Source organism: Paenibacillus sp. NPDC057934 (assembly GCF_042887565.1).
Lineage (GTDB): Bacteria > Bacillota > Bacilli > Paenibacillales > Paenibacillaceae > Paenibacillus_AQ.
Window position 1 is genome coordinate 57672 of sequence record NZ_JBHVPB010000013.1, and the last position, 57671, is coordinate 115342.

Annotated in this window: 49 protein-coding genes (1 of these 49 only partly in view); 8 read left to right on the forward strand and 41 right to left on the reverse strand. The window is 43.9% G+C overall.

Annotated elements, in window-relative coordinates; genetic code table 11:
* Positions 1 to 45 precede the first annotated feature (45 nt).
* From ACFVRY_RS25660 to ACFVRY_RS25670, 3 genes are read right to left on the reverse strand one after another with little or no spacing between them, the layout of a single operon-like run.
* On the reverse strand, positions 46 to 1206 hold the full coding sequence (locus ACFVRY_RS25660) for an ABC transporter permease (RefSeq protein ID WP_387503122.1): 1161 nt from the start codon (positions 1204 to 1206) through the stop codon (positions 46 to 48).
* On the reverse strand, positions 1199 to 2371 hold the full coding sequence (locus ACFVRY_RS25665; RefSeq protein WP_387503123.1) for an ABC transporter permease: 1173 nt from the start codon (positions 2369 to 2371) through the stop codon (positions 1199 to 1201). Before ACFVRY_RS25665 ends, ACFVRY_RS25660 begins: the two co-directional genes overlap by 8 nt.
* An 18-nt stretch (positions 2372 to 2389) precedes the next feature.
* Positions 2390 to 3325, reverse strand: a complete 936-nt coding sequence (locus ACFVRY_RS25670; protein ID WP_387503125.1) for an ABC transporter ATP-binding protein — start codon at positions 3323 to 3325, stop codon at positions 2390 to 2392.
* A 171-nt stretch (positions 3326 to 3496) separates the two neighbouring features.
* Here ACFVRY_RS25670 and ACFVRY_RS25675 point away from each other — a divergent pair, with 171 nt between their 5' ends.
* Positions 3497 to 4648: a sensor histidine kinase gene (locus ACFVRY_RS25675; RefSeq protein WP_387503126.1), complete on the forward strand. Its 1152-nt coding sequence runs from the start codon at positions 3497 to 3499 to the stop codon at positions 4646 to 4648.
* A gap of 133 nt (positions 4649 to 4781) precedes the next feature.
* Positions 4782 to 5435 carry a response regulator gene (locus ACFVRY_RS25680; RefSeq protein ID WP_387503127.1) on the forward strand — a complete coding sequence of 218 codons (654 nt, stop codon included), beginning with the start codon at positions 4782 to 4784 and terminating at the stop codon, positions 5433 to 5435.
* A 623-nt stretch (positions 5436 to 6058) separates the two neighbouring features.
* Here ACFVRY_RS25680 and ACFVRY_RS25685 read toward each other — a convergent pair.
* From ACFVRY_RS25685 to ftsE, 5 genes are all read right to left on the reverse strand, one after another.
* Entirely contained in the window at positions 6059 to 7363 is a 1305-nt protein-coding gene (locus tag ACFVRY_RS25685) for a PDZ domain-containing protein (RefSeq protein ID WP_387503128.1), read from the reverse strand.
* Positions 7364 to 7442: 79 nt separating this feature from the next.
* Positions 7443 to 8915, reverse strand: a complete 1473-nt coding sequence (locus ACFVRY_RS25690) for a S41 family peptidase (protein ID WP_387503130.1) — start codon at positions 8913 to 8915, stop codon at positions 7443 to 7445.
* 118 nt (positions 8916 to 9033) lie between these two features.
* Positions 9034 to 10317, reverse strand: coding sequence for a murein hydrolase activator EnvC family protein (locus ACFVRY_RS25695; RefSeq protein ID WP_387503131.1), 1284 nt, complete (start codon positions 10315 to 10317; stop codon positions 9034 to 9036).
* Positions 10318 to 10388: 71 nt separating this feature from the next.
* On the reverse strand, positions 10389 to 11303 hold the full coding sequence (gene ftsX, locus ACFVRY_RS25700; RefSeq protein ID WP_066378746.1) for a permease-like cell division protein FtsX: 915 nt from the start codon (positions 11301 to 11303) through the stop codon (positions 10389 to 10391).
* Positions 11293 to 11979, reverse strand: a complete 687-nt coding sequence (gene ftsE, locus ACFVRY_RS25705; protein WP_387503132.1) for a cell division ATP-binding protein FtsE — start codon at positions 11977 to 11979, stop codon at positions 11293 to 11295. The genes ftsX and ftsE overlap by 11 nt, the downstream gene beginning before the upstream one ends.
* Before the next feature lie 207 nt (positions 11980 to 12186).
* On the opposite strand from ftsE, the gene ACFVRY_RS25710 reads away from it, so the two are divergent.
* Both ACFVRY_RS25710 and ACFVRY_RS25715 read left to right on the forward strand, forming a co-directional pair.
* The gene (locus ACFVRY_RS25710) at positions 12187 to 13617 is read left to right on the forward strand and encodes a VanW family protein (RefSeq protein WP_387503133.1); all 1431 of its coding nucleotides are present in this window, start codon (positions 12187 to 12189) and stop codon (positions 13615 to 13617) included.
* A gap of 315 nt (positions 13618 to 13932) precedes the next feature.
* The gene (locus ACFVRY_RS25715; RefSeq protein ID WP_387503135.1) at positions 13933 to 14340 is read left to right on the forward strand and encodes a CBS domain-containing protein; all 408 of its coding nucleotides are present in this window, start codon (positions 13933 to 13935) and stop codon (positions 14338 to 14340) included.
* A 45-nt stretch (positions 14341 to 14385) separates the two neighbouring features.
* On the opposite strand, the gene ACFVRY_RS25720 is transcribed toward ACFVRY_RS25715, so the two are convergent.
* The gene (locus ACFVRY_RS25720) at positions 14386 to 14985 is read right to left on the reverse strand and encodes a DL-endopeptidase inhibitor IseA family protein (protein ID WP_387503136.1); all 600 of its coding nucleotides are present in this window, start codon (positions 14983 to 14985) and stop codon (positions 14386 to 14388) included.
* A gap of 173 nt (positions 14986 to 15158) precedes the next feature.
* On the opposite strand from ACFVRY_RS25720, the gene ACFVRY_RS25725 reads away from it, so the two are divergent.
* Positions 15159 to 15938 (forward strand): alpha/beta hydrolase, encoded by a 780-nt coding sequence (locus ACFVRY_RS25725; RefSeq protein WP_387503137.1) that lies wholly within the window; start codon positions 15159 to 15161, stop codon positions 15936 to 15938.
* Positions 15939 to 16056: 118 nt separating this feature from the next.
* Here the strand turns inward: ACFVRY_RS25725 and argH are convergent, their stop codons facing one another.
* The 13 genes from argH to ACFVRY_RS25790 all read right to left on the reverse strand — a co-directional run bounded on the left by argH (position 16057) and on the right by ACFVRY_RS25790 (position 32592).
* Positions 16057 to 17472, reverse strand: coding sequence for an argininosuccinate lyase (gene argH, locus ACFVRY_RS25730; RefSeq protein WP_387503138.1), 1416 nt, complete (start codon positions 17470 to 17472; stop codon positions 16057 to 16059).
* A 110-nt stretch (positions 17473 to 17582) separates the two neighbouring features.
* On the reverse strand, positions 17583 to 18818 hold the full coding sequence (locus ACFVRY_RS25735; protein WP_387503139.1) for an argininosuccinate synthase: 1236 nt from the start codon (positions 18816 to 18818) through the stop codon (positions 17583 to 17585).
* Positions 18819 to 19106: 288 nt separating this feature from the next.
* The gene (argF, locus tag ACFVRY_RS25740) at positions 19107 to 20075 is read right to left on the reverse strand and encodes an ornithine carbamoyltransferase (RefSeq protein ID WP_387503141.1); all 969 of its coding nucleotides are present in this window, start codon (positions 20073 to 20075) and stop codon (positions 19107 to 19109) included.
* A 3-nt stretch (positions 20076 to 20078) separates the two neighbouring features.
* On the reverse strand, positions 20079 to 21338 hold the full coding sequence (locus tag ACFVRY_RS25745; RefSeq protein ID WP_387503142.1) for an aspartate aminotransferase family protein: 1260 nt from the start codon (positions 21336 to 21338) through the stop codon (positions 20079 to 20081).
* A gap of 85 nt (positions 21339 to 21423) precedes the next feature.
* Positions 21424 to 22245, reverse strand: coding sequence for an acetylglutamate kinase (gene argB, locus ACFVRY_RS25750; protein ID WP_387503143.1), 822 nt, complete (start codon positions 22243 to 22245; stop codon positions 21424 to 21426).
* A gap of 45 nt (positions 22246 to 22290) precedes the next feature.
* Positions 22291 to 23523, reverse strand: a complete 1233-nt coding sequence (gene argJ, locus ACFVRY_RS25755) for a bifunctional ornithine acetyltransferase/N-acetylglutamate synthase (RefSeq protein WP_387503145.1) — start codon at positions 23521 to 23523, stop codon at positions 22291 to 22293.
* 21 nt (positions 23524 to 23544) lie between these two features.
* A complete protein-coding gene (gene argC, locus ACFVRY_RS25760; protein ID WP_387503242.1) occupies positions 23545 to 24594 on the reverse strand; it encodes an N-acetyl-gamma-glutamyl-phosphate reductase in 1050 nt (349 codons plus the stop codon).
* 189 nt (positions 24595 to 24783) lie between these two features.
* Positions 24784 to 25668: a YitT family protein gene (locus tag ACFVRY_RS25765; RefSeq protein ID WP_387503146.1), complete on the reverse strand. Its 885-nt coding sequence runs from the start codon at positions 25666 to 25668 to the stop codon at positions 24784 to 24786.
* 88 nt (positions 25669 to 25756) lie between these two features.
* A protein-coding gene (gene prfB, locus ACFVRY_RS25770) for a peptide chain release factor 2 (protein ID WP_387503147.1) occupies positions 25757 to 26870 on the reverse strand; the annotation gives its coding sequence in 2 pieces (ribosomal slippage) (positions 25757 to 26797 and positions 26799 to 26870; 1113 coding nt in all).
* Between the two features lie 229 nt (positions 26871 to 27099).
* The gene (gene secA, locus ACFVRY_RS25775; protein ID WP_387503149.1) at positions 27100 to 29607 is read right to left on the reverse strand and encodes a preprotein translocase subunit SecA; all 2508 of its coding nucleotides are present in this window, start codon (positions 29605 to 29607) and stop codon (positions 27100 to 27102) included.
* A 279-nt stretch (positions 29608 to 29886) separates the two neighbouring features.
* On the reverse strand, positions 29887 to 30441 hold the full coding sequence (gene hpf / locus ACFVRY_RS25780; protein WP_379466430.1) for a ribosome hibernation-promoting factor, HPF/YfiA family: 555 nt from the start codon (positions 30439 to 30441) through the stop codon (positions 29887 to 29889).
* A gap of 253 nt (positions 30442 to 30694) precedes the next feature.
* Entirely contained in the window at positions 30695 to 32131 is a 1437-nt protein-coding gene (locus ACFVRY_RS25785) for an S-layer homology domain-containing protein (RefSeq protein ID WP_387503150.1), read from the reverse strand.
* A 263-nt stretch (positions 32132 to 32394) separates the two neighbouring features.
* A complete protein-coding gene (locus ACFVRY_RS25790; protein WP_019915069.1) occupies positions 32395 to 32592 on the reverse strand; it encodes a cold shock domain-containing protein in 198 nt (65 codons plus the stop codon).
* A gap of 334 nt (positions 32593 to 32926) precedes the next feature.
* Between ACFVRY_RS25790 and ACFVRY_RS25795 the strand changes: the two genes are divergently transcribed.
* Positions 32927 to 33916, forward strand: coding sequence for a TylF/MycF/NovP-related O-methyltransferase (locus ACFVRY_RS25795; RefSeq protein ID WP_387503152.1), 990 nt, complete (start codon positions 32927 to 32929; stop codon positions 33914 to 33916).
* Between the two features lie 123 nt (positions 33917 to 34039).
* On the opposite strand, the gene ACFVRY_RS25800 is transcribed toward ACFVRY_RS25795, so the two are convergent.
* From ACFVRY_RS25800 to ACFVRY_RS25850, 11 genes are read right to left on the reverse strand one after another with little or no spacing between them, the layout of a single operon-like run.
* A complete protein-coding gene (locus ACFVRY_RS25800; protein WP_387503153.1) occupies positions 34040 to 34984 on the reverse strand; it encodes a glycosyltransferase family 2 protein in 945 nt (314 codons plus the stop codon).
* Between the two features lie 30 nt (positions 34985 to 35014).
* Positions 35015 to 36199 (reverse strand): glycosyltransferase, encoded by a 1185-nt coding sequence (locus tag ACFVRY_RS25805; protein ID WP_387503155.1) that lies wholly within the window; start codon positions 36197 to 36199, stop codon positions 35015 to 35017.
* Between the two features lie 3 nt (positions 36200 to 36202).
* Entirely contained in the window at positions 36203 to 37474 is a 1272-nt protein-coding gene (locus tag ACFVRY_RS25810) for a UDP-glucose dehydrogenase family protein (protein ID WP_387503156.1), read from the reverse strand.
* A 24-nt stretch (positions 37475 to 37498) separates the two neighbouring features.
* Entirely contained in the window at positions 37499 to 38665 is a 1167-nt protein-coding gene (locus ACFVRY_RS25815) for a glycosyltransferase (protein ID WP_387503157.1), read from the reverse strand.
* 20 nt (positions 38666 to 38685) lie between these two features.
* On the reverse strand, positions 38686 to 39783 hold the full coding sequence (locus tag ACFVRY_RS25820) for an FkbM family methyltransferase (RefSeq protein WP_387503159.1): 1098 nt from the start codon (positions 39781 to 39783) through the stop codon (positions 38686 to 38688).
* A gap of 18 nt (positions 39784 to 39801) precedes the next feature.
* Entirely contained in the window at positions 39802 to 40902 is a 1101-nt protein-coding gene (locus ACFVRY_RS25825) for an FkbM family methyltransferase (RefSeq protein WP_387503161.1), read from the reverse strand.
* A 26-nt stretch (positions 40903 to 40928) separates the two neighbouring features.
* Complete coding sequence (locus tag ACFVRY_RS25830; protein ID WP_387503162.1) at positions 40929 to 42017, reverse strand: NAD-dependent epimerase/dehydratase family protein; 1089 nt, start codon at positions 42015 to 42017, stop codon at positions 40929 to 40931.
* A 22-nt stretch (positions 42018 to 42039) separates the two neighbouring features.
* A complete protein-coding gene (rfbF, locus tag ACFVRY_RS25835; protein ID WP_387503164.1) occupies positions 42040 to 42819 on the reverse strand; it encodes a glucose-1-phosphate cytidylyltransferase in 780 nt (259 codons plus the stop codon).
* A 47-nt stretch (positions 42820 to 42866) separates the two neighbouring features.
* On the reverse strand, positions 42867 to 45599 hold the full coding sequence (locus tag ACFVRY_RS25840) for a glycosyltransferase family 2 protein (RefSeq protein WP_387503165.1): 2733 nt from the start codon (positions 45597 to 45599) through the stop codon (positions 42867 to 42869).
* Between the two features lie 45 nt (positions 45600 to 45644).
* On the reverse strand, positions 45645 to 47744 hold the full coding sequence (locus ACFVRY_RS25845) for a glycosyltransferase (RefSeq protein ID WP_387503167.1): 2100 nt from the start codon (positions 47742 to 47744) through the stop codon (positions 45645 to 45647).
* A gap of 38 nt (positions 47745 to 47782) precedes the next feature.
* Positions 47783 to 48853, reverse strand: coding sequence for a glycosyltransferase family 2 protein (locus ACFVRY_RS25850; RefSeq protein ID WP_387503168.1), 1071 nt, complete (start codon positions 48851 to 48853; stop codon positions 47783 to 47785).
* A 192-nt stretch (positions 48854 to 49045) separates the two neighbouring features.
* Between ACFVRY_RS25850 and ACFVRY_RS25855 the strand changes: the two genes are divergently transcribed.
* Positions 49046 to 50545 (forward strand): CDP-glycerol glycerophosphotransferase family protein, encoded by a 1500-nt coding sequence (locus ACFVRY_RS25855; RefSeq protein ID WP_387503169.1) that lies wholly within the window; start codon positions 49046 to 49048, stop codon positions 50543 to 50545.
* Positions 50546 to 50563: 18 nt separating this feature from the next.
* Positions 50564 to 50953 (forward strand): glycerol-3-phosphate cytidylyltransferase, encoded by a 390-nt coding sequence (tagD, locus tag ACFVRY_RS25860; protein ID WP_387503170.1) that lies wholly within the window; start codon positions 50564 to 50566, stop codon positions 50951 to 50953.
* Positions 50954 to 51007: 54 nt separating this feature from the next.
* On the opposite strand, the gene ACFVRY_RS25865 is transcribed toward tagD, so the two are convergent.
* The 8 genes from ACFVRY_RS25865 to csrA all read right to left on the reverse strand — a co-directional run.
* Complete coding sequence (locus ACFVRY_RS25865) at positions 51008 to 52981, reverse strand: tetratricopeptide repeat-containing glycosyltransferase family 2 protein (protein WP_387503171.1); 1974 nt, start codon at positions 52979 to 52981, stop codon at positions 51008 to 51010.
* Between the two features lie 22 nt (positions 52982 to 53003).
* A complete protein-coding gene (locus ACFVRY_RS25870) occupies positions 53004 to 53342 on the reverse strand; it encodes a hypothetical protein (RefSeq protein WP_387503172.1) in 339 nt (112 codons plus the stop codon).
* Entirely contained in the window at positions 53342 to 53728 is a 387-nt protein-coding gene (gene fliS / locus ACFVRY_RS25875; protein WP_387503174.1) for a flagellar export chaperone FliS, read from the reverse strand. The genes ACFVRY_RS25870 and fliS overlap by 1 nt, the downstream gene beginning before the upstream one ends.
* 18 nt (positions 53729 to 53746) lie before the next feature.
* Positions 53747 to 55201, reverse strand: a complete 1455-nt coding sequence (fliD, locus tag ACFVRY_RS25880; RefSeq protein ID WP_387503175.1) for a flagellar filament capping protein FliD — start codon at positions 55199 to 55201, stop codon at positions 53747 to 53749.
* Between the two features lie 34 nt (positions 55202 to 55235).
* Complete coding sequence (locus tag ACFVRY_RS25885) at positions 55236 to 55595, reverse strand: flagellar protein FlaG (protein WP_387503177.1); 360 nt, start codon at positions 55593 to 55595, stop codon at positions 55236 to 55238.
* A 158-nt stretch (positions 55596 to 55753) separates the two neighbouring features.
* Complete coding sequence (locus ACFVRY_RS25890; RefSeq protein WP_387503243.1) at positions 55754 to 56524, reverse strand: flagellin N-terminal helical domain-containing protein; 771 nt, start codon at positions 56522 to 56524, stop codon at positions 55754 to 55756.
* 160 nt (positions 56525 to 56684) lie between these two features.
* Positions 56685 to 57428, reverse strand: a complete 744-nt coding sequence (locus ACFVRY_RS25895) for a glycosyltransferase family 2 protein (RefSeq protein WP_387503178.1) — start codon at positions 57426 to 57428, stop codon at positions 56685 to 56687.
* Between the two features lie 39 nt (positions 57429 to 57467).
* Positions 57468 to 57671, reverse strand: partial view of a carbon storage regulator CsrA gene (gene csrA / locus ACFVRY_RS25900; protein WP_387503179.1) — the 3' portion only. The gene runs 21 nt beyond the window's last position; the window shows 204 of its 225 coding nt (coding positions 22-225); its start codon lies beyond the right edge, outside the window; it ends in the stop codon at positions 57468 to 57470.

A 57671-nucleotide genomic window follows, 5' to 3' on the forward strand; every position in this document is an offset into this window, starting at 1 on the left:
TCTCGGGAGAAACTGTATGTTAACTATCGGTTTAAAGTTGGCAGCCTATGCTCCGCTTCCTGCCTCATTAGGTCGGAGCGTCGCTGATCCAATCGCTAGCAATATAGCTGCCATGAGACCCAAAATGGCGAATGGCAGCCGCAATTCAGACCAGCCACCTCCGGTTGCGGCGATATCAATCGCCTGCATTGCCCATTTTTGCGGAACAAAGTTGGCAATCTTCTGCATGTAATCCGGCATAATCGAGATCGGCCAGAAGCAGCCACCCAGCATGCAGGTAGGGGTTAGAATGAGTGCGTTCAGTATACCGGTGTTATTCTGGTTACGGACTAGCCCGGTGATGGTGCTAGCAATCCCCATAGATACCAGCATAAAAGCAGCCAACACCAGGAAGTAGAGATATAACGGAACCCCAAAATCATAGCCAATGATTCCACGAGTCAACGTAAGTAATGTGATAATCTGAATTAACCCGACAAGGAAACTACCCAGGAAGTTGCCTATAGCGATCTCGTAAGCATGAACAGGAGCACTAAACATTCTCATCATGGTTCTGTCCCTTCGGTCTTTGACAATGATAGAGACGGAACTGGTCACAAGTCCCATTAGGAACAACAATGTAAAGCCGGTGACACTAGTCTGCTCCGATCGAGGATATAGATTATAATCGGTACGCCTACTTCCGACCTTATGCTGTTCAGCCTGCTGCAATACTGCGGAGAACTTAGATTCAGCATTGCCCCCGGCTGCACTAGCCGTCCGCACTGCCTCAGCTGTATGGCCCATCCGACCGGCAATGTCGCCGGCTTTACGCTGGAGCATGATCGAGCTCTCCGAGATTTTCAGCTCATAAAAGCTGATCTGCGGCTTTTTCCCGGCAAGCAGGTCCTCCGTGTAACCAATTGGAATGAACACGCCCGCCGTCCCTTTTTGATCCGTAACCTTGGCCTTTAGCTCTGACTCGCTAGAAGTCTGGACCAACTTGTAGTCCCCGGTCGCGGCAAGCTCCGCAATGACATGTTGGCCACCTGCACCGCTGTCCTGATTGGCGTAGAGCACTATAGCAGGTTCCTCGCCCGCGCTGCCTGTAGTTGTTATTATCGCCGATACAACAATACAAGGCAAAATAATATAGATCAGCAGCCCGGAACGGGAACCAATGGTTCGCTTTGCCATATTCCAGGCAATCGTCATGATGTTACGCATGGTAACCCACCTTCCGGTATGAGATGAGGGCTGCACCAAACAGGACAATACAGATCAGCGCCATGGCCAACAAATTAGGCATGATCTTGGATACATCCACATGCAGCATCATCCCCAGAATCGCCTGCATCATCCAATGGTTAATCGTGAATGCTCCCACAGAGTTGACCCAGGATTCGGGGAGGGGAGCCATCCCTCCGCTCAGAAATGTCATGCAGACGGTGAGCACAGTAATTACGCTGCGGGCACTTGCTCCGCTTTTGAAAAACATAGACACTACGATAGATAGCGTCATGGACGCAATAATCATCAACAGACAGAAAAGTATCAGCAGAAGGGGATGATTACCCCAATACACGCCATACAGCCAATGCGATAGCAGAATAATAGCCGTACATTGCACTATAGAGACCGTACCCACACCAAGCATTTTTCCGATGAACAGTTGGGAGCCTTTGACAGGCATAGAGTTCAGTCGAAACAGTGTATGTTCTTCCTTTTCATTGAACAACGAAATATTAACAGTCAGGCCGCAATAGAGCAGGAACATTAATAGCATCGACACCGCATAGAACTGGGTGGCACTGTATGAACCCCCGTCCTCCCCAAGCTCTCCTAACTTCAGAGCGGATGTCGTACCCTCATTCGAAGGGGCAAACGCGGTAAGACTTTCTGGACCCAGAATCGATGTCGCCGCCTGAATATCATTGATATGGTTGACGAAGTTGTCGAACACCGTACCGGCCACCAGGTTATTGGTATGATCTTTGCCAAGGATAAACTCCAGCTGAGCCTGCTCCCCACTCTGTACCTTCTGATCAAAACCTGGGGATACTATGACGGCATATCCATATTTCCCTGCTCGCAGCCCGCTCTCTGCCGCCTCTCGACTTGGCAAAGATACAGGAATGATGATATCCTCTAGCTCAGGTGTTAACAGAAAATCTGCCACGAGTGACGATTCTGCCGTGTTCTTGGTCGGTAGATTGACTACACCAACCCTAACGGAGTGGATGGTTTGGTTGCTTTGACCGCCTACTACCCCCGACAATGAGGAACCGAGCAGAAAGATTAGCACAAGGGGCAGCAAGAACTGATTCAACAGAAGCGCTTTTGAACGGAACAATCGGCGAAGCTCGTAGGTCATAATGGTCCATGTATTCATTCTTTTATCCCACCTCCATTAATCCCGTAGTGACCGTCCGGTCAGGCTCAGGAACAGTGTCTCTAGATTAGGCTCGTCGACATGTAGAGAAGCAATAATTCCTTCGTGTTTGGCGAAAATAAACAAGATATCCTGAAGTTCGTCTTGAGAGGAAGGCAGATATATGTCCACAACATCCTCCCTGACCTCTACCCGGTTAATCCGAGGATGCAGACCAATCTCCTGAATCAGCCCAGGGTTGATATTACTTGCTTTGATCACGATTTTCTCTTCACGAGCCACCCTCTCCCGCAACTCCTTTTCCGTACCACAGGCAATGATATGGCCTTTATCCATGATCGCCACCCGATCACAAATCGCAGCGACCTCCTCCATGTAATGACTGGTATAAATCACCGTAGAACCCAACTGATTAAGTTTCTTGACCGATTCCAGAATATGATTGCGTGACTGGGGATCAATTCCTACTGTCGGCTCATCCATAATAATCAGCCGCGGACGATGCATGATGGCACAGGCAATATTCAATCTGCGCTTCATTCCCCCGGAAAAAGAAGACGGCTTATCCTTCGCCCGATCACTAAGGCCGGTAAAAGCTAGTGCCTCTTCCACACGTTCTTTCAACAACTTGCCACGCAATCCGTATAGTTTACCGAAGAACGTCACATTCTCCGCTGCCGTCATGACATCGTAGAGTGCAAGGTCCTGCGGCACTAGCCCGATTCTTCGTTTCACCTCAAGGGGATTTGCCGCTACCGAAATTCCGTCCACCTCGATGCTACCGCCATCCATGGATAAGAGACCGCAGAGCATGCTGATGGTTGTGCTTTTCCCCGCACCGTTAGGGCCTAGCAAGCCGAAGATTTCTCCCTCCTGAATGCTGACGTTCAAGTGGTCCACTGTCAATTTGCCGTCATATCGTTTCACTACATCGGTCAGTACCGCAAGTGCCATGCATCATCTCTCCTGTCAGTTCAAACTGTTATGTCTTTATTGTATCGTGGGAAGCATGGAAGGTAAGGTACGGAAGGTCACTTTATGAAGGTGACAAAAGTCATCTCCTGAAATTCACAACCTGTATGCTATGCTAAGTAATATAAAATGAACAAAAGGAAGGCACCTCCCGTGAACCGAGAACTGACATTTCTGCGTTACGGACTTATTGTGATCCCTGCGCTGATAACCATGCATATTCAGGAATATGCCGATTACGAGCTGTTCACTTTGCACCTGCTGATTCTTCTGCTGCTGGTCGTGATGGAAGGACGTCTGCCCCTGGCCTTTCGGGCATTGCTCAGCGGTAGTGAGATGTTACTTACAGCCTGGCTGTGCAGTCAGTATGGCCCTTTGATGATCTTTCCCGCGATATCGTCCCTACTATTCTATTCACAGCTTCAGCCGCGACCGGTGCCGGTGGTCTTTGCTGTGGTGCATTTGATCGCACTTAATACCGCCTTTCATTCTAGCTCACAGCTTGCGCTGGCTTCCATCAATCTCGCCTTCCTGTTGGCTGCCTGTCTAGTGGTATTGTTGCACCGGGCCAAGCATGGTCAGGCCGAAACGCTGTTCCTCTACGATGAGCTGCGCAAGCGGCATTTCGAGCTGGATGAGGCTCGAACCCGGCTTCAGCAATTCGCAGCCCAAGTAGAGAATACCGCCCAATCTGAGGAACGAGTACGAATCGCCCGCCAATTGCACGATGATATTGGACACCGGCTAATTCGGGTGAAAATGATGATGGAAGCTGCCATTCATACACTCCCTTCTTCCCCTGACGCTGGAATGGCCCTCATGGTCCAGATACGCGACCAGCTCTCGGCCAGCATGGATGATATGCGCGCAGCTGTTAGGCGTATTAACTACGCGCCTCAGCTTGAAGGTGCTTATGCACTTGACCGACTGCTGGAGGAAACTGGCCGCGATACCGGAATAGTCACCTCTTACAAGGTGGAAGGCATGCCCTTCCAGCTCTACCCAAGCCTGCAGGTCATACTTTATAAAAATGCGCGCGAAGCTATCACCAATGGGCTGCAACACGGCAAGGCCACAGCGATTTCCATCAGGCTTGGCTATTCCCTCGGCGAGGTGACCATGGAGATTAGCAACAATGGCTTGCTCCCCCATGATAAGAACCGATTGCAGAGTAGAAGCGGCATGGGGCTAAAAGGCATGGAGGAGCGGACCGCCCTGGTCGGCGGTACCTTGGAGCTGCGGCTGGAACCGGAGTTCACCCTGATCACCCGGCTGCCTGTATATAAGCAGACTGAAATACGTTAGCTTTGTATAAAATGATGCTCAACATCTTACTCAGATGGCGTTAGTCCTCCTAGACAGCGGATATTGAGATAGATCCTGAATTAAACTTGAAAATTTAATCATAAATCAAATTAAAGGAGACCTGCTGAACATTATGATCAAAGTTCTGATTGTTGACGACGATTCGTTTATCCGTGAGAGCCTGAAGGTACTGCTGGGTATGGACGACAATATAGAGGTGGTTGGAACAGCGGGGGACGGCAATGAGGCACTAGCTTTGTTGTCCGAAGGATTGGCGACAGATGTGGTGCTTATGGATATTCGTATGCCCGGCTGCGGAGGCGTTGAAGGCACACGGCTGATCAAGGAAAGCTATCCACAGATTTCTGTGCTGATGCTGACCACCTTCGACGACGATGATTATATTATCGAGGCCCTTCGGAACGGAGCGCAGGGATACTTGCTGAAGAACATTCCGCCAGACCGTATCATTCAGGGGATCAAAACCGTTCATGACGGCAACATGCTAATCCATCCCGATATCGCCCGCAAGCTGGCTACCTTCTTAAAACCCACGGCACAACAGGAAAACACGCCCGCGCAATGCCTCGAAGCTTACGGGCTAACCAAAGCCGAACAAGCTATTGTCGCTTCCATCGCCGAAGGGCACTCCAATAAGGAGATTGCCGGTGCCTTATTCCTGAGCGAAGGTACCGTCAAAAACTATATTACCGACATCCTGAGCAAGCTCAGCCTTCGCGACCGCACGCAGATTGCGATTTTTTATTTGAAGAATATTCGGGATTAATATTAGCGATTGGCAATAAAGACAGGTTGGTCAAGATTCTGGTGGATAACGCTGGTGAGTGTGATCGTGAGTGGTGGCCGTGTGACGGTGAGTGTGATCGTGGAGTGGTGATCGTGACTAGCGCTGGCACGCGTGATGGCGAGCAGCAACGACTAAAAGCTCCAACGTTTCTGCCACTGCAACCTAACCTCATTTTAGAATCTTAACTTCAATTTACATAACAGATTAATAACCTTGCCCGTAGAAACAACTGGAGAAAATCCCGTTATTCTGCCGCTAAACCATAGCTTTGTAAGAATAACAGGAAAAGATCCCGTTCTTTCCTCATTAAATCCCTGAAAACCTAATAAAGCGCTGGATTAACGGGATTTTATCCTGTTAACCCAGCACTTTATGTCATTTCACGTAATTTAACAGGAGAATTTCCTGTTAACCCCAGACTCAGAAGTTCTACTTTTTCAAAGGTAGACAGAAGGCTCATTAGTCTCTTGTTCTAACTTCCACAGATTCAATTGTGCCACAGCTCTGAAACACCCTGCATCGCCAAGGGCCTAATCCGCCTTGGATTCAGCTACTTTAAACAAACAGGCGTGGACCGTGTGTTCAACAGCATCTCTAAGGGACTAGTCCGCCTTGGATTCAGCAGCAGGTTTGGCCCGCTTAAGGTCATTGGCCGCTGAACGACTGCGGCTAATGCTTGTCCGCAAATTGATAATGCCAAAAATGCTCGTCGGCTTCGCCAGCGCAATGGTCGTCTCATCCGGCTCTGGCGCAAGTATGATGCCGAGCTGGTGATGATCACCATCATAGATGGCGGTCTGCAGGTACTTGCTCTCGCCTGCCCGGTTCTGCACTTCCAGCTTGCAGAACGCCGGGTTCTTGCGCAGCGCCTCATGCAGCTGCGCGGCTTCGGTCAACAGGACCCCGTTGACCTTGAGCAAGACCTCGCCGGGCAGGATACCCAGCTCCTGCCCGGGGCTACCCGGCAGCACGGCCAGCACTTTGCGGCCGCGCGGGGGATGTACGAAGATGGGACTGCTGCTGCGCTCTTCCAGAGCGCTGTACCAGGACAGCCCTTCGTGCAGAAGGACCGCTGCGAGCGCTGCGAGCAGCGTCAGCGGGCTCCACAAGAAGGCCAGCAGGCTGAGGCCCAGCAGGACGCCGCTGTAGATCAGTAGCCGCCCTGCCGTACGGGTCGCTTTGCGCCCCGGCAGCAGGCTGTGCGTCATCTCGCTGAAGCCGATGATGACGGGCAGGGACACAATGCCTAGCCCGCCGCCCAGCAGCGGCTGCCATGACAGATCTCCGGTTCCAGCAGCGGCAGGAACCAGCAAGAACAGCGGCAGCGGCCAGAAGGCCTGCAGCTGGAAGCCACCGACGACCTTGCCGCGCTTGCCTTGCAGGAAGAGCGGCGAAGCCAATCCGGGGCCCTGCCAACGAGCCAGCAGGGCCTCGGCCAGATGCAGCAACGCGGCCAGCACCAGCAAGGCTGGAATATCCATTTCCCGCAAACCGGTAACTAGAGTTCCGATTGTCCCCGTCTGCAGAGCATTCGGGAAGAAAGAAAACACGAATTGTATAATGCCCAGTATGCCTATAGCATAGGCAAAACATAGATAACGAACACGAATCAGTAGTAGAAGCAGAGTAACAATCCAAATACAGGCCACTGCTGGACCAGAGATCGAAACGCCCAGTAAGACAGCAGCTACGGATACCAGAAGTCCCATAACCAGGCCACTCCAGACCGTACGCCAGATTTCCTGACCTGGACTATGCAACTTTACATGAATCAGCTTCCGTTCCAGGGCTACCTGTCTTCGGTAATATAGGGCAACAAAGATAAGAGCAATATAGTAATAGGGCTGGATTAGCAAATTCAACGCTGCCTTGCCCAAGCTTCCCAACAGTTCCAGCATCACATTCAACCGTTCGTCACGCTCCTTCTCGTCCGGTTACTACATTTCTCTAAAATCAAAGAAAAAAAGAAGGCTGAATTCAGCCTTCTTACTTGTTCGACGATGCCGACTTGATTTCCTTCTGGATCTCTTCAATTCCCTTATTCCGTTGATTATCATTGGCTGGATTCTGGATAGCCTTGATCAGTGCAGCTTCCAGAGTCTCCGCAGTCTTGGCATCGATAATGCCTGTGACCGTTAGCTTAGCTGTACTCTGGAATTTCTTCACCGCTTCTTTGGTAGCAGCGTCGAAATATCCATCTTTACGGCCCGGCTTATAGCCTAGCCCATCCAGCATAATCTGTGCACTCTTCACATCTGCGCTGTTCATGTTGTATTGCAAGGTCGCGCTCTTATTGATCGGAGCTACCGAGAAATAGTCGGGCTGAGCCACTGCAATATCTGGCTTGATGCCTTTGCCGTGAATCCAAGTGCCGTCAGGTGTCAGCCATTTGGCAATCGTGATCTTCAGCAAACTGCCATCTCCGAGCTGCTTGTCGAAGCTGGTCTGAACCGTGCCCTTACCGAACGAATTATCACCGATCAGCTTGGCGCCTGCGGATTGCTGTAAGGCCCCTGCCAGAATTTCCGATGCACTTGCGCTACCTTTATTCATTAGGACAACAACCGGATACGCTTTGCTGGATCCTTTGGATTTACTAAGCTCACGCTTCTTGTTCTTGTCTTCAACTTGCACAATGGTTTTGCCAGAAGGAACGAACTGCTCCGCCATCTGGATCACTACAGGAAGCACGCCACCAGGGTCGTTACGGACATCGATGACCAATCCCTTCATGCCTTGCTTCTCTAGCTTGTCCAGCTCTTCCTTGAACCGCTCTGCTGTGTTCATGGAGAATTGGGTCACCTCGATGACACCCACATTGTCCTTCTCCAGCTTCGCATAAACGGTCTCCAGCTTCACGTCATCACGAGTAATCGCAAATTCTAGCGGCTCTGCAGAGCCGGCGCGCTGGACTTTAAGCGTAGCCTTGCTACCCTTCGGACCGCGAATTTTTGCAACCGCCGCATTCAGTTCCAGACCTTCCAGAGATTCACCGTTGACGGAAAGAATCACATCTTTGGCCTGAATGCCCGCTTTCTCAGCAGGAGATCCTTTGATCGGGGACACAACGACAACTTTGCCATTCTCCGAGGAGACTTCGGCTCCAATTCCGGAGAATGAGCCTTCGATGCTCTCCTCAAATTTCTGTGCCGTTTCTTTCCCCATATAATTGGAATACGGATCACCCAGCGCTTCCATCATCCCATTGACAGCACCGTCGATCAGTTTGTTCCGATCAACAGTTTCATAGTAATTACTCTCAATCAAACCCAGGGCCGTACCCAGCTTCTTAGATTCCTTCTGATCCAGGCCGCTGCTTCCGTTCAGCGCAGAGGAGATTGCTCCTTGCCCTGCAGCCTGTCCGGAAATTTGCATATAGCCGGTCACACTCAGGGTCAGCAAGCTGCCGCACAGTAGGGCGGCGATCATCAAAAACGCCGCTGTGCTCTTCTTCAACATCAGTTCCCACCGTCCCTTCTTGTCCCTCTCTCGAACCTTGCGTTTTACCCGTTCAGCATAGAACGGTATCTCTTCCAGTATATGCCCTATGTCCAATTAATATTTATAAGTCCCGAAATTACAAGTAAGGCATCGGATTAACCGGCTTACCGTCGATCCGAACTTCAAAGTGAAGATGGGGGCCTGTGGAACGACCAGTGGAACCGGACTCCGCAATGACCTGACCACGGCTCACGTGATCACCGGCCTTAACCTTAATCCCGCCGTCACGAATATGGCCGTACAGCGTCCACATGCCGCCGCCATGATCAATAATTACACAGTTACCATAACCATTCCACCACTCCGCTACCAGCACTGTGCCGGAATCTGCAGCATGGATACTGGTTCCCTGCGAAACGGCAAAGTCCGTTCCGGTATGCAGCTTACCTACTTCTCCCGTGACCGGATGGGTTCGGTAGCCATAAGGAGAAGAGATTCGTGCTCCACCTACAGGTCTCAAAAGCGGACCGTCTCCACCTGCATAAGCTATGGAGCTTGAAGAAGCTGCTGCCTTCGCAGCCTTCTTCTTGGCCTCGGCCTCTCTGCGGGCAGCTTCTGCCTTAGCAGCGGCTGCCTTTCTCGCCGCTTCCTCTGCTTTGATCTTATCCTTTTCTTTCTCCAAGGAAGAACGCTGACTGGCAAGCTCTACAAGCTTCGCATTCTGTTCCTCACTGATATCATCTGTATCCTGAATTTCCTTGTCATAGTAAGCGATAAGTTCTTGTTTATCCTTTTCTTTCTCTTTCAGCAGACTGCGCTGCTCCTCCAAATCGGTATAGAGCTGCTTGGCCTGTGCGTACTTTCCTTCCAACTCTTGCTTCTTGTCGATGACAAGCTGCTTGTCCACCTTATGCTGGACCAGAAGATCCTGATCCTGATCTACGATAAGCTTCAGGGAATCCGCCCGCTCTAGAAAGTCAGTGAAGCTATTAGAGGAGAGAAGCACGTCCAGATAAGATACGGCTCCGTCCGTATACATAAGACGCACCCTAGACTCCAGAACCTTTTCCCGAGAAGCGATACGCGCTTCCGCATCATCTAATTGAACAGCCGTCTGATTCAGCGACATCTCTGTATCAGCAATTTTCCCAGAAATATCTTTCATCTTCCCTTTAACCATATCTACTTGCCCCAGCACATACTGCAAATTCATATTAGTCTTGTTCTTATAGTGCTGTGCTTCCTGATTGCGCGAAGCAGCTTTCACCTGCTGCTCTTTGGCTTCCTTAACTTCTTGCTGCAGCTTCTTGAGCTGCTTGTCGATTTCGGCGACACTCTTTTTGTTGGCATATCCTTCAGAGGGTCCGAACATAGTGACAGTCAGCAATAATACGGCTAACCCGGCAGCAATCTTCTTCAACTCGCACTCCCCATCCTTTATCCAAAATCAAAATTAATATTAAAAGCCTGGCTTAAATCTTCGAAATCTCGTTATACCTTCAAAAACTTACGAATGGACACGGTACTTCCCCAAATGCCAATCAGCATGCCCAGCCCAACCAGCAGACCGCACAGGAGCATCCAAATCTCACCGAACGGGATCAGCTTAAGACCCAGCATCGGGTCACCCTGCACAGAAGACAACAGACTGGTGTAACCCGCGTAAAGCAGGCCCGAGGTAACCAATGAACCGATTAATCCGATCAGTGCCCCTTCTATAAAGAAGGGCCAGCGAATAAAATAATTTGTCGCCCCAACCAGCTTCATAATGCCGATCTCTTTGCGACGGGCCAAAATGGTTACGCGAATCGTGTTGGAGATCAGGAACATGGACATCAACCCCAGTCCTGCTACAAAGATAAAACCAATATTGCGCACGGCACGCGTCACTTTAAACAGCGTCTCGATCGAGCCTTTTCCGTAATTGACTTTATAAATAGGCTGCTCTTCATGGGTCTCGTTCAGCGCTTGGATCTTTTCTGCCACAAAAGGGACGGTAGTCGGCTCAATAACCTCTATTACCAGCTTGTCTGGCAGCGGATTATTGTCCTCATCGAACCCTTCGAGAAGCTCGGCGGCGTCCGCGCCCATATCTTCACGGAACTCCTTAAGTCCCTGCTCCTTGGAGACAAAAGTAATCTTGCTGACCTCCGGCATGCTGCCGATCTCATTCTCCACCGTCTCGCGCAGCTTCTGGTCGGTATTAAGTGCCAGATGCACATTGATTTGGACCTGACTGTCCGCCTTATCGGCGATAGCGTTCACATTAAGTACAAGCAGAATAAAGACACCTAGCACGAACAACGAGACGACAATCGAGGTAATGGAGGCTATGGACATCCAGCCGTTGCGGAATACGTTTTTAAAGCCTTCCCGCACGTGTCGCAAGAAGGTTTTAAAACTCATAACCGTATTCCCCTCTCACTTGGTCTCTCACGATGTTGCCGTTCTCGATGGCCAGAACCCGCTTGCGCATTTTATTAACAATGTCACGGTTATGTGTAGCCATAACAATCGTAGTACCACGGAAATTGATCTCATCCAGCAGCTGCATAATGTCCCAGGAGGTCTCTGGGTCAAGGTTACCTGTAGGCTCGTCCGCAATAATAACTGACGGATTATTAACGATCGCCCGGGCAATAGCAATCCGCTGCTGCTCACCGCCTGAGAGCTGAGAAGGCTCGCGGTTGGCTTTGTTCTTCAGACCTACCAGATCTAGTACTTCAATGACCCGCTTCTTGATAATCTTCTTCGGCGCTTCAATCACTTCCATTGCAAAAGCAACGTTCTCAAAGGCCGTCAGCTTCGGAAGCAGCCGGAAATCCTGAAAGATTACACCAATGTTCCGTCGCACATAAGGAATTTTACGCGGTTTGAGCTTGCCTATATTGAAACCGCCCACGGAAATCTGACCTTTGGTCGGCATCTCTTCTCTATAAATTAATTTCATGAAAGTCGACTTCCCAGCGCCAGACGGACCGACAACATATACGAATTCGTTTCGATCAATCTTAACGGACACGCCCTGCAGCGCATGAGTGCCATTGGGGTACGTCTTCCACACATCCTGCATTTCAATCACTCTATCACTTCCCGATTATGACATATTCCGCCGTGAAGTCTTCGACAGGGTCCAGCCCAGACTTCCATAAACTGCACTTTACAGCAGGCGTCTCTATTGTAACAAATCTGTTACTCCTTGAGTACCCGAAAGTTTTACATTGACCGCACATATACTTGAAATATCACGGCTTTCCTAACCAATTCAACCCCTCAAGAGGAGATTCCTATGAAAAAAATTCACGCAGCCCTTATTGCATTAATCGGTCTTATACTGACAGGTTCACTTGTCATCGGCGGGCTTCATCTCTATACGAATCAGCGCACATTGCCTGACGGAATTAACCTTGCCGGCTGGGAGATTGGTGGCATGAATATCGATGATGTTCGCTCCGGTCTCGAGCAGCGGCTTCGCGCACTCGAAGCTCTCCCCCTTATTATGAAGGCGGATGGCGCTACGGATATTGTCCCCACCCTAAAGCAGGCTGGACTGATCTACAAAGCTCCTGCTTTCCTGCAAGCCCTCCAGGAGCTTAAAGAAGGAAATCTGTGGGACCGCTTCAGCGCCCGCCGCAACTTTCCGCATAATTGGAGCCTGACCTCTCGTCTGGATATCAAGCAGCTCAAAGGTATCCTCAGCCCAGCTTGGGAGAGATCCGCCTTCGGCGTACCGGTGGACGCCACCCGGGTCATTACCCCTGGCGATCAGGTAGTCTACACACCTGGAACCAATTCACGCGAGGTGAACTGGACCGCTCTGGAGACTACTTTACAGGCAGCGGTCCCCACAAACTTCCAACAGCTGGAGGATCTACAGGATACCCCACTTGTTCTGGAAGTTCCCTTAACCGTGCTGGAACCGGCGATAACCCTGAAAGAATTAAAAAATCAGGGTATCGAGCGTAAAATCACACAATTCAGCACTTCACTCGGCACCAGCGGACCAGGCCGTACCCATAACGTAGATGCCGCGGCCAAAGCCGTTAACGGAACCATTCTCCCGCCGGGTGCTGTATTTGATTATGGCAAAGCCATTGAAAAAGCCCGTCAGGAGTATGGTTTCCGGGAGGCGCCGGTCATCGTCGGCGGCAGGCTGCAGCCCGGCATGGGCGGCGGCATCTGTCAGGTATCCAGTACACTGTACAATGCCGCGCTGCGCACTGGACTTGAGATTGTGGAGCGGCGTAATCATTCTGTACCCGTCAATTATCTGCCAAAGGGACAGGATGCTACGTTCGCTGAAGGATATATCAACTTCCGGTTCCGGAATAATACCGGCAAATACATCATTATCCAAGCCGAGGTTCAGGGGCGCGCCCTGACAGTTAAACTATTCGGCACGTTTCCCAAAAATATCAGCTATGGAATCCAATCGAAAACGGTAGAGATTCTGCCTCCGAAGGATATTTTCGTCCGCGATGCCTCCCTATCGCCTGGTAGCTCCCGCGTAATCCAGCAGGGCAAAACAGGATATGTAGTCGAGACATACATCACCCGCTATGTCGACGGTAAAGTCGTAGAAACCTCCCGATTGTCCCGTGACGTCTACCCCGCGCAAAAACGGCTGGTCGCAGCCAATCAACCCGGTGCGGGCCGGTACCCGGTACCAGAAGCGACAGAACGGCCTTTTATGGAGGATGGCGTGCGCAGCAGCCAATAGCTGACGGCTAGAATAAGATGCTTAACAGCTATAGCACCAACCTACTAGGCCTATCATGTGTTGCAGCCAGCACCGCCTCTGACAAGGACGCGCACCGCAGCCATCGTAATTGCGTATGATTGTGCCCAGCAGCATGCAGAGTGCTCATTCCATCTATCAAAAACGGCCGGACCCGCGAAGGTTCGACCGTTTTATTTTCATAGTCGTTTACAGGTAGTCTACCTGTTTTTACGGGTAAATTACGCAGAGAACCATCGCAGTTTACGATTCAGGAGTACAGTAGGAATACACCTGATTTCGAAAGGATGACTTAAAATGACTACAGCTATTATCAATGATCTTGCAGGATTGATTCGCACTGAACCCGCTGTCTATGCTGCCCGTACTTGCCGTGAAACGTTGCGTGTGATGTTCCAACATCCCGAAGCTAAAAGTATTGTTGTCTGCAATGCAGCTAACGAGCCGTTGGGACTGCTGATGAGTGAACGTTTCTTCCTGCGTGCTACCGGCCGGATGGGCGCGGATTCCTTCTACGGCGAGCCAATCCTGAAGCTAATGAACAAGGCTCCACTAATGCTGGACATTGAAGCCCCTCTGGAGACCGTGATGGCGGCGGCTACCGACCGTCCTGATGAATCTAAGGATGATTGCATAATTGTCACTCGTAACGGAAAATATGCCGGCGTTGCCTATCCGTCCGATCTGCTCCGCTGCCTGCAGTAGAGCTTTTTTTATTTGTACTGACAATTCTCCGCGCTCCACTCTCTCTTAAAAAAGAGCATTCGGTGACACATCAATTCTCCAGTATCCCTCCACCTTCTTCAGCTTTACGATTACATCCTTGTTAGCCCCTTGATTCTTATAGGGAACTGTCAATTCAAATACTGCGGCTAACGCATTTTTGGAGACCATCCGGGCTGTAGCCTTTTCAAAATCCAATGATGTCCCATAATCCCGGTTCACTTGCGTCATCCTTCCTTCATGAACCATAAATTGTGACCGGGTATAATAAACTGCTGCATTATGGGTAAACGCCTTTTTTATGTACTGCAACAGTTTCTGCTCTGTTCCGATGTCGCTGGAGAGATACCGGTATTCGTCGCCTTTATACTGAAAAATCTCCCGTTTGTAATCGCCGCCACCCTGGCTCGCATAGGAAAAGATAGCCTTCGCATGTACTAGCAGTGGAATGATGCTCTTCTCAGTCAAATTGTTAATCGTCGCCGGACCTTCCTTGCCCGGTATCGAGGCCCCCACTGTTTTTACTAGAGGGTTTGCTGTGAATGTCGAAGCTGCCATCGCCCCTCCTCCGGCTGACAGCAGTCCTAGGGAAATGGCCATTGCCCCAATCATCCATTTTTTATTCATCTTGTATTTCCTCCTTTTCAAAACTAGTCACAAAAGTGCGCTTAAAGATGCTTATTACACCCCGTAAGCTAAAATACCCAATCCAAGAGCCAATGAAAACGCCAATCAGAGCTTTCGATGTTCCATACCATTTGGGGACTATGCTATGATTTGTGCTGGGAGGAGGATATACAATGGCTTTAATTGAATGTAGATTTTATTCGGAAGTGTTAGGTCTCAGCACCTCTATGACTGTAATTTTGCCGCAAACAACAACCTCACAGATCGGTATGAGCAATGTAACGCGGGGTGAGCTGCACCCTACGTTATACTTATTGCACGGCTTGTCGGATGACGACTCCATCTGGCTGCGTCGGAGCTCGATCGAACGATATGTTGCTGAAATGGGGATAGCAGTGGTGATGCCCCAGGTGCATCACAGCTTTTATACAGATATGGCTGCGGGAGGACAATACTGGACCTTCATCAGTGAGGAATTACCTGCGCTGGCACGCTCCTTTTTCCCGCTCTCACATAAACGTGAGGACAACTTTGTAGCGGGATTATCAATGGGCGGCTATGGAGCATTCAAGTTAGGACTGCGCAAGCCCGAAAGCTTTGCAGCTGTGGCTAGTCTGTCAGGTTCACTGGATATCGCACAGCATTTCAAAAATATGGATGACCCGGCTGCCAAAAGAGGGTATCAGATGATTTTTGGCGAAAAAGACGTTGCAGGCACACCGGACGATCTTCTATGGCTCTTGAAGGAACTGGATCAGTCGCAAGGACCGAAGCCGGCCTTGTATCAATGCTGTGGAACAGAAGACTTCTTGTACAAGAACAATTTGTCGTTCCTGGAAGCTTGCCGTAAGACTTCACTGTCGCTGACTTACGATGAAGGCCCAGGAGAGCATGAATGGGGTTATTGGGATGCCAAGATCCGCGATATACTGGCCTGGCTACCACTCAAGTAAATAGATTTTGTGTGCAAAAAAAGACTGTCTCCCCCCGTACTTCATTAACTCGGGATAGACAGTCTTTGTCATGTTCAGGAATATTCGTACCTATCGTCAGGTCATCGGTAATAACAACCTACAAAACAGCGTTGCCGTGTTTTACAACCCACTCATTCGCTTCGTGCAGTGCCGCTTCGGCCCGTTCGATGGCAGCCTTCACCTGGACCGTAGCTGTGCCGCCGTATACATTACGTGCGTTCACAACGGCTTCCGGCTGAAGTACCGCATAGATGTTCTCATCGAACAACGGCGAGAATTGCTTAAACTCATCAAGCGTAAGATCCAGCAGGAACTTGCCCTCGTTGATACAGTACAACACAGTCTTGCCGATGACTTCATGCGCCTGGCGGAATGGCAATCCTTTGCCCACCAGGAAATCGGCGATATCGGTCGCGTTCGAGAAGTCAGTGTTCACGGCTTCGCGCATACGGCCCTTGTTCACCTTCATTGTAGCAATCATCGGTGCGAACAGTTGCAGCGCCCCTGTCAACGTAGTCACCGTATCGAACATGCCTTCCTTGTCTTCCTGCATGTCCTTATTGTAGGCCAGCGGAAGCGACTTCAGCACGGTTAACAGACCGATCAGGTTGCCGTATACACGGCCTGTTTTACCACGGACCAGTTCCGGAACATCGGGATTTTTCTTCTGCGGCATGATACTGCTTCCGGTGCAGAATGCATCATCCAGTTCGACGAAGCTGAACTCAGTGCTGCTCCATAGTACCAGTTCCTCACTGAGTCTGGACAGGTGTGTCATCACGAGCGAAGCATTGGCCAGAAACTCTACGATAAAGTCACGATCGCTGACAGCGTCCAGACTGTTCTCGTACACACTGTCAAAGCCGAGCTGCTCGGCCACAAAATGGCGGTCAATCGGGAACGTCGTTCCCGCCAGCGCACCCGCTCCCAGCGGCAGCACGTTGATCCGTTTGTAGCTGTCCGTCAGGCGCTCCGCATCGCGGCGGAACATGGACACATAAGCCAGCAAATGATGGGCGAACAGAATCGGTTGTGCCCGCTGCAGATGCGTGTAGCCAGGGATAATCGTCTCTACATTATCTTTGGCTTGTTCAATCAGGGATTCCTGAAGGTTGTGGAGTAGACCCACCAATTCCACCACCCGGTTGCGCAGATAAAGATGCATATCCGTCGCTACTTGGTCGTTACGGCTACGTCCGGTATGTAGCTTGCCGCCAACTGGACCGATTTCCTCAATCAAGTGCTTCTCAATGTTCATGTGGATATCCTCATCCGATACTGAGAAAACAACCTCTCCTGCACGAACCTTATCCAGCACTTTGTTCAGACCCGCCTTGATCGTCTCAACATCCTCCTGCGGCAGAATTCCGCATTTGCCCAGCATGGTGACATGGGCCAGGCTGCCCTGCACATCTTCCTCCGCCAATGCCTTATCAAACCCGATGGATGCTGTATATTCCTCCACCAGCTTGTTCGTTCCTTTGGTAAATCTTCCGCCCCACAGCTTGCTCACCTGTCGACTCCTCCTCCTTGGACGCCAGAGAGCCGCTCCTGTCCTTGCGGGAGGAACGGCCCACTGAACGGTCCGCTTGTTTGATTGCTCTATCTGAACGTACTCTCTACTTATTTATTCGATTCTGCCACGCCAGAAGACACTTTAAGACGCAGGGCATTCAGGCGGATAAAGCCTGTTGCATCTCCTTGGTCGTAAGCCTGCGTTGGATCAGCTTCCATGGTGGCGATCTCAGGGTTGTACAAGCTCACTGGACTCTTCACGCCGGCACCGATAATGTTACCTTTGTAGAGCTTGACGCGCACTGTACCTGTGACGTTTTGTTGGCTCTCGGTAACCAGCGCTTGCAGCGCCTTGCGCTCAGGAGCAAACCAGAAGCCGTTATACACCAGGGTGCTATAGCGGGTGATCAGACTGTCGCGCAGGTTCATGACCTCGCGGTCCATCGTGATGGACTCCATTTTCCGGTGCGCTGTGAACAGAATGGTTCCGCCCGGGGTCTCATACACGCCACGGCTCTTCATGCCGACGAAACGGTTCTCAACCATATCCACACGACCGATACCGTGCTTACCGCCCAGTTCGTTCAGCTTCTCCATCACCTGAAGCGGAGACAAAGGCTCTCCGTTCAGAGCTACACAGTCGCCTTTCACGAATTCAAGCTCCAGATATTCTGCTTCATCCGGTGCATCCTCAGGTGCATTGCTCAGCAGGAACATCCCTTTGTTCTCCGGTGCGCTTGGATCAAACCAAGGATCTTCCAACACGCCGCTCTCATAGCTGATGTGCAGCAGGTTGCGGTCCATGGAATACGGCTTCGCTGCCGAGGCCTGAACCGGAATGTCGTTTGCTTCTGCGTACGCAATCATTTCCGCACGGCCCGGGAACTGGTTACGGAATTCTTCCAGACGCCAAGGTGCAATCACCTGAATGCCAGGTGCCAATGCAGCAGCATTGAGTTCAAAACGCACCTGATCGTTGCCTTTACCTGTCGCGCCATGCGCGATAGCCGTTGCGCCTTCAGCGATAGCGATATCCACCATGCGCTTGGCAATCAACGGACGAGCGATACTCGTGCCGAGCAGGTATTGCCCTTCATACAGCGCGCCCGATTGGAACATCGGATAGATAAAGTCATTCGCGAATTCATCGCGCAGGTCGTCGATGTATACCTTCGACGCACCGGTAGCGAGCGCTTTTTCCTCCAAACCATCGAGTTCTTCCTTCTGGCCGATATCGGCTGTGAACGCAATGATCTCCGCATCATAAGTCTCTTTCAGCCATTTCAGAATAACTGATGTATCAAGTCCGCCGGAGTAGGCGAGTACAATTTTTTCCTTAGCCATGAACAAGCAACTTCCTTTCGTGTGGGCTATATAAGATGTAGTGGAGGCGAAAACCTTTGGCTACTGGTGTCCGGTCGTAACTACGCGGAATGTTTGGACTTCCGATCGTTGTTATCATCAGATTTCTATATTTAAGCCGCATTTTGCGGATGAAATCTGATGATAAAGACGACCGCTGACGCTTCTCCAGTTCCAAACTCCCTCTACGTTACTTCCTTACGAACATCAAGATGCCACAATCAAATTCATCTTATATAGATAATTATATTTTAAATAAAATCCTTTTCCTTAACCCATCAGGGCAGCCATGAGCGCTTTCTGCGCATGCAGACGGTTCTCAGCCTGGTCAAAAATCACTGAGTTCGGGCCGTCGATCACACCCGTGCTCACTTCTTCCTCACGGTGTGCCGGCAGGCAGTGCAGGAACAGGTAGTCGCTTTTCGCACCCTTCACTAGCTCCTCATTAACCTGATAGTCCTTGAACGCCGCTTCACGCGCCAATTGCTCTTCTTCGAAGCCCATGCTGGCCCACACATCCGTGTAAATGACATCGGCATCCTGCACCGCTTCCTGCGGGCTGGTCGTCACCACGATCTCTGCACCAGTCTCCTTGGCAATCTCGCGGGCCTCTGCCACTACTGCTGCATCCGGCTCATAGCCTTGCGGGCCCGCTACCGATACATGCACGCCTAGCTTGGCTCCGCCGATGAGCAGGGAATGGGCCATGTTGTTCCCGTCGCCGATATAAGCCAGCTTCAAGCCCTTCAAGCGACCCTTGTGCTCGTATACAGTCTGGTAGTCCGCCAGCACCTGGCAGGGATGAGCTAAGTCACTCAAGCCGTTGATAACCGGCACAGAAGCGTACTTTGCCAACTCCTCTACCTTGTCATGACCGAAGGTCCGGATCATGATTCCGTCCAGATAACGGGACATCACTTGTGCTGTATCGCCAACGGTCTCACCGCGTCCGAGCTGAATGTCATTTTTGCTCAGGAATAACGCATGACCACCCAACTGGAACATGCCTACTTCGAACGATACGCGGGTACGCGTGGATGATTTTTCAAAAATAAGACCGATTGTCTTGCCCTTCAGCGGCTGATAAACCTCGCCGTTCTTCTGCTTCTTCTTCAGTTCAATCGCCAGCTCAATCAGGTACGTAATCTCCTCCGGGCTGTAATCATTCAGTTCCAGAAGGTCGCGCCCTTTCAGCTTCTTGGCAATATCCTGTGCTTCACTTGGTATAACCTGATTCATGAACTAGGCCTCCCCGTTTGCTTCTGTAGCATAAGTATGAATGAGTTCCGAAAGGATGTCCACCGCCTGATCGATTTCCTCTTTACTGACATACAAGTTCGGCAGCAACCGGATGACATTCGGTCCAGCTGTTACGAACAGCAGCCCCTTTTTCTGTCCAGCCAGCACAATATCGCCTACAGGACCCTTGCATTCAATACCGATCAGCAGACCCTTACCGCGAATTTCAGTGATAAAAGGAACATCCGCCAGCTTCTCTTTCAGCTGTCCGACCAGATAGCTGCCCGATTCAGCCGCAAGCTGCGGTACATTATCTTCAAGCATCGTCTCAATGGTCGCTGACATAACTGCTGCTGCCAAAGGCGTTCCCCCGAAAGTAGTCGCATGACTGCCAGGCGAAAACGCTTCGCGCAGATAACCTTTGCCCAGCATCAACCCTGCCGGGAAGCCACTCGCCACGCCTTTAGCCAATGTGAAAATATCCGGCTCAATATTGTAGTGCTGATGACCGAACAGCTTGCCTGTGCGTCCCATGCCAGTCTGTACTTCATCTACAATCAACAGCAGTCCATGCTCTTTACAAAGTGCAGCCACGGCTTCGAGAAACTCTGGTTGTACCTCAAGCACGCCACCCTCAGCCAATATCATTTCAATCATGATTGCTGCTGTATGCTCACCGATTGCGGCCCCCAGCGCAGACAAATCATGTAGCGGCACGGTTTTGAAGCCTGCCGGAAGCGGCAGAAAACCTTCCTTGACCTTTTGCTGCCCGGTAGCCGTCAGTGTTGCCAATGTGCGGCCATGGAAGGACTGCTCGAAAGTGATAACCTCGTAACGGTCCACACCCTTGATCTTCTGCTGGTAACGACGTGCCAGCTTGATAGCCGCTTCATTAGCTTCCGCCCCGCTGTTGCAGAAGAAGACTTGGTCTGCGCAACTGTTCTCGGTAAGCAGCTTGGCTACCTTGTCCTGTCCCGGAATATGGAACAGATTGGAGACATGCCATAGTGTATCGATCTGCTCCTTCAGCTTGGCGCCGACTTTCTCCGGAGCATGACCCAAACTAGTCACTGCCAGTCCGGAGGTGAAATCCAGATACTTGTTCCCTTTGTCGTCCCACACCCAGCTGCCCTTACCTTTAACGAGGCTGATATCGAATCTGGCATAGGATGGGAACACTGCGCTCAACTTGTCTGCCGGCTCCTCTTCTCCTGCCGCGCCACCTGCCGCTTTACCTTCTTCCACTTGTGTAAGCTTGCTCATTCCATTGTCACTCTCCTGTCATCTGCGCCGCTAATGGGCTGCCTATTTATAGTGAACTTGAATACGTCCAAGATACATGTACTCTTTATCGGACGATACGCGTTCCGATATCTTCTCCCTGTAGTACCCGTCCCAACACATGCGGCTCCTTACCGTCCACGATAACCACCTCAGACACATTACCCTGGATGCAATCGATCGCTGCACGAACTTTGGGGATCATACCGCCATAGATTTCGCCGCTGGCAATCAACGCTTCAATTTCCTGTACCGTCACCGAGGGGAGAACCACCTTCTCCCCGTCTATGGTCCGCATAATACCGGGAACATCCGTCACTACGATCATTTGCGGTGAATCAATATGAGAAGCCACAGCTCCCGCTGCCGTATCTGCATTAATATTGTAACGCTGGCTTCCCGCATCCACCCCGATCGGGGCAATCACAGGAATATAACCCAAGGCGAGGATACCCGTCACAATCTCTGCCTTCACCCCGGTTACTTCTCCGACCAGCCCTACCTCAGCGCTATTGTCTACCGGACGAACGGTAATCAAGTTGCCATCCACGCCGGACAATCCAAGCGCAAGCCCCCCGCTGCCTTGAATCCGACGTACGATCGCTTTATTAATGCTACCCGCCAGTGTCATCTCCACAACGTCCAGCACTTCTTCTGTGGTCACTCGCAAGCCGTTTACGAAGCTGCTCTCGATGCCCAGCTTCGTCAGGTTCTCTGAAATAGCCGGTCCGCCCCCATGTACGATCACGGGCTGAATCCCCTCCGCTTGCAGGTCACGCAGCTCCTCAAAGAACGAATCCGGAAGCGCCGCCAGCGTACTGCCACCACATTTCATTACGAACAACCGAGAGGTCACCTTCGCATCTCTATCTATTGTATTCTGTACCATTATCCAAGCCCTCCCCGAAGCACTTCAGCAGCCATGCCCGCAGGGTTAGGTGCGGTATGCAGCATTAATGCGCACATAATCGTAAGTAAGATCGCAGCCCCACGCAGTGGCCGTTCCCTCTCCATCATGCAGCTTCACTGTAATCAGAACCGTGTCACTCTTCTGTAAGTAGGCCAAAGCCTGCTCTTCATCAAAAGCAACTGGTTTCGATTGCAGCAATACCTCGATCTCTCCGAGCGAAATATCCACCCGTTCCGGTGAGACTGGTACTCCAGCGCGTCCCACAGCAGCAATAATCCGTCCCCAGTTCGCATCCGCGCCGAAAATCGCCGATTTCACCAAACTAGAGCCGACCACTGTTTTCGCAATGGCAGCAGCAGCTTCATCATTTACTGCCCCACTGACCTGAACCTCGATCAGCTTCGTTGCGCCTTCGCCGTCACGAGCAATCGATTTTGCCAGACTCTGACACACATGTGTGAACGCTGCGGCAAAATTATCCCAATCGGGATGAAGCCGGTTCAGCTTCACATTTCCAGCAAGCCCGCTGGCCATCGCCACGAGCATATCATTCGTACTAGTATCACCATCAACAGTAATCATATTAAAAGTAACATTCGTAGCAGCGCGCAGCAGACTCAGCAAATCCTCACCATCAATGGCCGCGTCTGTAGTCATAAAGCCGAGCATGGTTGCCATGTTGGGATGAATCATCCCAGAGCCCTTAGCGGCTCCAGCAATCACGACCTCTTCTCCGCCGACTGATACTTTTACGCAGCACTCTTTTTTTACCAGATCTGTAGTTAGAATCGCTTGGCAGAACTCTTCTGCTCCGGCAGTTCCACCATCCAGCTTCTCCGATAATCCGGCAATCCCGCTCCGCACAGCATCCATCTTGAGCAGCTCCCCAATCACGCCAGTCGAAGCAACGGCCACATTCTCTTCCGCCACATTCAGCTGACGGGCAGTAGCAGCACGCATCTCGTACGCATCTGCCTCCCCTTGTTCGCCTGTACAAGCATTGGCATTACCGCTGTTCACCACAAGCGCCTGCAGTGTTCCATTCACTAAGCTTTCCCGCGTAACCTTCAGTGGAGCAGCCTGGAATACATTCGTTGTATACACCCCTGCCGCCGTAGCAGGCACCTCACACAGAATGGCGCCGAGGTCATTGCGGTCTGTTTTTTTCAAACCACAGTGCAAGCCTCCTGCTTTGAAGCCCTTAGGTGTTGTAATGCTGCCGCCTTCCACGACGGTATATGTTTGCTTCTCGCTCATTGTCTCTTTTACCACTGAACTCTACGGATACACAGGTGTATAGCCGAGGCCAAGGGTTTCCTCCCATCCCATCATCAAATTGAGGTTCTGTATTGCCTGCCCAGCTGCACCCTTCACGATGTTATCAATAACGGATACGATCGTAATGCGCCCGGTACGGGCATCTGCCGCAAAGCCAATATCACAATAGTTGGAGCCGCTAACTTCCTTCGTCGCCGGGATCACTCCCGCTTCACGCACGCGCACATAAGGTCTGCCTTCATAATACTTACGATATAAGTCCACGAAATCTTGTTCCGTATATTGCCCGTTCATTCCCGCATACATCGTGCTCATAATGCCCCGTGTCATAGGGACGAGATGTGTGGTGAATGTCACCGTAACATCTTTCCCTGCAACGTCCGAAAGCGTCTGCTCGATCTCCGGTATATGTTGATGTTTGTTGATTTTATAAGCTTTGAAATTCTCATTCATCTCTGAAAAATGCACCATCAGGCTCGTTCCACGACCTGCTCCGGATACCCCTGATTTCGCATCTATAATGATGCTGTCATGTTTGATCCAGCCCGCTTCAATTGCCGGAACCAACCCCAGCAGCGTAGCCGTAGGATAACAGCCAGGATTAGAGATAAAATCGACTCCTGCCGCCCGCTCTCCATACACCTCGCAAAGTCCGTATACCGCCTGCTCCAGATAAGCTTCGGCCGGTGCCGGGTGTTTATACCACTGCTCGTAGGCTGCGCCGTCCTTCAGGCGAAAATCACCAGACAGATCCACAACCTTGAGCCCTGCCTCAAGCAGCTGTGGGACCAACTTCGCACTTACCCCCGACGGGGTCGCTGTGAATACAACATCCGCCTTCCTGGAAATTTCAGCCGCATCCACTCCATCCAGCTTTAGCTCCACTACTCCGGTCAGATGCGGGAATCCTTCTTCAATAGGCACCCCTGCGCTAGATGAGGAAATCACTGATGTGATCTCCACCTTAGGATGACTTTGCAGCAGCCTGATCAGCTCCACGCCTCCGTATCCCGTTGAACCAACAATTGCCGCCCTCAGCTTGCTCTCCACTGTCATCCCCACTTTCTGCTTGATGTGATACTCTAATCTATCTGGTCTTGCCTGATATTAAACTTATTGTATAGCCGCTCTGAAATATGTATTATTATACGACTCAATTAATATAAATACAACATGTTAAGTTAACTTTGTATAGAGTTTCGGAATAAAAAAGAAGCGCGACTCCCCGCGCAGGAGAGTTCACGCTTCTCTTTTAAATCCTTCGCCCAGTACTTCATGGGCTTCTGTAATGATTACAAATGCGCCCGGATCAACCGAACGGACAATTGCTTTAAGTCTGGTGATTTCGTTCTGGCCAACCACGACCATAAGCACCGTGCGATCGTCGCCTGTGTAGCCACCTTGCGCGTTGAGCTTGGTCAGTCCGCGGTCGAGATCATTCAATATCGCCTGTGTGATCTCCTCTGTCTGCTCCGAGATAATATACGCTACCTTGGTATAGCTGAAGCCTACCTCCAGTGCATTAATGACTCGTCCTGTAACGAATAAACCAATCAACGCATACATCGCCTGCTCCATCCCCAGCACAAACGCTGCCAGTGTAATCACCGTACCATCCAGCAGCACAACAGACATGGAGAAACTCAGACCAGAGAACTTCTGAATAATCTGGGCCAAGATCGACAGACCGCCTGTCGAGCCGCGTCCACGGAAAACCAGCCCAAGGCCAAGACCCACCCCAATCCCCCCATAGATGGAAGCAAGGAGTGGATTAGTAGTCGGAACGGGGCCATCTTTGGTCAAAAAAATAAACAACGGCAGCACGAAGCTGCCCAGCAAGGAGCGCATTCCATACTGCTTGCCCAGCAATACTACCCCCAGCACGAACAATGGAATATTCAGTGCCCATTGGGTAAAAGCAGGCTCTGCCCCAAACCAGGCTTCGGCCAGCACGGATAGACCCGACACCCCTCCGGAAGCAATCCGGTTTGGCAGGAAAAACAAATTAAACGCAAGCGCCGTAATCAGCGATCCCAATAGAATCAGTCCTAAATCCACTGCATGGCGCAGGGGTCCATTCAACGGAATGAACGGCGGCTTATTGCGTGAGTTGATCTTTTGCATGAAAGGCTCTCCTTCAAGTAACTTTATCTTTTCTCTTGACGCCAAAAATTCCTACAGCCTCCGAGGAAGCGTAGGAATTCATTTGTACTTATTCGGCTTCAGTCTTGATCTGGCTGCGCAAATATCCATCAATAAATGCATCCAGATCGCCATCCATTACAGCACCCACGTTTCCGGTTTCCACGGAAGTGCGGTGATCCTTTACCATACTATAGGGATGGAACACATAGGAGCGAATCTGGCTGCCCCAAGCAATATCCGACTGTTCCCCTCGGATTTCATCCAGATGTTGCTGCTGCTCTTGCAGCTTGCGCTCATACAACTTGGAACGAAGCATTGTCATCGCCCGTTCCCGGTTCTTGATCTGGGAGCGTTCATTTTGACAGGTCACCACCACACCGGTTGGTAAGTGAGTAATCCGCACCGCCGAGTCTGTTGTATTGATATGCTGACCACCGGCACCACTTGCCCGGTAGGTATCGATTTTAAGATCCTCTGTACGGATTTCAACTTCCACATCATCCGAGATTTCCGGTACCACATCACAGGATACGAACGAAGTATGCCGTCTGCCAGAGGAATCAAAAGGTGAGATACGCACCAAACGGTGAACGCCCTTCTCTACCTTCAAGTAACCATAAGCGTTAAAGCCTTTGATTAGCAGCGTCACACTCTTGATTCCTGCCTCATCACCCGGCAAGTAATCAAGTACCTCGACCTTGAAGCCGCGTTTCTCTGCCCAACGAGTGTACATCCGCAGCAGCATTTGTCCCCAATCCTGGGACTCCGTACCGCCTGCACCCGGATGCAGCTCCAGAATCGCATTCATCTTGTCGTATGGTTGGTTCAGCAGCAGCTGCAGCTCGAACTCATCCACTTTACCGGCCAGAGCGCGGATATTGCCAGCAACCTCAGCCGCCAGTTCCTCATCGCCCTCTTCATCGGCCAACTCAGCCATCATTGCTGCATCATCATAATCCTGCTGTAGCTTCTCATACTGATCTACCGAAGATTTGACCGCATTCATCTCGGCGATAATACCCTGAGCCTGATCGCTGTCATCCCAGAACCCAGGAGCCGCCATCTTCTCCTCAAAGTTAGCAATCATCTCTTGCTTAAGGTCTAAGTCAAAGAGACCCCCTAAGGTTGGTTAATTTCTTGCCGATTTCCCGCAGGTCCTGCTTTACATTTGGATCTATCATATGTCACTTCACCTTTCAAAATAAGTTGTTGCGTATAAGAAACTACGAATCCAAAAAAAACGGCCAGGCCGCAAACGGGAATCCCCGGGCCCAGCCGCTCTTTGTTGTTATTATACCCTTTAGAAAAGGTATAGCAGACTCTGTACGAAGAATTGTCCATCATTTAAAAGACGTTCTCTCTAATGTCCGATACCGCCCTATAAGGGTACATTCACGGTCCTTTGTTAGCTTATGCGTTCTGGCCGTGACAGTTCTTGTATTTCTTGCCGCTTCCACAAGGACAAGGATCGTTGCGGCCGATAGCTTCTTCCACATGCACCGGACGCTTCTCAGCCGGCTCACCGTTGGTCGAGATTTTATCCTCTTCCACTACGGATTGACGTTCCTGATTCGTCTCGATGTGTGCCTTCATTATATAGGTCGCCACTTCTTCCTGAATGTTGGCGGTCATTTCATTAAACATTTCGAAGCCTTCGAACTGGTATTCACGGAGTGGATCTGTACCACCGTATGCGCGAAGGTGAATCCCTTGACGCAGTTGATCCATCGCATCAATATGATCCATCCATTTGCTGTCTACGGAACGAAGTACAATAACCTTCTCGAATTCACGAACCAGCTCTGAGCCAAGACGTTCTTCGCGGGCTGCATATTTCTCCAGTACACGATCGAAGATATAATCAGTGATCTCCTCAACTTCCTTGCCCCACAGATCATCACGAGTCAATGTGCCTTCATCCAGCAGTTTGCTGTTCACATAATCCGCAACCTCCTGCAGCTCCCAATTCTCAGGAATATCGTCGCCGCAATGGGCATGAACTACCCGGTCAATAACCGGTTTGATCATTTCCATTACAACATCCTTGATGTCCTCAGATTCCAGGATCTCACGGCGCTGCTTGTAGATAATTTCGCGCTGTTGATTCATAACATCATCGTACTGGAGAACCACTTTACGGATGTCGAAGTTATTGCCTTCCACCCGTTTTTGGGCAGACTCGACAGCACGGGTAATCATCCGGCTCTCGATCGGCTGATCTTCTTCAAATCCAAGACGATCCATCATGTTCAGTACATTGTCTGCACCAAAACGCTTCATCAGTTCATCGCCGAGGGACAGGTAGAACTGTGTGGAGCCCGGGTCGCCCTGACGTCCTGCACGACCGCGAAGCTGATTGTCAATCCGCCGTGATTCATGACGCTCTGTACCAATGATATGCAATCCACCGAGTTCGGATACACCTTCACCCAGAATGATATCTGTACCGCGGCCCGCCATATTGGTAGCGATCGTAACTGTACCTGGTTGTCCTGCATGAGTGATAATCTCGGCTTCCGTCGCGTGATGCTTCGCGTTCAATACCTGGTGTCTGACACCTTTGCGCTTCAGCATTTCAGAGAGAAGCTCGGAATTTTCGATTGAAACGGTACCTACCAACACCGGCTGATTCTTCTTGTGACGTTCCACAATCTCAGCCACAACAGCGTTGAATTTACCATTCTCAGACTTATATACCACATCCGGCATATCCTGACGCTGGTTCACCTTGTTCGTTGGAACCTGAAGAACCTCAAGACCATAAATCTTCTTGAATTCCTCTTCTTCCGTCTTCGCCGTACCAGTCATACCAGCCAGCTTACGGTACATCCGGAAGTAGTTCTGGAAGGTAATCGTTGCAAGCGTCATGCTCTCGTTCTGTACCTGAATTTCTTCCTTAGCTTCAATCGCCTGATGCAGACCATCACTATAACGGCGGCCCGCCATCAGCCGGCCTGTGAATTCATCAACGATAACTACTTCTTCTTCATTCACCACATAATCCACATCACGACGCATAATAACATTCGCCTTGAGAGCTTGTACGATATGATGGTTCAGCGTTACATTGCTGTGATCATACAGGTTCTCTACGCCAAAAGCACGTTCAGCCACAGCCACACCTTTTTCAGTCAAGGCAACGGATTTCACCTTGATGTCGACCGTGTAGTCTTCTTCCGCCTGCAATTTTTTCACAAACCGGTCAGCCGCATAGTACAGTTCTGTCGACTTCTCAGCTTGTCCCGAAATAATCAGCGGTGTACGTGCCTCATCGACCAGGATGGAGTCCACTTCGTCAATAATACAGAAATAGAGCGGACGCTGAACCATTTGCTCCTTATAGAGCACCATGTTATCCCGCAAATAGTCAAAACCAAATTCGTTGTTCGTACCATACGTAATATCGTTGGCATACGCATCTTGTTTATAAGCATGGTCCATGCCGCTCAGGTTGACCCCGACCGTCATGCCCAGGAAGTTATAGATTTGTCCCATCTCGGCGCTGTCGCGCTGAGCCAGGTAGTCATTGACTGTAACAACATGAACGCCTTTACCAAGCAATGCATTCAAGTAAACAGGAAGTGTACCTACAAGGGTTTTACCTTCACCTGTCTTCATCTCCGCGATACGGCCCTCATGCAGTGCCATACCACCAATGAGCTGCACGTCATAATGACGCTTGCCCAGCACCCGCTTGGATGTTTCACGAACCGTAGCAAAAGCTTCGGGCAGAAGTTCTTCCAGCGTCTCACCCTTTTCGATCCGGGCGCGGAATTCTTCTGTCTTTCCCTTCAGTGCTTCATCGGAAAGCGCCGCAAAATCCGGCTCCAGTCCATTAATAATTTCGACTGTTTTTGAGAGTCGTTTAACATCACGATCATTAGTATCACCAAAAATTTTCTTTACAAGTCCTAGCATGGTTAACCCCTTTCATGCAACACAGATGGTGGAACCTTAGCCCATCCCCACTTAAATTGAAAGGGCCAAAATGCAGAAACGATTCCGCTGCTTCATAAATTGTAACAGTTTGTAAGAGATGCCGCAATACAAGCAAATACTTGGCACATTTTCATATATAACTATATATACGCATAAGAGCCCTATTCGCTTCACGCGAATAAGGGCTCGTTTAATTTTTTTACATCTGACTGATAGTAAACCCTTCTAACGCTCACTAATTATAGGAATTAGCTGTAGTTAGCTCTGTTCAATCAGTCCGTATTTTCCATCGTTACGTTTGTAAACAACACTCACTTCGGATGTATCAATATTGGAGAAGACAAAGAAGTTATGTCCTACCATATTCATTTGCAGGATAGCTTCCTCCACATCCATAGGCTTCAGAGTAAAGCGCTTGTTCCGTACAACTTCCAAATCATCGTCCGTATCCTGTTCTTCTACAGCTACAGAGCTGCCATTGCCTTCCACGAATAATGTCTTCAGGCTGCCTTCCTGGCGGAACTTACGGTTCAATTTGGTCTTGTGTTTACGAATTTGGCGTTCCAGCTTGTCCACTACGGCATCAATGGATGAATACATGTCATCGCTGCGATCTTCCGCACGAAGCGTCACACCTGCAAGCGGAATCGTTACTTCCACTGTATGAAGGCCGCGTACAACGCTAAGCGTTACATATCCTTCTGAGGTAGGGGGTGCATCGAAATACTTCTCAAGTCTGCTGAGCTTCTTATCAACATAGTCTCTCAAAGCGTCGGTCACTTCAATTTGTTGACCTCGAATGCTAAATTGCATGGGGCACTCCTCCTTTGTTTACAAATCCATTATACCAAATTGTTAGAGCTAAGTAAAAAACAAATCATGACAACCTTTACATTAAGCTAACAATTTACCCACAAGATATTCGCCTTTAAAAAAGAAGTCCGGAAAGAGCGAAGAAACGACCCTTTCCGGACGGTTACAATTCTATTCTGCTACAGACAATAATTGCTCATACACAGCTTAACTAAATTCCTAACTTGTGATTCTGTCACCTAGGTTCCTTCTGTTATGGCTGCTTCGTATGAAAGCGAACCACCTCTACAGATGACCAGTTGCTGCCGGAGCCGCTGATAAGATAAACCTTATAGCCTGTTCCAGCAGTAAGTCCAGTTAAAGTGTACGTGTGACCTACCCCTGGAAGCACAGACACCGTACCTGTCCATGGCGCTGCCAACGTGGTACCTGCACTGTTCTGACCGGCTGCCACTTGTGCAGCGCTTGGTACGGCCTCCTTCTCAGGAAGCACTACATACTTAACCTGCTGGGCCGTTCCGCCAGCCTGTCCATACTTGAAGTACACATCAGCTGTTACGGTTCCAATCTGTCCCGGCTGTGCCAGCGTAATGGCATCTGCATTGGCCGGGGCTGTCTTCAACTGCACCTTTGCTACAGATGACCAATTGCTGGAGGTGTCCGTAATCACAGCGAATGTAGCATATTCCGTGTTTGCTTGCAGGCCATAAACCGAGAAGGAAACTGTTGTGTTAGCGGCGGTTGCCTTGGTTCCATGGTTTACAACCGTTACACCAGCACCACCCTGCCCGCCTCTCACTTCAGCCACACTTGGTGTTACCAGCGTGCTGGTATATGGAACCACAACATAATACACTTGGCCTGTTACTGAAGGTGTGAGGTACACATCTGCAGTAACCGATCCGACATGTCCATAGGTGGCACCAGTAACCGTTGGGGTGGTGATGGTCCCGCCACCGCCGCCTCCGCTACCCCCACCTGGAACAGATGTAGGTAATGGGCTCGGGCTAGTTGTAGGTACAGGTGTAGCAGACGGCGTTGGTGTAGGTACTGGAGTTGGATTTACACCACCCGGTGCTGCAGGTTTGTACACTGCCGAGTTGCTAATGATGCCTACGGCCTCGGCACGGGTCAGCGCTTTTTTAGGGCCGAATGTTCCGTCTGGATAGCCGTTAATGATCTTCTTATCTGCAGCTGCTGCAATGGCTCCACGGCTCCATGAGGCAAACTGGCTGTTGTCTTTGAATTTAGTAGTAGATGAATTCGTATTCAGCTTCAACAGCTTGGCAGTAATCACGGATGCCTCCTGTCTGGTTAGGGGACTATTAGGACGGAACGTATTATTTTCATACCCTCCAATGTATCCCGCTTTGACAGCCTTAGCTACTTCAATGTAGGACCAATTGGAGCTCTTAAGATCCGTGAAATTAACAGTTCCTGTCTCAGTGAATCCGAACAGACGGTTTACGAAGGCAACATATTCTGCACGTGTAATCGCATTATTAGGCCTAACTGTACCGTCAGGGTATCCCCCAAGATATCCCTTATCAAGCCATTGCTGCAATTGTGCCTGAGCCCAGTGTCCCTGAATATCTTTGGGAACAGGTGCTGCAGATACACTGCCTAGAGAGCCGAGCAACATGCTCACTCCCAGCATTCCGGTCATAAGACCGCGCCACATCTTTTTCATTTTGCAGTTCATCCTCCTACAGAAAGTATAGTGTGCGCCTTGGCAAGACAAAAAGCTCAACGTAACCCATTACCCGGAGATCTGGAGAACGAAACCTTTTTATGGAAAATTATAGATATTATAAAGTCATTTCTTCACGCTCAACTACCCAATGATTGCGTATACAATAAAAAGAACCTTGGGAAAATTCCCAAGGTTCTCGCTAGCGTTGTATCAATTGCTAACCATCTACCATATATATGTAGGTCGGCTTCGCCGGATGATTATAATTTGATTACGTTAGCTGCTTGTGGTCCGCGTGCACCTTCAACGATATCAAATTCTACGGATTGACCCTCATCCAATGTCTTGAAACCGTCTGTTTGAATCGCGGAAAAGTGTACAAATACGTCCCCACCGTCTGCAGTTTCGATAAAACCATAACCCTTTTCTGCATTAAACCATTTTACTTTACCTTCCATTGATTAAACATTCCCTTCGTCATCAGATGAACGTGAGTCTTGCTCACAACTCGACTATACCATCGCTGCTTCTCAATTGTCAATTGGAAAAGAAAATGATTACATTCAATAAATTACCACCACTATATTGAGTAATCATTTTCTACATTTTTCTACAAAAGACCCTTATGAAAACAGCTCGTTTCGCCAATTATTAATATATAAACAACTATTACCTTCAATGAAACACACATCCTACTTTCCCTAAAAAATTTCATCTTCTTTACCACCTTCACATCTGTATTAAATTTGACGATAAACAAATATAAGAAATATTGAATGCGAGGAGATAACTATGAATTATAGCAAAAATAAAATTATTATTTTTGGAACCGGAGAAAAGCAAAAAGAGTTTGAAAAAAACCTTTCGAATACGGAAATCGCCTTTTATTTGGATAATGACCAAAAGAAACAAGAAACAATATACAATAATTTGCTGATTAAACGTCCACAGGATTGTACAGCAGATGATTTACAAGATAAGTTAATAGTAATTGCCAGTTCATTTTATAGTGAGATTTCCGAACAATTAATTGATATGGGCATGAAAGAATATGTTGACTTCATTGATATGTACGAGTTTTTACCTCTTGAAAAAGTAAGGCTTATGCTGGATGCCCCTGAGGAACTAGACAATGATTTCCTTCTGACTCTCCTAAAATGCAAGAAATATACAATGACTTCATTTGAACGAATATTTTCTCTGTATCAATCTATAAAGTATATTGTTAAAAATAATATAGAAGGGGATATAGTAGAATGTGGCGTTTGGAAGGGTGGCAGTATGATGATATGTGCACATACTCTGATACAGTTAAATGCAACTGACAGAAAGCTCTATCTCTACGACACTTTCTCAGGAATGTCGGCACCTACTGACATCGATATTAGCTTAAATAATGAAAGTGCAGAAGAGTTATGGCTTGAAAAAAATAAGGCCTTGGCAGTAAGTCCTAAAAATGAAGTAATTAAAAATATGGAATCGACGGGATATCCAATGGATAACATATTTTTTATAGAAGGAATGGTTGAAGAGACCATCCCAAAAACTATCCCACACAATATTTCATTATTAAGGTTAGATACAGATTGGTTTGAATCTACTTATCACGAATTAAATCATTTATATCCCAAATTAAGCCCTAAGGGAGTATTAATCATCGATGATTATGGGCATTGGAAAGGTTCTAAAATCGCAACTGATCAATATATAGAGGAAAATAACTTACCAATATTTTTACACAAGATTGACTACACAGCAAGATTAGCTATAAAAATTGAATAACCGAACCCTACATTAATAACTATTCTATAACAGGCAACTTTTAAAGAAATATAAGAAGAAGACATTCAATCTGATTGAATGTCTTCTTCTGTTTCCTGTATTCTTCCGAATTACAGTTTTAATTCATTCAGTGTAGCTTGAACTTAAAATATTCTCGAGTATTAGCTCCTCTTTCTCTGTAAGGTAGGGGCTACAGATCAACTCATCATAACTTTCTCTTAACTTCTCAACCATTACATTATATAAATCAACATATTCTGAAGTACGGGGAATTTTACCACACATTGAAATCATAAATGACATCTCTGCATATCTAGCTCTTGGTGCAATTTCAGGTACTCTCTTAGATAGGTATTCTGTGCGTTCACGAAATGCAGAATGATATTCACTCAAGAGAGCAGGAGGAATTATGTTGGTCTGAATAAAGTTCGTCATATTACCACTATGCTTTGTAAAACTATAAAGGGGCTTACCTTGAGCAACTACTAAATTAGCATTAGCAAAAACCTTATAAATTACATGTATATCATCAACCAGTACATTTTCTTTAAATAGTATGTCTTTGAATAACTTCTTATGGAATAATTTTGTGGGCGGTGCCACGTTGTATTTCTGTCTTTGTAATAGAGCGTCTAAACTCTGAACCTTATCAAGTACCAGAAGTTCATCAAATATAAAATAAGGCTCTAATTGATCTTCAATTTGGTTCCAACTTCCACACATGGATATATCGGCATTATATTTTTGCGAGAGATCCCATAAAAATTGTAACATTTCAGGGTAACAAACATCGTCGTCATCCACAATTGTTATATAGTTACAGGAAGCCGCCAAAAGTCCTGCATTTCTCCCACTAGATGCGCCTTTATTTTCTATAATATCAATAAGTTTGATCCGACTATCTTTCTCAGCATAATATTTGCAAATATCCAAACTATCATCGGTAGATCCATTGTTCACTAGTACAAATTCAAAGTCATCAAGTGTTTGTGAAAGCACACTTTCGACCGAACGTGATAAATAGTGACCTCGGTTATACGTACACATTATTACACTAAGTTTAGGCAATTTATCACCCTTCTTATATAGATAGAATCTTCATCCCTCAAAATATTTACTTCCCTTCAGATATACATTTTCCATATGTGAAGAAACGGTTGATAAATCATACGAAAAAAGTCTATCCTCATCAACCTTTTTTTTATCATTCCGCTCTATATTGGATAGTATTACTTCTGCCCAGTACTTAGGCCCTTTATTGAGTGGAAGATAATCTACTAAGCCTAGATTAGGCTCTGGTTGACAAGCCGTTGAAGCAAAACAAGGTACATTTGCAGCTTGTGCTTCTATTAAAGTATTTCCAAACCCTTCGTATATTGATGGTAATACAAAAAAATCCGAAGCTTTTAATGCAAGTGGAACAGATGTGTTTTTATCAAGCATAGTCACAAAATTACCAACATTTTTTTCTTCGACATAATCTTTAACGACATCTTCCAATGGACCTGTTCCAATCATCATTAAATGTATATCTTTCCTTATTTTCGTAGCCTCTTCTAAAATATCAACTAAAAACTTATGATTTTTCTGCGGAGCATATCTTGCAACGTTTAGAATTACAATCTTATTATTTGGAATCTTAAACTGTTCACGCGCAGAAACTCTCTCAAGAGTGTTATCTCGAAATTTTCTTATGTCAACAGGATTTTGAACAACCTCGGCCCTCGTATCCTTCATTATTTCTTTACCAAACATATGTTCACAAGCAGCTCTGGAACATCCCCAAATATGAGTAGCCAAAAGCTTACCTAATGAAAGAGAAGCCTTTCTTATAAGAATTCTCATGAAGTTTGGGGCCTTTCTATCATCAAAACCAGTGTTATGACTATGAATGATTCTGATTGGCACTCCCGCTAACTTTGCTGCAGCAATTAAATAACCATCCAAATTGGGATGAACGATATGCACAGCAGAATACGGTCCTCTCTTTTTCAATATTCTATAGAATTCAAAAAAAGAATATATGTCCGAGTATATATTCCACTTCCTATTCCCCTTATGCTTCGTTCTATCGAAAATATTGAATATTCTCCCATTATATAACTCTATTTCCTTATGGTAATAACCGGATTGAGGTTTTCTGACCACAAAGTCTATTAAAAGATTTTTACGATCTATACCTCGGTAGATATCCATAATGGACTTTTCAATTCCTCCTACATCTACGGGAACACCATTTGCGAATAAAACTCTTTTTATCTGGCTATCGAGAGTTATATTCATATTTCACTCCTGCTCAAGATTTAACGTAAAATATCTACAGTCAATCAAAGGTTTCTCATTAATATAATTTCTAATATCTTCAAATTCCTTCCAAGCAGTAACCAGCACGACTACATCTGAGAAAATACAAAGTTCCTCTTTACTACTTGCATATTCTATATTAAATTCATATTCATCTGAGAAAGGTTTATTAGCCATAGGATCATAAGCAACTATATTATTATATCCCTCTCTCATTAATATTCTTATTATTTTCGCTGATGAACTGTCACGAACATCATCTGAGTCAGGTTTAAAAGACAGCCCTAAAATTCCGATCTTATCCGTTTTTTTTGCATGTTTAGTAATTTTTCCAGCCATATATTGAGGCATGGAATCATTTACTGCGATGACTTTTTCCAGTATTTGAGGTTCATATCCTTTGGATAGAGATGTGGCAACCATGGCCGCTGTATCTTTCGGCAGGCAATATCCACCATAACCGCAACCCGGGTATACATAGGATGACATGGTCGCATTCCCCCATCGGCGATCCATGTGAAGAACTTCAAAAGCTTCTTTTATCTGAATCCCCCCTATAGCATCTGCAATCTTTGACATCTCATTTGAATAACTGATCATTGTAGCAAGAAGTGTATTGGAAAGATATTTAATAAATTCACCCGTGTTTAAAGACACAGCAAAAAAAGGGGATGAAAAGTCACTGTATAAAGAACGGAGCATTTCCTCTCCTCTTAAATCAGATGTACCGCAAACAATACGGTCAGCATTTATCATATCATCCCAACACTTTCCCTCACGTAAAAATTCGGGATTATTAGCTACACCAAATTGACTTCCTGGTTTTAAACCCTTCGCTTCTAAATATGGAATAATTCGTTCCGCTGTCGTAGACGGTGGAACAGTTGATTTCAACACAATAGTTCTAAATTTCCCGTCATCAATCACAGATGAGAACAGATCAATAGCAGAGTATAGAAACTTTAAATCAGCTTCTCCATGTTCTCCTCCAGGAGTACCCACACAAAGAAATATAAAATCACTTTCAATGACCGCCTTCTCCGGAGCGCTTGTAATAACAAAGTTCTTATCCTGATGTTTAAGCAATGCCTCATCCAAGCCTGGTTCAACGAAAGGAAGTTTTCCTGCTTTTAATGTTTTCACTCTCTGCTCGTTTACGTCATATCCAAATACTTTATTCCCCTTCTCTGCAAAGGCAAGCGCAGTTGTGAGGCCTACAAATCCAAGTCCAAATACTGATATAGTATAATTCACCAAATACCACCTACTTTTATCATTTTAGGCATCTTTGTACATGACCCCATATTGATATACCTTTTGCATTCGTGGTGCTACTACCGACTTATCATACTTCAATAAATTATTTGAAATATTGTGAGGAATATCGACATTATCTATCCTCGAAAGAATATACTCCGACCAGTACATAAGCCCTTTTTCAAGCGGAATATATTCCACAAGTCCTTCGTTTGCTTCAGGCTGACAGGAATCCGACACAAAACAAGGAACACCTGCTGCTTGCGCTTCTGTTAGAACAATACCAAAACCTTCGTAAATTGATGGTAGCAAAAAATAATCCGAAGCCCTTAGAACCAGAGGAATAGACGAATTCCCACCTAATAAACTTACATCTCCCTCTAAGTTCAACATTCTTATTTTGTCCTTAATATCAGACTCCAACGGACCAGATCCAGCCAACAATAAATGTAAGTCACTTCTAATTTTTATCATCTCAGAAAAAAGTTCGAGAAGGAATAACTGGTTTTTTTGTTTTGCAAATCTACCTACATTAGAAAATACCTTTTTTCCAGTAGGCACTTTCAATTGTTCTTTAGCTTGAATTTTGTCTATTTGTATATTCGTAAAATCACTAAGAGTAATAGGATTAGGCACTACTTCCATACGCATGTCACTGAGACTTTTGCTTCCGAAAAAATATTGATTGGCAGCTTGGGAACAACCCCATTTATGAGTCGCAAATCTGTTACACACTAAGGATCTTAATTTCCTATTTAGTTTTGTAGTGAAACTTGTTTTTACATAATCATCTATGCCTGTATTGTTACTATGAACAATACGTACCGGAATTCCTGAAAGCTTGGCTGCAATAATGAGATACCCATCCGAAATAGGATTAGCAATATGCACAGCAATATATCTTCTTTTTTTTATTACTTTATAAAAACTATAAATATAGTATAAATCCATAAATAAATTCCATCTTTTATTCCCTTTATGCTGTGTTTCCTCAAACATATTAAGGATATCCCCACCAAGTTCCTCGATCTCATCATGATAGAATCCGCGCTGGGGTTTTCTAACAATAAAATCAATTTGAATTTCTTGGCGATTCATTCCTCTATAGACATTCATTATACTCGTTTCAACTCCACCTTTATCAACAGGTACACCGGGGATAAAAGCAATCCGTTGGGCACTCTCCATTGACACCAAGCCTCCGAATCTCAATCAACTACCGCATAACATACGGTCTCAAAAATATTGATATTATAATGTCTCATATAAATTTTATAATCAGGTACAAGTTCTTTTAAAAATAAAGGGATTTGTACAATATCAAGAGGTTTATGATAAATACATATAGCCAGTTTTGGTTTATATTTTTTTATTGTTTCTTTTGCACCAATAAGTGCCTCAAGTTCCGAACCTTCTATATCCATTTTTATAAAGGTAACAGGGGCACCTTTAAGTATATTATCAAGGGATACAACTTTTATCTCCATACTTCCAGCTACATTCACACCACTGGAGCCGCTATCTAAAGCTTCAAACTTCAAGACATCGTTCTCTTTCCAAAGTCCGTATGGAAATAATTCTATGTTCGGATTGGAAAACTCCTGTAGAAAGGCTGAGTGCTTCGTTTGTTCAGGTTCAAAAGAATAAATTTTTTCAAATTCTCCTGTTGTCTGTTTTAGAAACTCTTCTACTGTATCTCCTATATAAGCACCGCCATCTACTAATATTTCTTTATTAGATAAAGCTATAATGCCTTTCTCAAAATATTGAGGAGACTTACTGCGCAATGGGAATAAATATTTGTTGTTGCCGGTAATAAGAGCATTGATTCTATTGTAAAAAACCTGTCTAGAGTAGTCATCGTCAAGCAGTTTATAAGCTTCTGCAAATTCCGATTCATGTTCCCTTACCGTGTTATAATAATCTGCAAACTCAGGGTCTGTGAATCCATACAAAGGAGGCAGCATCCGATCTTCCATACCATGTTTAAATAGTTGTAGTGAGATTTGATCGTAGTAAGATAAGGATGTTACAGTTATGTAACTATCCATATATACATTCTTTAATTGATCAAAATTTATAATTTGAATCCCATCTACAAAAGTTCCCCATTTAGATGTATCATTATCGCAAAAAAGTATCGTTTTAAAATAGTCTCTAATTGAATTCAAATACTCTCTTCCCCAAGAGCCTGCACCAAACAATATAATTGGCCTATCAATCATTTCTTTATTTCTTATGCAAGCTAAAATACTCATGATATTTGACTTTCTCTCTAACGCTCTCAGCGAAAATTCGCTACCCATATTATCCCCCCTTCAACTTTATTCTGCTATTGCGTAACACACGGTTTCACCAATGCCTACACTGTAATGTCGAATATAGATTTTATACTCGGGTACAATTTCTTTTAAAAACAAGGGAATTTGCACGATGTCTAGAGGTTTGTGGTAAATACATATAGCCAGTTTTGGTTTGTATCTTCTGATAGTTTGTTCCGCACCTTCAAGCGCTTCGAGTTCAGAACCTTCTATATCCATTTTTATAAACGTTACCGGGGTATCCTTAAGAGTGTCATCAATAGATACGACCTTTATTTCAATACCACCCTCTTCATTCACACCACTGGAACCATTATCTAGAGCATCAAATTTCAAAATATCATTTTCTTTCCAAAGCCCGTATGGAATTAACTCAATCTTCTGATTGTTTGAAAACTTATGATGAAATTCTAAGTGCTTAGAGTCCTCAGGTTCAAAAGAGTATATTTTCTCAAACTTTCCTTCTGTTTGTTGTAGAAACTCCTCTACTGTATCTCCGGTGTAAGCCCCACCGTCCACAAATATCTCATTTCCAGACAGTTTCACTATTCCATCTTCAAAATATTGAGGAGAGTTACTACGTAACGGGAACAAATACTTATTGTTAGCTGTGATACAGGAGTTAATTCTATTGAAAAAAATTTGTCTAGAATAATCATCAGCAAGCAAGCTATAAGTTTTTTCAAAGTCAGCTTTATGTTTGCTTACCGTGTTATAGTAATCTGCAAATCCAAGATGAGTAAATCCTTTTAATTGCTGTAGTACTCGGTCCTGCATGCCATGTTCGGTCAGTTGTTGCAAGATTTGATCATAGTAATCTAGTGACGTTATGATAATATTGCTTTCAGTATATATATTTTTCAAACTATCAAGACTAATGATTGGAACTCCTATTAACGTGGTTCCCCATTTGTCTGGATTATTGTCGCAAAATAGAACTGTTTTGAAATATTTTTCAATTGCACTATAACAACACACACCCCAAGCACCGGCTCCAAACAACACAATGGGTCTGTCATTTGGGTTTTTATTACTAACATCAGTTAAAAACTCCAAGTAATCCGAATCTTTTTCCAGTAAGTCCAATGAAAATTCTTTATTCATTTCAGGTCCTCATCCTCTCAATTTTCCTACCATTCATACTCATCTCTATCACTATTTTTCAGATATTCTAGATAACGCTGAACCCCTTGTTCAACATGGATAACTGGTTCATATTGTAATAATTTTCGAGCTTTTGTTATATCCGGACATCTCCGATTAGGATTATCAACTAAATATTCTTTATCGCTGTGTATCTGAAAAACGATCTTTCTATCATACTCAAACTGTTCTTTTCCAATAGCTTGATATAATTCTGCTAATTCTAAAATTGTAATTTCAGGATAATCCGAACCTATATTGAACACATCGAATTCACCGTAAAGTACACATTTGATATACCCGACTGTTGCATCAGCAATGTAATCAAAGGTTCTAGTCGGCTTTCCATTTGAATATATAACTATGTCTTCTCGGTTAATTATTGCTTTAGCAAAATCGGCGACAACCCTTTGATCATTTATACGCATTCCGGGACCATAATTATTAAAAGGACGTACTACTGTTATTGGCATATCGTATTGTCTTGCAAAATTATAGCAGAGTGTTTCGCCAAAACGTTTGGATTCGTCATAACAGGCTCTAGGTCCAACAGTATTAGTATTTCCCCAGTATTCTTCAGAAGTAGGAATTTGACTAGGATGAGGATCTCCATAAATTTCACTGCTTGAGTAAAACAAAAATCCTTTAATAGGTTTCTGTTTGTAATAGTCCAGCAATCTACGAAGACCGGTTACATCAGCATCAATGGTCTCAATTGGATATTTTCTATAAAATACAGGTGAAGCCAAGGATGCCATATGAAAAATCAAATCTGCATCTCCTGCAAAATCAAAGTCACCCGTGATTACATCCATCTCTCTCAAATCAAATAAATCACTTCCAGCAATCCGTTCTACCCATTTGGGTTTTCCAAAAATATAACTATCTATGCCGTAAACTTTCTTGATCCCCAACTCATGACCGTATAAGAGAAAATAATGCATTAATGTGTAACCTAACGATCCTGCAAACCCTGTGACTAAAACGTTCATACCCATTAATTTTTCTTTATCTAGTTCAGATAAAGAGTTGTTTATAAACTCCATATCTTGTCTAGTTATCTCTGATATATTCATAATATCTCCTTTAAGATAACATTCATTCCCACAACTTCCACGGTGCATTTCCTGAACGCCAAAGGCTTTCTAGTACTCCTTTATCCCGCTGAGTATCCATACATTGCCAAAAACCGTGGTGTTTATAAGCATTCAAAGAACCTTCTTCTGCAATTTTTGATAATGTACTACTTTCAAATACTGTTGTATCATCAGCAATTAGACTAAACACTTCTGGTTCAACTACCATAAAGCCTCCATTAATCCATCCACCGTCCTCTTTAGATTTCTCAGAGAATCGTTCTATACGATTTGAATGTTCCTCAATCTCAAGAACACCAAAACGCCCTCCCGGCTGGATAGCCGACATTGTGATGTATCCACCTTTCTGCATGTGATATTTCTCCAATTCACTTATATTAATATCCGAAACACCGTCACCGTAAGTCAGCATGAATCTTTCGTTTCCAACGTATTTTTCGATTCTTTTAATTCTTCCGCCTGTCATTGTATCAAGACCGGTGTCCACTAAGGTAACTCGCCATGGTTCCGATACATTATTATGAATGGTCAATAAATTCTCATTAGCGAAATCAAATGTGACATCAGAAGCATGTAGATAATATTCGGCAAAAAATTCTTTAATAACATAACCTTTATAACCGAGACAGATCACAAAATCATTGTATCCAAAATGACTATATATTTTCATAATATGCCACAAAATAGGTTTGTCACCAATCTCAATCATTGGTTTAGGTTTTAAATGACTCTCTTCACTAATTCTTGTTCCATATCCGCCGGCTAATATAACAACTTTCATTGAATAGTTCACATCCTATATTCAATCTTGGTTCTTACTTTTTTCTGTTAGTTAGAGCCCACATATGTCAGTTCCCTAATCTGGTTTAATAGGTCTGAAATCTCAATATCATCTGGATAAAAAGCCTTCAGAACTTCAACTGTTTCGACTGCTGTTATTAAATCATTATTTGCTGCCACCAATCTAAGTTTGTAGATAAGCGCTTCTCTATCAAGAGGACATCTTTCAAGTACATTAAGCAGCACTTCGATTCCGTCATCAACTTGTTCTCTGTTGAAATGTGTTAACATTACATGTTTGTCATGTTCCAATTTCAGTAAGTCTATTTCTAGATTTTCTTGCTTTAAGTATTGTTTAAGTAAATCATACTGTGGATGACCGGAATTCTCTTCACATATCTCCATTGCATAATCAAAACGAGAATTGACCAGGTTCCGCAACAAGACTACATTTTCAGTTAAAAAACCAGCTGTAACACCCAGTTTTTCAATTCCCGAAAATATTCTTAAGTTCAGAACTGATAGGAAAGGATATACAAAAACTGATCCGAAATTATTTTTGTTATTTATATCAACTATTGAAGATAAATACATCAGCAAAGCGTTATTCTTATTTCCCCTAGAAGAATTAAACATCTCAATTGATTTAAACAATCTAAATATATAGTGTTCAAGTGCTGTCAGCAACGAGCTATCAGGTAAACTATCCATAACAACTTTCATCATCTTTTGTGTTTCAGCTATCATGTTGTCAAGTATGCCTCTTTCAGCAAATACCCCATAGAGGAACTTGTCTGATAAGATAGCCTCTATTCCTTGCAGCTTCTCTCTCAAAGAAAGCGTTTTTGATTTTGATATGATATCAATACAATTTAATATAGAAAAAAATAATTTATCCACAATAAAATTGTGATTCTGGGTATTCAATTGATTCCAATCCAATAGTAGTTCCTTGTTTTTTTGATAAATAAAAACATAGTCCAAATATCTCTTTGGATCAATAAAAGAATTATAGTAAGAATTAGCGCGAATTCTATAATGATAAAGAGGCTTGTTAACTCCCACCACTGATTTAGCTAACTTCAATAGCACTAATCCAAATAAAGTATCATTTGTATGTTTAAGCATCAGAGAATTTTTTTCTTGAAATCGGAAAACATCAATCAATAAAGAAGATTTTACAAGCTTACCCCAATAAACACTAAACATAAAATAAATCGAGGGAAATATCTCTCCTATATCACTGATATTATCAATATAAAAATCTGGGCATAGACGTAATTCAGGAGGGCTAACATCTGCCTCGAAAAACTTCCGAGAACCTCCGACTGCTATGTCTGCATTATTATTGATTGCAGCATTATAAAGTTCATATAAAAAATCTTGATGTAGTAGATCATCACTGTCCAGAACACACCAATAATCAGTCTTTAGGTCATATACATATTTAACAAAATCGGAATTTAATTCTTCATTATTTGTGATACTATTTCTCTCACTACTAAAGAGTTTTATTCTTCTATCTTTTAAAGCATACTCGTTCAGAATATCTCTAGTTTTGTCAGTGGAACCATTATCCAAAACTATCCATTCGAAATCAGTAAATGATTGATTCAATACACTTTCAGCACATTCCCTAATAAAATGCTCCACATTATATGCAACAGTCTGTATCGTTATTTTCGGATTTTTTTTAAACGATGAGACACTGCTCATTTCAAATCCCTTTAACTGATCGATTTCATCATCTTTTTTATCCAAAGCAGAAAATAAATCCCTACAGGAATCTTGCACATCCTTATCAAATACGGATAGCATTTTACTTATCCTGAAGTTTATATCCTTCAAGCTATCGCAAATTTCCATATATACCGAAGGGTTTATTGAATAAACCCATTCTTTATATTTTTGCAAAACTGATAATTGTATGCATTGATCATCACTAAGTAATCCACTGGCTAAAAAACTAAAAAGATTTCTAAACAGATAACTATTCACATAATATCCATATAAATTATTTTGGATTTTTTCATCACCGTTCCAATGAACAAAATGATCTCTGACCAATTCGAAGACTTGAATAATATCTGTTACATAAGTAGCTGGTGAAATATATGTAGATTGAGTAACCTGGCCCTCTCTTCTACGATAGCCGTAAAGAACCGAATCTACTAAATAAATCTTCTTGGCATTCAAATATGCATACGCTACAAAAACTTGGTCTTCGCCAAATATAATATTTTGTGGGAATGTGTTGTTCTTTATCAAGTCCTTCTTAAACAACTTCCCCCAACAATACGGAAGTTGAAATAATTCAGGATTTACTATTATGTTTTTCCCTCCTGATTGTTTCAAAGACGGGAATTCGTCATAAATCCAAGCCAGCTCTTTCATCTGCTCATTAAAAGTTTCATGATGGGCTATGACCAAATCGGCCTGTTCTCTTATAGCAGTATTAAGAAGAATCTTTAAAGTATCACGAACCATTAAATCATCAGCATCCAAAAAGAAGAGATATTCTCCACTTGCCATGCGTAAACCATAGTTTCTGGCAGTAGAGGCTCCCTTTTCAATAGTCTGTTTAAGTAGAACTATTCTTTGATCCTGCTCAGCATATGCTGCTGCAATCTCGTAACTTTTGTCAGAAGAATTGTCATCAATGATTATTAATTCAAACTCACGCACTGACTGGGCCAATACCGATTGTATAGACTCCGAAATGTATTGCTCAACATTATACATTGGCATAATAATACTTATTTTAATATCATTAATCGGCATATATTCACCTATCCTATCAAAATACTTCAATTTAAATGCTATTGTTCAGATTGTATTAAGCCCATCCTTGACTTTATGAAGCCATTCATTAATGGTAGGTGTTTTCATTTGGGATGCCTCCAAAACCCGATATGCCTCTTTCTGATCTCCGTTCTGAATATGACTAAATGCCAAGTGCAGTACAGTGGGTTCATATTCCGGATCATATTCTAAGGATTTCTCCAGTAGTGCCACTGCCGGTTCAAATATGCCCTTCTTATAGAGGTATACAGAGAATACATTTAACACTTTGCGTTTGTCCACGATGTCTTCTTGGACAATAGTTAGAATATCCTCAACCCGTACAATTTGCTTTTGTATAAGTTCCGCTAACGAGCTCAAGGCATCCTTTTGGCTTACGTTATATTCGACTCTTAGTAAAAGTAACTTCTGTTTTCTTAAGTCTTCTGATTTTAGAGTTATTTCCATTTGCATTTTTGATATCCACTGATTTATCGTTTCGTTTTTGTTTGGTATCTGTATTAGCCACTCAAGTGATTTTGCTGTATCTCCTAGCACATAAGTAACGGTACCTAAGTTGAATAACGTACTTGAATCTATTGGGTCCAATTCATAGGCCTTGTTCAAATATAATAACGCATTTTCATATTTTTTTTGTTCCACGCTCTCAATCGCTAGAAGATTCAACAAAGGTACTGTGGGGCCCTCATAAGTTTCAGCTGCATTAAGAATAAAGCTTGAATTATACCGTAGAATCCGCTCTAATTTTTCATCTGTGTATTCAATGAATAAATCATTGAATACAGCTTGAAGAGATGAAGTTTCAGGCACTTTTTTAGCAACAATAATAAACTTAGAAATATTAAATTGTTGCTGTACCAATGGACTCATTAACGACTTAGTATGATTAAACAAATATCTCGCTTCATCATTTAAGATTTCCTCATAAGGAACGATATTGGATTGAAACAAACTATTCTTTTCAAAAAACACAGCGAGTTCAGTCAGAGTTGGTACAGATCCATGATATTTGATCATCAACTGATCTGAGAAGAACGCCCTAAAGCCTTCATAAGATCGTGGATTGTCCAATTCAAGAATCAGTTCACCATCTCCACGGAGGTAGTTAAGTACCATGCTTAAGGCTTTCAATGGATTTGCTGATTCAAAGAAGTGATTTGTTACAAGGATATGGTCAAAGCTATTTTTTTCAAAACGATTTAATTGTTCCAAAAACGGTCCTACAGTTACGTCTCCTATCACACTCGCTAATTCGGCTTGCACCGGGTCAAGTTCAATTCCCGAAATTACAGCTTCCGGATATAGGTTTAACAAGCTTCTGAGAGATGTACCGCATCCACAACCAAGTACTAATACATGCATATGATCTGCTGGATTTTCTATTTTATTTATTAAATCTTCTTGTAACTTCATTGTTTGCAATCCGAAGGACCATTTTTCATAAAATAATGGTGCTTCTTTTTCATTCGTCTCTAATCTTCCATAGTGATGTATGTATACATTCCTGCATAAGGCGATTTGATAACCCGTATTCAGTAAACGCAAACAAAAGTCTGCCATGAATGAATTTGATTCCAGAGCATCATCAAACAGCCCATTTTCCAATAAAGCTGACTTTTTAACAGCAAAACAAAAGTCAGAAATAGTAAGACACTTTTCTATAACACCTTCCATAACTCCCACTAGAAATTGCTGTTTAGCAAATACCAGTAATTCATCCATTGAAGAATAGTCCGCACCTAGCATCTGTCTATCATTTGTGTGATAATTGCTTAACGGTCCAACAGCCGCTATATTCTCGGAGACATATAAACCTTGCAGCAAATTAGTTAACCAGTTCTCTGTAACTACAGTATTAGAATGCATAAATAAAATATTATTACCTTTAGATATCTGAATGGCCGAATTCCAGATTTTTTGTAAATTCGCGTCATCGTCACAAGAAGAAATAATGATATCCGTCTGATCAATAAACCAGTTTATTGTCTCATCTGTAGAACTAGAATTCACAACTGCTATGATTTCGTAAGTTCCTTTTTCACTATATAAACGAATACTATCTATACATTCTATTGTGTATGATAACTCGTTATCGCAGTACAAAATGATACTCGTTTTTTCCATTAATATACTCCCTAACTTTTGAAGTATCGTACAAAGAATTATAATCCAAGATATATTAATCTATCGTTAGAAGGTTTATAGTTGTAGGCAGCAGCTTTGATGTATTGCTGTGTCGCCTTTTCTATGTCTCCTATTACTTCATAAAACACTCCCAAGTTATGATGTGCAGCAAAACTCCCAGCACCGATCACGCTTCCTTCCTGGCCTGTTTCTCCAATCTCTAGAGCTTTAAGATAGTAGTGTTCAATTAAAGGTATCAATTCGTTGAATTGGGCTGGATTACTTTGTATAAGTTCCAATAAATAAAGCGCTGAGACAAAGAAGAAATCCGCATAATTATTAAGAAATTTTTGTTCATTATCAATAATATTTAAACCGTCCGCCAAATGACCTGATGCAATTATCGCGTATAGATAATTAACAATTACACTGGGGGCATAACCTTCTTGGCGAGTTAACCATTTGTATGCTTCCTTCAAATGGTTAAATGCTTGCTCATGTTCCTCAAGACCACGATATTCCTTAGCGATCTGGTAATAATAGTACGGGTCTTGTGGTTTTTCTTCGATTTCTTTTTTTAACAGAGGAATATTCCGATTTGATTTTTGTTGTCCGTAATAACCATCATGTTGAATTTCTATATCTACTTTAACTCGCGGGAGATCTGATATTATTTGTTCATGTACTCTTCCATAATACCGACAGTAGGAAGGAAAGAGCCTTGAGATATAAATTTGCTCGCTATTCATTCCGTCAGTATTGATAAAAGTATCTATTCTTCTGATTTTACCGAGAGCTGGGTTACCATTAATAAAATCTTGTATAGCATTTCCACACTCATTAGAGATGTACTCATCTGCATCCAATACTAAATTCCATTGGCTAGTTGATTGCGATAAAGCAAAGTTTCTTGCATCTGCAAAATTATCACACCAAGAATAATTAAATATTTTAGCTCCAAATCCACTTGCAATTTGCTTGGTATTATCAGTTGATCCAGTATCCACGATTATAATCTCATTTACATAAGATAGGACACTTTCTAAGCAGCGTTTCAGTGTTTTCTCTTCATTCTTCACAATCATAACCAAGGATATCGTTTGTCCCATAAAGTTAATACCTCTTTTGATAGCTTTTAATAATATTATCGGTTTTTTTGTCGAATTACTGGAGCTTTCTTAACAAATATAACAAATGAATCATTTTCCAATATTATATAAATATAAATACCTTTATCCTCTCAATAATTCAACCGATAAGAAACTATACAATATTAATTTTCGCTTACGAAAGGACTACTGATGACCACTGACAAAATTAAGATCACCTTGTTTCAGACGTCTTCTTCAGGATCAAATAATTATTACTTATACCATGCGGCTACTGACAAACTGCGACAAAAATACGATATAGAACTACTTACAACAAATCAGGCATTGTATAATCGCGATCTTAACCATAGTGATGTTTATGTTACAACTCATGGTGAACATGCTTCACGCAATGACAAGATAAATATCGAATTATGGCATGGCTTTCCTCTTAAGGGCATGGCTAAAATGGATAGGCAAGAAACCACACCAGACACAAACATCGACAACTATTGGTCTAACGTTGATATGATCATATCTTATTCTTCTTTGTATAACACAGCCATGAATGCTTGTAATGGAGCTCGAATACATCAATATAACATCACAGGAGTGCCACGTAACGATGCCTTGCTTACAGCGAATAGCAGGGATAATTTGATGAAGTTATTTCGAAGCTGGAAAGACTCGGGGGAGACTATCATTTTTTTCATGCCTACATTCCGAAACTCCATTATAACTCCAGACAAAAAAGAAGGCGGAAAGAACTTCAGTAATCTCTTTGGACTTTCAGAATTCAATAAACTACAGCTATTAAATTTCTTGCGTGAACATAAGATAATGATGGTCGTCAAACTCCACCCTTTTGAGGAGAGCTTCTTCGCTAATGAATTACAGGAACTAAATGCTGAAAGAATATACACATTGAATGATAAAATACTAGAATCATCTAAAATGGATTTATATGATGTTCTAGGCTCAGCCGATATGCTAATTACTGATTATTCTTCTGTCTATATTGATTATCTGTTATTGAATCGCCCTGTGATGTTCCTGCCTACTGATCTGGAGGATTACAGGTTAAATCGTGGATTACTATTCGAGCCTTATGAGTTCTGGACACCGGGGCCCAAAATTGACTCACAGCAAGAGTTGCAAGACTCCATCACTCGTTTTATCAAAGAACCTACTTGGTATGAGAATGAAAGAAATACAATAATGAATCTATGCCACAAATACAAGGATCATCAATCCTCGGAGAGGATATGGGGAATTATTGATGAATATATTCAATGTAATAGTGAGCTTATTGAGCAAAGACGTAAGAATTCATTGCAGCACCGACAAATGCAGCAGCAAGTTAAGAAAAAAATACAGTATATCATAGAACAAGGAAACCTCTCTCAGGCAAATGAGGCAATTCAAACTTACCTTGAAAGCAACTCGGCCGATCCTGATATATTTTCTATGAATGGTATGTTACATTTGTTAAATAACGACCCACAAGAAGCTATCAATACATTCCAGGTCGGTCATCGACATTTCCCTTGGGATGAAGATCTACTATATAACTTGGGGTACGTCTATGAACTAACAGGAGATACTAAGGCTGCCATCGAGCACTACCAGAAAGCTCTTCAGCAAAGCTCTCGTCCTGAAATGATCACTCTTGTGAACGAGAAACTTGAATCTTTAAACATTGTAGGTTAGGTTAAGGAGGCAACTTTGATGAAAAAAGTAATTACATATGGAACTTTTGACCTCCTTCATTACGGACATATTCTTCTATTTCAACGGGCAAAAGCACTCGGCGATCATCTAACCGTTGCTCTTTCTACAGATGATTTTAATTCTATTAAACAAAAGGCAGCCTATTTCTCATACGAAAAACGTAAGATGATGCTCGAATCCATCAAATATATAGACGAGGTTATCCCAGAGCAGTGCTGGGAGCAAAAAAAACAGGACATTGTCGAATTAAGTATTGATCTATTCGTAATGGGAGATGATTGGAAAGGAAAGTTTGATGAATTAAGAGACTTTTGCGAAGTAGTCTATCTTGAAAGAACACCAGATATATCCACAACATCCATTAAGACAAATCTTCAACAAAATTAAATAATAAAAAGCGAGTCCAGCATCCTGGACTCGCTTTTTTTGTGAATCAACATTCTAAATTGCCTTCTCCTTCTCTTCCATCAAAAAATCACGCACGAATGAGACATTTGTATATTCTGGGCATACCTCTATAAATTGATTTATATAAACAAGTTTTTCTTCTTTGTTAGCATATCGAATTAAAGAGTAGTACAGATGCTTAGCAGTTGGTTGTTGCCGTACTGCTTCAGCTAGGAATTGAACAGCATCCTCGTAGTACTGATGATTAGCATGGTATATCCCCAGATTAACTAGGCTGGGTATATCTAACTGTTGTTTAGATAGCAGTATAGAGTAGTAATTAAGCGCCATCTCAGTTAGGGATAAATTATAGAAATAGTTAGCTAATTGATTGATCAATTCAGGAGTTTTTGTTGCTTCGACAAACTTGTCAAATTTCTCATATTCCTTAATTAAGAACAACTGCTTAGCCACTAAAAATAAAGAGTCAGAGTCATTCCTTAGAGCTTGCTCATCAGTAATAGGCTCTTCATTAATGAATGAAATTATAGTTTTAGTTAAGTCGAGTACGGCGCTTTTCTGAAACTGACTGGTAGTTTCTTCAAGCTTAATATGACTATTCCACTTTATAGCGCCAACGGCTAGTTGCACCCAAAGTTGCAATTGGGTCTCAACGTCGATTGCCTCTGTTGTAGCGAAATTGAGCCAGGCCTCTTTATCATTAGTTATAACAGCATAACGTATCTGATCCAATGGACTGAGATCTTTTACGGAGTCCATTCGTTGTGAATAATAATGAAGCAACTCCACTTGTCCCATTACAAGAGATACTTTAAACAATAATCTGCACTCAGAAATGTTATTAATATCATAAATATTATTTAAAAAGCTAATTACCGATTCCTGACTCTCATAATGGCATAGCCATTCTACAAGTTTTAGCAGCACTTGTGGATTTTTATTGTTCTTGTGGAGTAATTTTGATAACCAGTAAATAGCCTGTTTGTTGTCATTTAGTCTAAAGTATATTCCAATTAGCTGTTGGACAGGGGTCTCGAAGCTGTACATAGGGTCAACAAGCCATATTTCCTGCTTCTTCTTTGCTCGCTGTTCTGCGATTCTTATTGCTTCAAGATAACAGCCTACTGCTTTTTCAAAAAAACCCATTGTCTCATATTGAATCCCTTTAATTGTGTGGTACTCAGCAAAGTCAGCATATTTTGATAATTGGTTTTCGGTCCATTCATCAACTAAATCCCAACGATTTTGTTTAAAGTATAAACTTATAATTCCAATTAAACAGTGCGGGTACCATGCTGTCCGTGAAGAATCTCCTACTAAAGCTAGTTCATAACATTTAATAGCCTCATCCTCGTTCTTTGCATACCGATGTTGGTTGCCCAGAGTAAACCAATCATACTCACTCATACTATCGCTTTTTTTAAGCTCATTAAAAATAGACATGTTACGTTCATGCTTGTTTTTTTCATTCAACCTTTTAGTCTGATATCCCGTATGGTAAATATTCATTGTGATTTTTTTATGAAATAGCTCACCCTGTTTGCCTCTAGTCAATTGCTCGTGAATAGGTCTTTCAAAATATATTCCTTTAAAGTTAGGAAATAGACGCGTCACTGGTGCTGTGGTTATCTCATCGTCTGATTCTTTATCTCCCGTGAAATTGATAACTGGCAGAGTATATGCAAGGTAGTCTAGAGGTTTCTCTTTCTCAAAAAAATCATTCCACAGACTGTATTCTTCTTTAGCTAAATACTCATCTGCATCAAGAACTAATATCCATTTTCCAGAAGCATAGCGAAGCGACTCATTTCTGGCAGCAGCGAAGTCATTAGACCAAGTGTAATCGTATAGCTTCGCAGAATATTCTTCTGCAATTTGTTTGGTGCGGTCCGTTGAACCAGTATCTACTATAATAATCTCATCTGCAATGCCTGTTACACTATCTAAGCAGCGGGGCAGCAGCTCCTCTTCGTCTTTCACTATCATACAAACGCTAAGTCGCTTCATGTGAATAACCCCAACCTTTTTATTATTTCTTGTGGTCTATAAAATAACTTTCCGTACTGTAGGAAGCACCATAAGCATTTTTTTGTTCTCTGATTGAACCTTGTTTAGTTAGCCACTTACTAGCCTCATTCTTGAAGCTCTCCATTTTAGAAAGAACGACCTGATCATATTTCCCAAGTTCCAATAATCTCTGTTTATGTTCATCTGTAATAAATTCCCTGCAGTCTATAATTTGATGAACCAACATCTCTCTTTTCTCTGAAAAGGCTTCAAGCTCTTCATAATGTACCAGTTCAACCCTTTGAAGCAAAGCAAACGTTATTTCCTCTAGTTGCCCTAAGTGCTTATCTATAGCACTCATTACATTTGTTCCGGTGCAGCATTCAACGATTTATTCGCAGCATCCCAGGCTCCTCGCAATTCTAATAAATAAGAGACAACCTCATTAGCTGGATTTGTATTTTTTTTCAAATTGGCACTGATAAGCTGGTGAATCATGTACTCATAAACCTGATAGAGTGTCTTAGCTATTGGATAGTCATAATTCAAAGCTGCGATCAACTCGTGAATAACAGCTTGGGCCTTACACAAATTAAGATTAGCCTTCTCGAAATCTTTCTCTTCAATTGCGGAAATCCCCATTTTGGAGAAACGAATTGCGCCATCATAAAGCATCAGCAGAAGTTGTGCTGGAGAAGCTGTATGCAATTGAGTCTGTTGATATTTTTGGTGGGGTGATGTAATCAAAAGAATTCGCTCCCTTTATTAAGATAACATGCCAGTTAAACTGGAGGATGTGCTATTATACTTATTCATAGCTCTTTCCATTGCTGTGAATTGCTTGTAATATTGAGTTTCCTTCATGGTTAGTTTTCGATTCATTTCAGCGATCCGGTTATCAAAGCCCCTTAGCTGATCCCCCATTTGACTTGAAACAATAAAAGCAGTAGTTAGGTCACTGCTGACTCGAGATGTGCCTGCCTTATCATACATAGAATTTAGTGCTATAGAATCAACTTTCTTTAGTCGATTAAAAATACCATCTTGGGGGGTATACTCAGTTTTTGTAGAATTGTCGGTTTGTCCGAATAAGGCATATACTTTTTCTGGATTATCCGCCAATTCTTTACGAAGCTTTGTTTCATCCAGAATCAGTTTCCCCTTTTCACTGTACCCACCAGTTGTAATTCCGATTTGCGTCATATTAATTTTGGTGACTCCATCCGGTAATACAACATCTGTTATCATTGCCGATCTCATATCCGTAAGAGTTTTATTAATAATTGTATCATTTCTAAGCATACCACTTTTAGCTTTGTTCTCCCAAAGAGTAATCTCATCCTCTTTCATATCTGCTCTTTGCTCTGTGCTTAACGGTAAGAACTTTCTATAAAGCTCCTCCGAAGTCTTCTGATTAAGCGCAGCTATTGTAGCATTATAAGATTCTACAAAAGATTTAATGGTATCGACCATCTTGTCTATGTCTTGAGACACTTCTATTTGGCTTGTCTGCCCAGCAGGTGTAACTCCCTTTAAGGAAATATTCACACCATTGATAGTAAAGTTGTTGGACGACTGCTTCGTAGTCAATCCATTAATCTCAACAACAGCATTCTCCCCCTTGTTTACTGTTGTCATTCCAAAACTTGTTAATAATCCACCGGATAACGGTATATCTTTTTCACCAGTCTCTCTACTGGTAAAAGACAATTTACCCGAAGCAGTATCATACACCGCCGTAACTCCAGTATTCTTATCATTATTGATTTTATTAACTAAGGAATCAATAGTTTCGTCACTTGTAAAATTAATTGTAGCTGTTCCAATTGTAATACTACTTTGTCCACCAGAATAAACCTCAGATATTTTGGTCGCTTTAGGCACCCCGCCTGTGGATACAACGGAAGAAGCCGTTGCTAGACTGGTAACACTGATATTTAAGACAGCGTTTGTTGCCGCTCCGGTAGCTGTTGCGGTTAATACATTAGAAGCCCCTGTAACGTTAGCCTTTTTAGAGTTTATGGAGTCACTTTTGTTGAAGGTCGACAGTTTGTCATTAAAACCAACCAAGGTGGTACTTATAGTGCGGTAGCCTTCCCGCTTCCACTCCATCTGCTGCTTTTGTTGGTTTAATTTATCCAACGGTACTTTTGCTGCTTTCATTAATTGTTTCACCATAGCATCGGTATCCATACCTGAAGCCAGACCACCAATTCTCATAATTACCTCCTATTTAAATGTTTGATTAATAATTTTAAGCTTTTTCATCCACAATAAGGCCATTTAGTTCCATCATATTTGCAGCTACATCAAGTAATTTCTCCGATGGAATTTCACGAATTAGATCGCCTGATTGCTTGTCGAATACCTTAACCATAATTGCATGTGTCTGCTCATGAATTGAAATTTCAAAAGTTTTCTCTGGCCCCTGTACTGCCCGGATAGCCTTTTCTAACTGTTTAATCGTTTGTTCCTTCTCAGCAGGCTGGCTTACAGCTGCTATAGTTGGCTCAGCGCTCTTTAATGAAACATCATTTTCGCTGCTGCTCTTTGTTGGAAATACGATGCCCGACCCCGCAGCAGTATTATTACCTGTAACGATTCTGTTGTTCAAAGACTCTACCTCCTCGCATATAGTGAGTATTCATATAGTAGATTCAAGTACGTTAATCTATATATCGGAAAATCGGGAGGGAATATGTAGTAATGAATATTAAGAAAAAAAGAAAGAGGCCTTGAAATTCAAGGCCTCTTTCTGGAATACTATGCAGATTAACGAAGTACAGACAAGATACCTTGTGGAGCAGAGTTTGCTTGAGCCAACATGGATTGCGAAGCTTGCAGCAAGATGTTGTTCTTGGAAAGTGCAACCATTTCTTTAGCCATGTCAGTATCACGAATACGGGATTCTGCAGCGGACAAGTTCTCTACTGTAGTACCGATGTTGTTGGAAGTGTACTCCAAACGGTTTTGCACAGCACCCAACTTAGAGCGCTCTGTCGATACGCTATTGATTGCCTTCTCGATGTCATCCAAGCTGGTTGCGGAATTCAATCCACTAAAGTCAGTATTAGTGATTGCTCCAATTGAAATGGATCCAGTCGCCTTATCATTAACTGTAATTGTAGCACCTTTAGTAATACTGATACCATTAAAGGTAGTTTTAGTCATGATATTGTCGATTTGAGCACCCAGTTCTTTCAACTCTTCATTGATGTTCGACTTGTCATTAGAGCTGTAAGTACCACTGGATTTTTGAACATTCAATTCTTTCATACGAGTCAGCATGGAAGATACTTCATTCATAGCACCTTCAGCAGTTTGTACGTATGAGATACCGTCTTGAGCATTACGTTGAGCTTGCTCGAGACCACGGATTTGACCGCGCATGGATTCGGAGATGGACAAGCCAGCAGCATCGTCAGCGGCACGGTTGATGCGTAGACCGGAAGACAATTTCTCCATGTTTTTGCTTGTAGCAGTTGTGTTCAGACCCAAGTTGCGGTGAGTGTTCAATGCTGGAATATTATGGTTGATAATCATTTGATATTTCCTCCCTGAAATTGTATTGTTCCCACGTCCATGTGGTATTAGCGTCTTCACAGGTCGGCCGCCCTGAAGAATTACCGCTCTAAAATATATATCGACTTTAAACGGAAGATTGTTTAGAGTAATTGCAGAAATCTTCTCCGTTTTTATTTAATTATTTCAGATCCTCTTTAGAATGCCGAATCCACTTTATAAGTTCTGCACTCTTCGCTTTGGTTTCAGCAATATCTAAATATCTTCTAGCCTTATCCTTATCCACAACACTCATCTCTCTCCCTAAATGGAGCCATAACCTAGCATTCTCATTATCTTCTTTCAGACTTTCAATCAGCATATTTAAGTTACGCTTCTTTTTTTCTTTCAAATCTATTATGTTGAAATCATAGCCATCGTGAAGCAAATGAATATCGCTTTGGATTCTCTTTAAATTACCAAACGAAATCTGTTCATGGATTTTATCTTCGTATCTCAATACAGCTGGAAATAAACGTACATATCCGTTAGGTATGGATTCAGTAATAACCCCATCAATTGTGTTATCATAAACAATATCAAACACTGCTTGCTCATTTGTCTTGTTCATTTTATTAACAAGCTCTCTAACTTTAAGCTGATCCTGTTGAGGCAACACATCGTCAGAATCCACTACAAACACCCAATCATTAGTTACTTTAGATAAAGAGTAATTTCTAGCTGCTGAAAAATCATCTATCCAACCAAAATGAAATAGTTTGACGTGATTATGTTTGTTTTGATAAGACTCTATGATAGCTATAGTTCTATCTGAAGAACCTGTATCCACCACTATCACCTCATCTACAGCACCAATAATGCTGTCCAAACACCGTGCCATGCAGCGCTCAGAATCCTTCACAATCAAAGCAGCCGATACTCCCATACATATTCTCTCCCATAAAAGCAATATTTCCAATCAGACCTACTCTTTAAATCCCAACATAGCTTTCTTAACTGCCTCGAGATCCATAACTGCATTTTGATTATTCTGCTGGATGGCGTCAAAGATCTCTTTACGATAAATATCAATATCCTTAGGAGCTGAAATACCAATCTTCACGACATCTCCGTCAACAGATAGCACAGTAACGACGATATCATTCTGGATGACGATCGATTCACCCTT

Coding starts and splice junctions, on each gene's coding strand:
- ACFVRY_RS25660 (WP_387503122.1), bottom strand. CDS start 1,206: ATGCGTAACATCATGACGATTGCCTGGAATATGGCAAAGCGAACCATT.
- ACFVRY_RS25665 (WP_387503123.1), bottom strand. CDS start 2,371: ATGAATACATGGACCATTATGACCTACGAGCTTCGCCGATTGTTCCGT.
- ACFVRY_RS25670 (WP_387503125.1), bottom strand. CDS start 3,325: ATGGCACTTGCGGTACTGACCGATGTAGTGAAACGATATGACGGCAAA.
- ACFVRY_RS25680 (WP_387503127.1), top strand. CDS start 4,782: ATGATCAAAGTTCTGATTGTTGACGACGATTCGTTTATCCGTGAGAGC.
- ACFVRY_RS25690 (WP_387503130.1), bottom strand. CDS start 8,915: ATGTTGAAGAAGAGCACAGCGGCGTTTTTGATGATCGCCGCCCTACTG.
- ftsX (WP_066378746.1), bottom strand. CDS start 11,303: ATGAGTTTTAAAACCTTCTTGCGACACGTGCGGGAAGGCTTTAAAAAC.
- ACFVRY_RS25710 (WP_387503133.1), top strand. CDS start 12,187: ATGAAAAAAATTCACGCAGCCCTTATTGCATTAATCGGTCTTATACTG.
- ACFVRY_RS25715 (WP_387503135.1), top strand. CDS start 13,933: ATGACTACAGCTATTATCAATGATCTTGCAGGATTGATTCGCACTGAA.
- ACFVRY_RS25720 (WP_387503136.1), bottom strand. CDS start 14,985: ATGAATAAAAAATGGATGATTGGGGCAATGGCCATTTCCCTAGGACTG.
- ACFVRY_RS25725 (WP_387503137.1), top strand. CDS start 15,159: ATGGCTTTAATTGAATGTAGATTTTATTCGGAAGTGTTAGGTCTCAGC.
- ACFVRY_RS25735 (WP_387503139.1), bottom strand. CDS start 18,818: ATGGCTAAGGAAAAAATTGTACTCGCCTACTCCGGCGGACTTGATACA.
- argF (WP_387503141.1), bottom strand. CDS start 20,075: ATGAATCAGGTTATACCAAGTGAAGCACAGGATATTGCCAAGAAGCTG.
- ACFVRY_RS25745 (WP_387503142.1), bottom strand. CDS start 21,338: ATGAGCAAGCTTACACAAGTGGAAGAAGGTAAAGCGGCAGGTGGCGCG.
- argB (WP_387503143.1), bottom strand. CDS start 22,245: ATGGTACAGAATACAATAGATAGAGATGCGAAGGTGACCTCTCGGTTG.
- argJ (WP_387503145.1), bottom strand. CDS start 23,523: ATGAGCGAGAAGCAAACATATACCGTCGTGGAAGGCGGCAGCATTACA.
- ACFVRY_RS25765 (WP_387503146.1), bottom strand. CDS start 25,668: ATGCAAAAGATCAACTCACGCAATAAGCCGCCGTTCATTCCGTTGAAT.
- secA (WP_387503149.1), bottom strand. CDS start 29,607: ATGCTAGGACTTGTAAAGAAAATTTTTGGTGATACTAATGATCGTGAT.
- hpf (WP_379466430.1), bottom strand. CDS start 30,441: ATGCAATTTAGCATTCGAGGTCAACAAATTGAAGTGACCGACGCTTTG.
- ACFVRY_RS25785 (WP_387503150.1), bottom strand. CDS start 32,131: ATGAAAAAGATGTGGCGCGGTCTTATGACCGGAATGCTGGGAGTGAGC.
- ACFVRY_RS25790 (WP_019915069.1), bottom strand. CDS start 32,592: ATGGAAGGTAAAGTAAAATGGTTTAATGCAGAAAAGGGTTATGGTTTT.
- ACFVRY_RS25795 (WP_387503152.1), top strand. CDS start 32,927: ATGAATTATAGCAAAAATAAAATTATTATTTTTGGAACCGGAGAAAAG.
- ACFVRY_RS25805 (WP_387503155.1), bottom strand. CDS start 36,199: ATGAATATAACTCTCGATAGCCAGATAAAAAGAGTTTTATTCGCAAAT.
- ACFVRY_RS25815 (WP_387503157.1), bottom strand. CDS start 38,665: ATGGAGAGTGCCCAACGGATTGCTTTTATCCCCGGTGTACCTGTTGAT.
- ACFVRY_RS25820 (WP_387503159.1), bottom strand. CDS start 39,783: ATGGGTAGCGAATTTTCGCTGAGAGCGTTAGAGAGAAAGTCAAATATC.
- ACFVRY_RS25825 (WP_387503161.1), bottom strand. CDS start 40,902: ATGAATAAAGAATTTTCATTGGACTTACTGGAAAAAGATTCGGATTAC.
- ACFVRY_RS25830 (WP_387503162.1), bottom strand. CDS start 42,017: ATGAATATATCAGAGATAACTAGACAAGATATGGAGTTTATAAACAAC.
- rfbF (WP_387503164.1), bottom strand. CDS start 42,819: ATGAAAGTTGTTATATTAGCCGGCGGATATGGAACAAGAATTAGTGAA.
- ACFVRY_RS25840 (WP_387503165.1), bottom strand. CDS start 45,599: ATGCCGATTAATGATATTAAAATAAGTATTATTATGCCAATGTATAAT.
- ACFVRY_RS25845 (WP_387503167.1), bottom strand. CDS start 47,744: ATGGAAAAAACGAGTATCATTTTGTACTGCGATAACGAGTTATCATAC.
- ACFVRY_RS25850 (WP_387503168.1), bottom strand. CDS start 48,853: ATGGGACAAACGATATCCTTGGTTATGATTGTGAAGAATGAAGAGAAA.
- ACFVRY_RS25855 (WP_387503169.1), top strand. CDS start 49,046: ATGACCACTGACAAAATTAAGATCACCTTGTTTCAGACGTCTTCTTCA.
- tagD (WP_387503170.1), top strand. CDS start 50,564: ATGAAAAAAGTAATTACATATGGAACTTTTGACCTCCTTCATTACGGA.
- ACFVRY_RS25865 (WP_387503171.1), bottom strand. CDS start 52,981: ATGAAGCGACTTAGCGTTTGTATGATAGTGAAAGACGAAGAGGAGCTG.
- ACFVRY_RS25870 (WP_387503172.1), bottom strand. CDS start 53,342: ATGAGTGCTATAGATAAGCACTTAGGGCAACTAGAGGAAATAACGTTT.
- fliD (WP_387503175.1), bottom strand. CDS start 55,201: ATGAGAATTGGTGGTCTGGCTTCAGGTATGGATACCGATGCTATGGTG.
- ACFVRY_RS25890 (WP_387503243.1), bottom strand. CDS start 56,524: ATGATTATCAACCATAATATTCCAGCATTGAACACTCACCGCAACTTG.
- ACFVRY_RS25895 (WP_387503178.1), bottom strand. CDS start 57,428: ATGGGAGTATCGGCTGCTTTGATTGTGAAGGATTCTGAGCGCTGCATG.